This is a genomic window from Dyadobacter beijingensis DSM 21582, assembly GCF_000382205.1.
Lineage (GTDB): Bacteria > Bacteroidota > Bacteroidia > Cytophagales > Spirosomataceae > Dyadobacter > Dyadobacter beijingensis.
On record NZ_KB907789.1, the window covers coordinates 922,744 to 980,414 of the forward strand.

The 57,671-nt window shown below is 53.6% G+C and carries 49 protein-coding genes and 1 pseudogene (2 of these 50 only partly in view); 29 read left to right on the top strand and 21 right to left on the bottom strand.

The window, feature by feature from the left end; translation table 11 throughout:
- Window positions 1-49 carry the final stretch of a response regulator transcription factor gene (locus tag H144_RS0122500; protein ID WP_019944372.1) on the top strand. It extends 590 nt beyond the left edge of the window, so only the last 49 of its 639 coding nucleotides appear in the window; its start codon lies beyond the left edge, outside the window; its stop codon occupies window positions 47-49.
- Between the two features lie 27 nt (window positions 50-76).
- Here H144_RS0122500 and H144_RS0122505 read toward each other — a convergent pair whose 3' ends face one another.
- Window positions 77-1,129 (bottom strand): aldo/keto reductase, encoded by a 1,053-nt coding sequence (locus H144_RS0122505; protein ID WP_019944373.1) that lies wholly within the window; start codon window positions 1,127-1,129, stop codon window positions 77-79.
- Between the two features lie 571 nt (window positions 1,130-1,700).
- On the opposite strand from H144_RS0122505, the gene H144_RS0122515 reads away from it, so the two are divergent.
- From H144_RS0122515 to H144_RS0122525, 3 genes are all read left to right on the top strand, one after another.
- A complete protein-coding gene (locus H144_RS0122515) occupies window positions 1,701-2,231 on the top strand; it encodes a gluconate 2-dehydrogenase subunit 3 family protein (protein ID WP_019944375.1) in 531 nt (176 codons plus the stop codon).
- A 77-nt stretch (window positions 2,232-2,308) separates the two neighbouring features.
- A complete protein-coding gene (locus tag H144_RS0122520; RefSeq protein ID WP_019944376.1) occupies window positions 2,309-4,030 on the top strand; it encodes a GMC oxidoreductase in 1,722 nt (573 codons plus the stop codon).
- 150 nt (window positions 4,031-4,180) lie between these two features.
- Window positions 4,181-5,317 (top strand): MFS transporter, encoded by a 1,137-nt coding sequence (locus H144_RS0122525; RefSeq protein WP_033403188.1) that lies wholly within the window; start codon window positions 4,181-4,183, stop codon window positions 5,315-5,317.
- Here the strand turns inward: H144_RS0122525 and H144_RS0122530 are convergent.
- On the bottom strand, window positions 5,314-6,444 hold the full coding sequence (locus tag H144_RS0122530) for a BamA/TamA family outer membrane protein (protein ID WP_019944378.1): 1,131 nt from the start codon (window positions 6,442-6,444) through the stop codon (window positions 5,314-5,316). The two genes, H144_RS0122525 and H144_RS0122530, sit on opposite strands and share 4 nt — an antisense overlap.
- 116 nt (window positions 6,445-6,560) lie before the next feature.
- Between H144_RS0122530 and H144_RS0122535 the strand changes: the two genes are divergently transcribed.
- Together H144_RS0122535 and H144_RS0122540 are read left to right on the top strand one after the other, a co-directional pair.
- Complete coding sequence (locus tag H144_RS0122535; protein WP_019944379.1) at window positions 6,561-8,666, top strand: alpha-amylase family protein; 2,106 nt, start codon at window positions 6,561-6,563, stop codon at window positions 8,664-8,666.
- Between the two features lie 22 nt (window positions 8,667-8,688).
- Window positions 8,689-9,105: an LIC_13387 family protein gene (locus H144_RS0122540; protein ID WP_019944380.1), complete on the top strand. Its 417-nt coding sequence runs from the start codon at window positions 8,689-8,691 to the stop codon at window positions 9,103-9,105.
- Window position 9,106: 1 nt separating this feature from the next.
- Here H144_RS0122540 and H144_RS0122545 read toward each other — a convergent pair whose 3' ends face one another.
- The 6 genes from H144_RS0122545 to H144_RS0122570 form a co-directional block, all read right to left on the bottom strand.
- Window positions 9,107-10,537, bottom strand: a complete 1,431-nt coding sequence (locus H144_RS0122545) for an alpha/beta hydrolase-fold protein (RefSeq protein WP_019944381.1) — start codon at window positions 10,535-10,537, stop codon at window positions 9,107-9,109.
- A 27-nt stretch (window positions 10,538-10,564) separates the two neighbouring features.
- Window positions 10,565-11,761, bottom strand: a complete 1,197-nt coding sequence (locus tag H144_RS0122550) for an acetyltransferase domain-containing protein (RefSeq protein WP_019944382.1) — start codon at window positions 11,759-11,761, stop codon at window positions 10,565-10,567.
- A 148-nt stretch (window positions 11,762-11,909) separates the two neighbouring features.
- A complete protein-coding gene (locus H144_RS0122555) occupies window positions 11,910-12,809 on the bottom strand; it encodes an ROK family protein (protein ID WP_026350916.1) in 900 nt (299 codons plus the stop codon).
- 234 nt (window positions 12,810-13,043) lie between these two features.
- A complete protein-coding gene (gene fucP / locus H144_RS0122560; protein ID WP_019944384.1) occupies window positions 13,044-14,297 on the bottom strand; it encodes an L-fucose:H+ symporter permease in 1,254 nt (417 codons plus the stop codon).
- A 35-nt stretch (window positions 14,298-14,332) separates the two neighbouring features.
- Window positions 14,333-15,580, bottom strand: coding sequence for a glucuronyl esterase domain-containing protein (locus H144_RS0122565; RefSeq protein ID WP_019944385.1), 1,248 nt, complete (start codon window positions 15,578-15,580; stop codon window positions 14,333-14,335).
- Window positions 15,581-15,608: 28 nt separating this feature from the next.
- Window positions 15,609-16,427, bottom strand: coding sequence for an alpha/beta hydrolase (locus H144_RS0122570; RefSeq protein ID WP_019944386.1), 819 nt, complete (start codon window positions 16,425-16,427; stop codon window positions 15,609-15,611).
- A 191-nt stretch (window positions 16,428-16,618) separates the two neighbouring features.
- Between H144_RS0122570 and H144_RS33995 the strand changes: the two genes are divergently transcribed.
- The 3 genes from H144_RS33995 (at window position 16,619) to H144_RS0122585 (ending at window position 18,661) form a co-directional block, all read left to right on the top strand.
- Complete coding sequence (locus H144_RS33995) at window positions 16,619-16,783, top strand: lmo0937 family membrane protein (protein ID WP_019944387.1); 165 nt, start codon at window positions 16,619-16,621, stop codon at window positions 16,781-16,783.
- Window positions 16,784-16,908: 125 nt separating this feature from the next.
- Window positions 16,909-18,045, top strand: a complete 1,137-nt coding sequence (locus H144_RS0122580; protein ID WP_084600000.1) for a T9SS type A sorting domain-containing protein — start codon at window positions 16,909-16,911, stop codon at window positions 18,043-18,045.
- A gap of 64 nt (window positions 18,046-18,109) precedes the next feature.
- Entirely contained in the window at window positions 18,110-18,661 is a 552-nt protein-coding gene (locus H144_RS0122585) for a hypothetical protein (RefSeq protein ID WP_019944389.1), read from the top strand.
- A gap of 52 nt (window positions 18,662-18,713) precedes the next feature.
- On the opposite strand, the gene H144_RS0122590 is transcribed toward H144_RS0122585, so the two are convergent.
- The gene (locus H144_RS0122590; protein ID WP_019944390.1) at window positions 18,714-19,412 is read right to left on the bottom strand and encodes an arylesterase; all 699 of its coding nucleotides are present in this window, start codon (window positions 19,410-19,412) and stop codon (window positions 18,714-18,716) included.
- Window positions 19,413-19,584: 172 nt separating this feature from the next.
- Between H144_RS0122590 and H144_RS0122595 the strand changes: the two genes are divergently transcribed.
- The 4 genes from H144_RS0122595 to H144_RS0122610 all read left to right on the top strand — a co-directional run bounded on the left by H144_RS0122595 (window position 19,585) and on the right by H144_RS0122610 (window position 28,158).
- Complete coding sequence (locus H144_RS0122595) at window positions 19,585-20,259, top strand: ABC transporter ATP-binding protein (RefSeq protein WP_019944391.1); 675 nt, start codon at window positions 19,585-19,587, stop codon at window positions 20,257-20,259.
- 14 nt (window positions 20,260-20,273) lie between these two features.
- Window positions 20,274-22,817 (top strand): ABC transporter permease, encoded by a 2,544-nt coding sequence (locus tag H144_RS0122600; RefSeq protein WP_019944392.1) that lies wholly within the window; start codon window positions 20,274-20,276, stop codon window positions 22,815-22,817.
- A gap of 600 nt (window positions 22,818-23,417) precedes the next feature.
- Window positions 23,418-26,453 (top strand): SusC/RagA family TonB-linked outer membrane protein, encoded by a 3,036-nt coding sequence (locus H144_RS0122605; protein ID WP_019944393.1) that lies wholly within the window; start codon window positions 23,418-23,420, stop codon window positions 26,451-26,453.
- Window positions 26,454-26,463: 10 nt separating this feature from the next.
- Window positions 26,464-28,158 carry a RagB/SusD family nutrient uptake outer membrane protein gene (locus H144_RS0122610; RefSeq protein WP_019944394.1) on the top strand — a complete coding sequence of 565 codons (1,695 nt, stop codon included), beginning with the start codon at window positions 26,464-26,466 and terminating at the stop codon, window positions 28,156-28,158.
- 80 nt (window positions 28,159-28,238) lie between these two features.
- Here the strand turns inward: H144_RS0122610 and H144_RS0122615 are convergent, their stop codons facing one another.
- A complete protein-coding gene (locus H144_RS0122615; protein ID WP_019944395.1) occupies window positions 28,239-29,270 on the bottom strand; it encodes a LacI family DNA-binding transcriptional regulator in 1,032 nt (343 codons plus the stop codon).
- Window positions 29,271-29,396: 126 nt separating this feature from the next.
- Between H144_RS0122615 and iolB the strand changes: the two genes are divergently transcribed.
- From iolB to H144_RS0122665, 10 genes are all read left to right on the top strand, one after another.
- Window positions 29,397-30,260 (top strand): 5-deoxy-glucuronate isomerase, encoded by an 864-nt coding sequence (gene iolB, locus H144_RS0122620; RefSeq protein WP_019944396.1) that lies wholly within the window; start codon window positions 29,397-29,399, stop codon window positions 30,258-30,260.
- Between the two features lie 21 nt (window positions 30,261-30,281).
- A complete protein-coding gene (gene iolC, locus H144_RS0122625; protein ID WP_019944397.1) occupies window positions 30,282-31,289 on the top strand; it encodes a 5-dehydro-2-deoxygluconokinase in 1,008 nt (335 codons plus the stop codon).
- A gap of 13 nt (window positions 31,290-31,302) precedes the next feature.
- Window positions 31,303-32,769, top strand: coding sequence for a CoA-acylating methylmalonate-semialdehyde dehydrogenase (locus tag H144_RS0122630; RefSeq protein ID WP_019944398.1), 1,467 nt, complete (start codon window positions 31,303-31,305; stop codon window positions 32,767-32,769).
- 169 nt (window positions 32,770-32,938) lie between these two features.
- Window positions 32,939-33,976, top strand: coding sequence for an inositol 2-dehydrogenase (iolG, locus tag H144_RS0122635; RefSeq protein ID WP_019944399.1), 1,038 nt, complete (start codon window positions 32,939-32,941; stop codon window positions 33,974-33,976).
- 144 nt (window positions 33,977-34,120) lie between these two features.
- The gene (locus H144_RS0122640) at window positions 34,121-35,731 is read left to right on the top strand and encodes a sodium:solute symporter family transporter (protein WP_019944400.1); all 1,611 of its coding nucleotides are present in this window, start codon (window positions 34,121-34,123) and stop codon (window positions 35,729-35,731) included.
- Between the two features lie 5 nt (window positions 35,732-35,736).
- Window positions 35,737-36,678, top strand: coding sequence for a class II fructose-bisphosphate aldolase (locus H144_RS0122645; protein WP_019944401.1), 942 nt, complete (start codon window positions 35,737-35,739; stop codon window positions 36,676-36,678).
- A gap of 38 nt (window positions 36,679-36,716) precedes the next feature.
- A complete protein-coding gene (gene iolD, locus H144_RS0122650; RefSeq protein ID WP_026350917.1) occupies window positions 36,717-38,582 on the top strand; it encodes a 3D-(3,5/4)-trihydroxycyclohexane-1,2-dione acylhydrolase (decyclizing) in 1,866 nt (621 codons plus the stop codon).
- Window positions 38,582-39,484: a myo-inosose-2 dehydratase gene (iolE, locus tag H144_RS0122655; protein WP_019944403.1), complete on the top strand. Its 903-nt coding sequence runs from the start codon at window positions 38,582-38,584 to the stop codon at window positions 39,482-39,484. Before iolD ends, iolE begins: the two co-directional genes overlap by 1 nt.
- A 342-nt stretch (window positions 39,485-39,826) precedes the next feature.
- A complete protein-coding gene (locus tag H144_RS32355) occupies window positions 39,827-41,275 on the top strand; it encodes a S41 family peptidase (RefSeq protein ID WP_157505030.1) in 1,449 nt (482 codons plus the stop codon).
- A 167-nt stretch (window positions 41,276-41,442) separates the two neighbouring features.
- Window positions 41,443-43,434, top strand: a complete 1,992-nt coding sequence (locus H144_RS0122665; RefSeq protein WP_157505032.1) for a T9SS type B sorting domain-containing protein — start codon at window positions 41,443-41,445, stop codon at window positions 43,432-43,434.
- A 175-nt stretch (window positions 43,435-43,609) separates the two neighbouring features.
- On the opposite strand, the gene H144_RS0122670 is transcribed toward H144_RS0122665, so the two are convergent.
- On the bottom strand, window positions 43,610-44,599 hold the full coding sequence (locus H144_RS0122670) for an acyl-ACP desaturase (RefSeq protein WP_019944406.1): 990 nt from the start codon (window positions 44,597-44,599) through the stop codon (window positions 43,610-43,612).
- Window positions 44,600-44,740: 141 nt separating this feature from the next.
- Between H144_RS0122670 and H144_RS0122675 the strand changes: the two genes are divergently transcribed.
- Both H144_RS0122675 and H144_RS0122680 read left to right on the top strand, forming a co-directional pair.
- Window positions 44,741-45,475, top strand: coding sequence for a lysophospholipid acyltransferase family protein (locus tag H144_RS0122675; RefSeq protein ID WP_019944407.1), 735 nt, complete (start codon window positions 44,741-44,743; stop codon window positions 45,473-45,475).
- 111 nt (window positions 45,476-45,586) lie between these two features.
- Entirely contained in the window at window positions 45,587-45,979 is a 393-nt protein-coding gene (locus H144_RS0122680) for a hypothetical protein (protein WP_019944408.1), read from the top strand.
- A 69-nt stretch (window positions 45,980-46,048) separates the two neighbouring features.
- On the opposite strand, the gene H144_RS0122685 is transcribed toward H144_RS0122680, so the two are convergent.
- Window positions 46,049-46,495: a GNAT family N-acetyltransferase gene (locus tag H144_RS0122685; RefSeq protein ID WP_019944409.1), complete on the bottom strand. Its 447-nt coding sequence runs from the start codon at window positions 46,493-46,495 to the stop codon at window positions 46,049-46,051.
- Window positions 46,496-46,648: 153 nt separating this feature from the next.
- On the opposite strand from H144_RS0122685, the gene H144_RS0122690 reads away from it, so the two are divergent.
- Window positions 46,649-48,022 carry a hypothetical protein gene (locus H144_RS0122690; RefSeq protein WP_026350919.1) on the top strand — a complete coding sequence of 458 codons (1,374 nt, stop codon included), beginning with the start codon at window positions 46,649-46,651 and terminating at the stop codon, window positions 48,020-48,022.
- A 40-nt stretch (window positions 48,023-48,062) separates the two neighbouring features.
- On the top strand, window positions 48,063-49,457 hold the full coding sequence (locus H144_RS0122695; RefSeq protein WP_019944411.1) for a thioredoxin family protein: 1,395 nt from the start codon (window positions 48,063-48,065) through the stop codon (window positions 49,455-49,457).
- 17 nt (window positions 49,458-49,474) lie between these two features.
- Here the strand turns inward: H144_RS0122695 and H144_RS0122700 are convergent, their stop codons facing one another.
- Window positions 49,475-50,833: an acyl-CoA dehydrogenase family protein gene (locus H144_RS0122700; RefSeq protein WP_019944412.1), complete on the bottom strand. Its 1,359-nt coding sequence runs from the start codon at window positions 50,831-50,833 to the stop codon at window positions 49,475-49,477.
- A gap of 127 nt (window positions 50,834-50,960) precedes the next feature.
- On the opposite strand from H144_RS0122700, the gene H144_RS0122705 reads away from it, so the two are divergent.
- Entirely contained in the window at window positions 50,961-51,173 is a 213-nt protein-coding gene (locus H144_RS0122705) for a hypothetical protein (RefSeq protein WP_019944413.1), read from the top strand.
- A 7-nt stretch (window positions 51,174-51,180) separates the two neighbouring features.
- Here the strand turns inward: H144_RS0122705 and H144_RS0122710 are convergent, their stop codons facing one another.
- From H144_RS0122710 to H144_RS0122720, 3 genes are read right to left on the bottom strand one after another with little or no spacing between them, the layout of a single operon-like run.
- Window positions 51,181-52,929 carry a glycoside hydrolase family 9 protein gene (locus H144_RS0122710; protein WP_033403190.1) on the bottom strand — a complete coding sequence of 583 codons (1,749 nt, stop codon included), beginning with the start codon at window positions 52,927-52,929 and terminating at the stop codon, window positions 51,181-51,183.
- 59 nt (window positions 52,930-52,988) lie between these two features.
- Window positions 52,989-53,375, bottom strand: a complete 387-nt coding sequence (locus H144_RS0122715) for a winged helix-turn-helix transcriptional regulator (RefSeq protein ID WP_019944415.1) — start codon at window positions 53,373-53,375, stop codon at window positions 52,989-52,991.
- Between the two features lie 38 nt (window positions 53,376-53,413).
- The gene (locus H144_RS0122720; RefSeq protein ID WP_019944416.1) at window positions 53,414-53,827 is read right to left on the bottom strand and encodes a Dabb family protein; all 414 of its coding nucleotides are present in this window, start codon (window positions 53,825-53,827) and stop codon (window positions 53,414-53,416) included.
- Between the two features lie 208 nt (window positions 53,828-54,035).
- On the opposite strand from H144_RS0122720, the gene H144_RS0122725 reads away from it, so the two are divergent.
- Entirely contained in the window at window positions 54,036-54,479 is a 444-nt protein-coding gene (locus H144_RS0122725; RefSeq protein WP_019944417.1) for a cupin domain-containing protein, read from the top strand.
- On the opposite strand, the gene H144_RS35145 is transcribed toward H144_RS0122725, so the two are convergent.
- The 5 genes and pseudogenes from H144_RS35145 to H144_RS0122755 all read right to left on the bottom strand — a co-directional run.
- Window positions 54,437-54,841, bottom strand: a complete 405-nt coding sequence (locus H144_RS35145; protein WP_374754597.1) for a DUF6934 family protein — start codon at window positions 54,839-54,841, stop codon at window positions 54,437-54,439. The genes H144_RS0122725 and H144_RS35145 overlap by 43 nt on opposite strands.
- Window positions 54,842-54,856: 15 nt before the next feature.
- Window positions 54,857-55,000, bottom strand: coding sequence for a hypothetical protein (locus tag H144_RS34410; RefSeq protein WP_157505034.1), 144 nt, complete (start codon window positions 54,998-55,000; stop codon window positions 54,857-54,859).
- A gap of 36 nt (window positions 55,001-55,036) precedes the next feature.
- A pseudogene (locus H144_RS35150) lies at window positions 55,037-55,525 on the bottom strand (DUF6934 family protein).
- Window positions 55,526-55,692: 167 nt separating this feature from the next.
- Window positions 55,693-56,712 carry a DUF6807 domain-containing protein gene (locus H144_RS0122750; protein ID WP_019944422.1) on the bottom strand — a complete coding sequence of 340 codons (1,020 nt, stop codon included), beginning with the start codon at window positions 56,710-56,712 and terminating at the stop codon, window positions 55,693-55,695.
- A 41-nt stretch (window positions 56,713-56,753) separates the two neighbouring features.
- Window positions 56,754-57,671: the 3' portion of a Gfo/Idh/MocA family protein gene (locus H144_RS0122755; RefSeq protein ID WP_019944423.1), read on the bottom strand. The gene runs 423 nt beyond the window's last position; 918 of the gene's 1,341 nt are visible here — the last part of the coding sequence; its start codon lies beyond the right edge, outside the window; the stop codon is at window positions 56,754-56,756.

Consider the following 57,671-nt stretch of genomic DNA (forward strand, 5'->3'; position numbering starts at 1 on the left):
CATTGTGTACGCCATGCAGCACGGCCTTTACATTCCGGAGGCCAGGTGACGATCTACCCGGCCTCCGGTTTGCATATTATGATTTTTTTGAAAGCGGCCCGTAAAAGTCGGGAAGAGGATTCAGCGCCGTGTTTTTGCGCTGATGCCAGTAAGGGTAAACCGGCGATTTCTCGCTCGCTTCGTCGAGGCGTTTTACCTGCTCTAGCGTAAGGTTCCAGCCTACGGCGCCCAGGTTTTGCTTCAATTGCTCTTCGTTCCGCGCACCTATTACGATATTGCTTACTGTGGGCCGCTGCAGAAGCCAGTTCAGCGCCACTTGTGCCACGGTCTTGCCCGTTTCGGCCGCTACCTGGTCGAGCACGTCGATCAGGTTGAAGAAAAACTCTTCCGGGATCGCGGGCCCTTCACCGCCTCCCTGCGCAATGCGGCTATCCGGCGGAAGCGGCTGGTTGCGTCGGTACTTACCACCGAGGCGACCGGCAGAAAGCGGGCTCCACACGATCGTCCCCACCTTCTGGTCCAGCCCGAGCGGCATCAGTTCCCATTCCAGCTCGCGGCTAAGCAGCGAGTAATGCGCCTGATGCGCAATGTATCTGGCCCATCCGTACCGCTCCGACACCGAGAGCGATTTCATCAGATGCCAGCCCGAAAAGTTGGAGCAGGCGATGTAACGCACTTTTCCGTCGCGGATCAGGTCGTTCAATGCACTGAGCGTTTCCTCTACCGGCGTGGTCCCGTCGAAGCCGTGCATATGGTAAATGTCGATGTAGTCGGTTTGCAGGCGACGCAGACTGTCCTCACAAGCTTTGATCAGGTGAAAACGGCCCGAACCCGATTGGTTGGGCTTATCGCCCATTCTGAACGTAGCTTTGGTGGAAAGAATGATCCTGTCGCGCAGCCCGATCACCGCTTTGCCGAGAATTTCCTCGGACAAGCCCTGCGAATATACATTGGCGGTATCGAAGAAATTGAGTCCCGCATCCATGCACAGCCCGACAAGCGTTTTGGCCTCGTCGACCTGGGTGTTGCCCCACGCTTTGAAGAAATCGCCCGTACCGCCGAAGGTGCCGGTACCGAAGCTAAGCACAGGGACTTTCAGGCCCGATCCCCCGAGTTGTCTGTATTCCATTTGAACAGCCTGTTTAAAATGAGTAAAAAAAGACGCGCCCGCCGAAAGCGACCGTCCGAACAAGCCGAATTAAGGATAAAATTCACAAACATCAAACCTGGAAATGCGCCCCGTTTCGTGGAGGTAAACAAAAAAAGGCCGGATAGCTCCGGCCTCCTGCCCCGATCACCTGGCCGGGAATCCGCCAGTTATCCGCTGGCCGGCTTTCAGGGACATTCGTTTAGTCAGGTTAATTATGCATTGGAAAAAAAGTCAGCGGCAATTTGTGTTCCTCTCTAAAAAAATATCTTCCCTGAAATTCAGGGAAGATATCTGTATTATTTACTCAACGTTCCTCTATTATTTCCCCCTGGCCTTCCAACATCGAGCGATGACTGGCAATCGGCCTCAGATCCACAATCATGAACAAATATCATTGACGAGGCTGTATCAAAGGAAATCCGTTGAACTAATGGTGAATGTGGCTGAACCTTCGGGAAAAATGGGGCCTAATGATGCCGGAATTAGCAATCTTATTATCTTTAAAAGATATTTTATAGCTATTTGAATTTCCTGACTTAATAACCTAACCATGAACCGTAGAGAAGCTGTTCAAAGAATAACCTTCCTGCTCGGCGGCGCCATTTCGGCCCCGCTCATGGCCGGCATTAATGGCGAACGCCTGAATTTCGGCCCTTCCCTCGACGTCTCCGACCAGCAGGAGGCACTGCTCGCGGAAGTTGCGGATGTGATCATCCCGACCACCGGCACACCGGGCGCGAAAGCCGCCGGTGCCGAGAAATTTATCGTACGCGTGATGCGCGACTGCTACCCGGCCGAAGAGCAGAAAAAGTTTTATGACGGGCTGGCCAAAGTGGATGCATTGGCCAAGGAAACGTACTCCAAGGACTTCACCGCCCTGGACGCCTCCCAGAAAAACGATATTATCAAAAAGACCACCGTTTCCGACAAACCTTTCTTTCTTCAAATGAAAGGACTGACCGTTACCGGCTACTTCACCTCCGAGATCGGCGCCACGCAGGCACTTGATTACCTCCCGATCCCAGGCCGGTTCGAAGGAAGCTGGCCGATGCCCAAAGGACAAAAAAGCTGGGCACTTTAATCCGGAAACATTTAACAGGAAGCAGGCAATGCATGGCATCCTGACTACCTCCTGACCATTCTAAACTCTAACAGAAAATGGCGAATCTGAATATTGACGCAAAAAAAGACATCACGTACGATGCCATCATCATTGGCTCCGGCGTTTCCGGCGGCTGGGCGGCGAAAGAACTAACCGAAAAAGGCCTGAAAGTGCTCATGCTCGAAAAGGGCAAGAACCTGGAACACGTCACAGGCTATGAAAATGCATTGAAAGCTCCCTGGGAGACACAATACAATGGCCGTCTGACGGTCAAACAAAAGGAAACACACCCATTCCTATCGCGCGACTATCCGTACAACGAAATGACGGAGAAGTACTGGATGAACGACATGGACCAGCCCTACGAAGAAAAGAAACGCTTCGACTGGTTCCGCCCAAATATCGTGGGGGGGAAATCCATCATGTGGGGACGGCAGTCGTACCGGTGGAGCGACCTCGATTTTGAGGCTAACCTGAAAGACGGCATTGCGGTGGACTGGCCGATCCGCTATAAGGATGTGGCACCCTGGTATTCCTATGTGGAAAAACACGTGGGCATTTCCGGCGAGAAACTCGGCCTGCCGCAGTTGCCGGACAGCGACTTCATCGCGCCGATGGATATGTACCACGTCGAAAAAGAAGTGCGTAAACGTCTTGAAAAAGAATTTCCCGGCCGTGTCATGACGATCGGGCGGGTAGCTAACCTTTCGCAGCCGACCAAAATCCAGCTCGACGGAGGCCGCGGACCTTGCCAATACCGCAACCGCTGCTCTTATGGCTGTCCATACGGTGCGTATTTCAGCACCCAGTCGTCCACATTGCCGCCGGCGATGAAGACCGGCCGCCTCACGCTCCGCCCCGACTCGGTGGTGCGCGAAATCATTTATGACGGCAAAAAAGCAGGCGGCCGCGCTACGGGCGTGCGCGTGGTGGACACCGTTACCTTGCAGGAACGCGAGTTCTTTGCCAACATCATCTTCGTGTGCGCGAGCGCATTGGCTACCACCGCCTTGCTCCTTAATTCCACCTCCGACCGCTTCCCGAACGGGCTCGGCAACGACTCCGGCGAACTCGGCCATAACCTCATGGACCACCACTTCCGCACGGGCGCAAGCGGTACCTGGGAGGGCGACCTCGATAAATACTACTTCGGCCGTCGCGCCAATGGTATATATGTACCCCGTTACCGCAACGTAGGCAACGACAAGCGCGATTACCTGCGCGGATTCGGCTACCAGGGCGGCGGCGGTCGCCAGGGATGGCAGCGCAACGTGGCCGAACTCGCATTCGGTGCCGATTTCAAAGACGAACTTACCACGCCGGGCAACTGGACGATGGGTTTCGGCGGCTTCGGCGAGACATTGCCGTACCACGAAAACCGGATGTACCTCAACAAGGACAAAAAGGACAAATTTGGTATCCCGGCCGTCGTGTTCGATGCGGACCTTCGCGAAAACGAGAAGAAAATGCGCAAGGACATGATGAACGACGCCGCCGAAATGCTCGAACGATCGGGTGTGAAAAACGTCCGTACGTACGACAACGGCTCCTACCTGGGTATGGCGATCCACGAAATGGGTACCGCACGCATGGGCCGCGATCCGAAAACGTCGGTGGTGAACGGCAACAACCAGCTCCACGCGGTGAAAAACGTATTCGTGACCGATGGTGCTTGTATGACCTCGGCGTCGTGCGTAAACCCGTCGCTCACCTACATGGCGCTCACGGCACGAGCAGTGGACTTCGCGGTGAAAGAATCGAAAAAGAAAAATATCTGATGGATCTTTGAAGGGGCCAGGTCGAAAAACCTGGCCTTCTTTTTGGTATAATGCAAAAAGCAAGCTGCAAGATCATGCAGCAACAATTTGCAATATTTTGCAGTTTTTATAAAAATATTGCATTACTTTGCACGCAATCTAATGGGAATCATGGAAGAAAAAGTGAGAATCAGTGCCGCGAGAAGGGCCACGCTGTTGATATTTCTGGTCTGCGGAATCGGGCTGTCGAGCTGGGCGCCGATGGTGCCATTTGCCAAAATCAAACTCGGACTCAACGAAGCCGATCTCGGCGTGGTACTGCTCGCATTGGGCGCCGGCGCGATTCTGACCATGCCCCTTACCGGCCTGCTGATCAACAAATACGGCAGCCGCACCGTCGCCATTGTTTCGGCGCTTGTGATTGCTTCATTACTTCCATTGCTATTACTGGCGGGCACTGCCTATGAGCTGGCGGCCGCGCTTTTCGTTTTCGGCGCGGGTATCGGGTCCATTGACGTGTCCATGAATGCCCAGGCCGTGGTCGTGCAGGAGCGTTACGGCAGCCACATTATGTCGTCGTTTCACGGCATGTTCAGCGTCGGCGGGCTCATTGGCTCCATCGGGCTGGGGTTCCTGATCAAAGCGGGGCTGTCGCCGACATACGCCGCGATCGCCATTTCCGCATTGCTCGTTTTCATCACGGTAACGCAGTCGCGGTACCTGCTCCCGCATTCCGAAGAGGCCAAAATGGACAGTACCAGCTTTGTACTGCCCAAGGGACCGGTGATATTGCTCGGTATCATGTGCTTCATCCTCTTCCTGGCAGAAGGCTCATTGCTGGATTGGAGCGCTGTTTTCCTGCAATTTTCGCGCGGGTTCGATCCTTCGTTTTCGGGGCTGGGCTATGCCGCATTCTCCGTGGCGATGGCCATCATGCGCCTCACGGGCGACGGGCTTATTCACCGCCTGGGTCCCGCCAAAGTGGTGCTTTACGGCACATTGCTGGCAGGTACCGGCTTCCTCGTCGCGGTACTCATCCCATCGTCCATTGCCGCATTGGCCGGTTTCATCATGGTAGGACTTGGTGCGGCGAACGTCGTGCCGATCTTCTTTACCGCCGCCGGGCGCATTCCCAACGTCCCGCCGTCCATCGCATTGTCGGCCGTAACTATTCTCGGTTATTCGGGACAGCTGGCAGGGCCTGCATTGATCGGCGTGATCGCTGAAATGACGTCGCTATCCTGGGCGCTCGGACTGGTAGGGCTGCTGCTCTTCTTCGTCGCATTCGGCTACAAGCACCGCGATTAGAATGCCTCGCCGGTAAAAAGGTAGAATCCCGGCCCTTCTTTGGTAAAACCGACGTCCAGCCGCAGAAAAATATCTTTTTTGGGAAATAACAAGTACCGCAGCCCCACGCCGCCCGACAGCCTCGCGCGTGCCGGCGTCAGCGAGCCTATCGTTCGGCCGACCACCGCCGCACCCGCGAAAACCGCCCCGCCGAACCGCTTGCTGAATGAGAACGGCAGCCAGCGGTGCTCTACTTGCGTCGCGAGCATGTTCTTGTCGCGGTAACGGCCGTAGTAGTAGCCGCGCATGATCATTTCTCCGCCCATCAGCGCCATTTGATTGAATGGAACATCGCCGGTAAAAAAATTGCCGTACACCTGCCAGGCGAGCACGTTTCGTTTCGTCAGCGGGTGCGAACTGCGGATGTCGAGATTAAACCCCTGGAAATTGTGGTGACTGCCGACCGACTGGTTGTATTTCAGAAATGCCAGTTCGCCGAAAAATCCTTTCCGGACATTGAGTACGTTATGCCTGTTATCATACACTAATGCAGCCCCGAGGCCGATATTGCGGGTGCCATCGCTGCCTAGCGGCTCGTCGTACCGGTGGCCCTCGGGTTGTTTGAAATCCGCATTGTACAACTGCTGGTAATCGATTTCCGGGCCGAAGAAGAAATTGGGTCTGATCCTCCGCAGGACCCTTTGTTTAAAAAGCAGGTAATTCGCGTCGACGAGTGCAGGCTCCTTGTCGGGGGTGCTGTGGCCGATGCCGTAATACAATAGCGGAAAACGCTGAAAGCGCGTCCTGCCGAGGAAAAACCACTTATCCTTATCACCGTAAATGGCATTGTCGAGCCAGATGCCGTACTGGCCTTCGAGGGTCACGAAGGTGAATGCGGCCACCTCGCTGAGGCGGTTGAGCGTGTCACCTTTGGCCTGGAACAACAGCAGCGACGAAAGTCCGAACTCGACGCTCGTTTCGGGCGCGTAGCCCAGCGTGGGGTACACGCGGAAGCTGGATTTTCCTTCGCCCGTCGTATCGGAAATTGTTTTTTGTACAAATCGTTTGAACCAGCCGTTCTGCGCACGCACACCCGTGGCACAGGCGGCGATCAGCAGAATGAGTATGTAAATTTTTCCCTTATGCAATGCACTTCCCGTTAAATGATCCTTTTTACTGATAGATACGCATAAAAAAATCAATCCGTGCACGTCAAGTAGATGCACAATGCTATTTCTCTTTTGCACCAAACATCATTCCCGGCATGAGAAACGGCATTTTACTCCTTTACCTGTTCCTGCAAACAACTTACCTGTCCGCGCAAAACCATACCAACCTGTGGTGGAAAAGAAATAACCTCAGGGTAATCCAGATGAACCTCCCGGCCTACGAAGCGGCCACCATTAATGCCGATTCCATCGTGACCGACCTCGTGGCCTGCTCGGCAAATACGTTGCTGATCAATGCGGGCGGGATCATGGCATTTTACCCTACCAAACTGGATTCCCATTACCGTAACCCCTACCTCAAAGACAACCAGGTACTGGCCGACGTCGTCCGGAAATGCCACGAAAAGGGCATCAAGGTAATCGTCCGCTTCGATTTCAGCCGGGTCCACGAAAGCATTTTCAAAGCCCACCCCGACTGGTGCTACATTTCGCCAAAAGGGGAACGCATTATCAATACCGACATGTACGTGGTGTCCATTAATGCACCCTACGTGCAGGAAAAGGCATTCAGCATTATCGAAGAGGTGATCAGCACCTTCCCCATCGACGGCATTTTCCTCAATATGCCCGGCTACCAGGTCAACAACCCTTATGAAGGCAAATACCACGGCATTGATCAGAACATTTATGACAAAAAGCGCTTCGCCGAATTCAGCGGCGGCAAGGCGCTGCCCGTCGAGGAAAACAAAGCCGACCCACTTTTTCAGCAATATCTGGAATTCAAAAAAGCGACCGTGGAAGAATGGTCGGAAAAGCTGCATAAGCTCGTCAAATCCAAGAATGAACAGATCGCCATCTGCACCTATTCAGACAAGTTTGTAGACATTATCCGCCACGAATCGCAGAGCATGACTACCCTGCCCTACTGGCCCTACACAGCCTCGGACAACGTCGGCAATGCCGTCAATTCCTTTCCGGAGCACATTATCAGCAATGCGAGCATTCAGCAGATTTCATTTCAGTCGCGCTACAATGCCGTGGAGCCGGAGGAGACGCGGATCAGGCTGTATGAAAACATCGCGAACGGCTCGGGACTGGATATGAGCATGATGGGCGACATGCGCGGCTACGAGGACGAGCGCAGCTTTCCGGTTTTTCAGAAGGTATATGGTTTTCACAAAAAAAACGAGTCCTATTTCGGCAAGTACCGGTCGGTGGCGAAAATCGCCGTTGTGGCGCCGGGCGCGTGGCCTAATGGCGAGCCGATGCAGGAGTATCGCGGCATTCAGCTGATGCTTCGCGAGGCACATATCCCATTCGATATCGTGGAAGATGGCCAGATTGCCCATCTTGCCGGGAAGGTAAAAGGTTACAAGCTCATTATCCTGCCCGAAATCACCTACCTGAAACCGGAAGCCGTGCGCGTGCTGCAAGAGGCCAGCGCGCAGGGCACGCACCTGATCGCAACCAACCGGACGCTATTCGACAATCCCGATGCATTAAACCAGCTTTTCGGCGCGAAAATCGAGAAGAAAGACAACGACGGGACCGGCAACTACCTCGTACCGGACGACCGAAGCGTTTTTAAGCGTTTCAAAGGACAAAATATGCTGTTCTGGAAGTTCAATCTCGGGCTTTACGACCTCTCCGGTGCCGACCGGAAGCTCCTGCCCGTGCTGGCGAAAGGCCGTCCCGGCCCGCCGGAGATCATCGGCGGCCACGATCGCACGGGGTATTATGCATTGGGTATCAAAAATCATCCGAAGAGTAAAGCGGCATTGTTCCCCGTCAACCTCGGCAGGATTTACTACATGCACGGTTACCAGGAGCACAAGAACCTTTTGCTGGATGTGATCGGCCATTTGCTACCCGAGGCGGCACAAACCGTGCAGACAAATGCCCCCGCCCGCGTCGAAACGGTATTGAAGGAGTTTACCAAAAACACACCCGAAAATGCGGGCAAAACAGCATCCGACGGCCAGATTCTGCATCTGATCAACCTGACCGGTTTCAGCGGGAATACCTATTTCGAACCACTGCCCGTACACGATTTGCAATTCAGGATCACGCTGGCGAAAAAACCGCGAAAAGTATTTACATTGACGGATCACAAGCCTTTGCACTTCACCTGGAAAGACGGCGCGATCAACGTATCGCTCGCCCGCCTCGCGGAATTTGAAAGCATTGTGATGGAATGGTAAACTAAATCAAACGCTACCCCTTATGAAACCCAGACTCCTGCTGCGCATTTCCGCGCTGTGTATCCTTATTCACTTAATCGGCCATTTTTTCGGCCATTTCTCGTGGAAAGAAACCCCCGATCCCGTCAAACAGGAGGTGATCCGGCAGATGACCGGCCCGAAATTCGAGTTTATGGGCGTCATGCGGACGATGGGCGATTATTTCGAAGGTTATGGCCTCATCCTGTTCGTCGTATATGGTATGTCGATAGCGCTGATCCTTTCCGCTGCGCGGTACTCGGACAGCAACCACGACATTGCCCGCAACGTGCTCACGCCGATCGGCATCGGCTACGTCGCCATGGGCGCGATCGAGTTTATCTATTTTTTCCCGTTTGCCGGCTCGATCAGCCTCGTAGCTGGTTTATTGATCATCATCGCCATTTTCCTGAACGGATAAGTTATAGTTTGGGCGGTGCCGGCTTGATGGGGGCGTCGTCCGGATTGGCACCACGGGTATTGAGTTTCCTGCCGTAAGTTTTGCCATTGGCCCTCACGTAAAGCATATCATACCCAGTCCCACCGAATGCTATATTCGAAATGCTCCCATTCGGTGAAGGGAGGATCGCATTCACGCGTCCCGTCTGATCAAGGATTTGCACGCCCATGTGTGTAGCCACGTAAATACGCCCCTCACGATCGCACACGATAGCCGATGCGCCGGCATTTTCTTCAGTATCGGGCACATGTAGCCAGCCCAAGCGTTGTTTATAGGCTAACTTTCCGTTTTGCTGTATTTGATATGAATAAAGCCAATGCGAAACGGGTTCCACGCTGTATGCCAACGTCTGGTCCGGCGTGATGGCTATCGCGGCGGCACCCACAGTTTTGGCAATGGTGGCCAATATCCCAGCTGGTTTTTTATCAAATTGAAACGTCCCCGCGGCGGCTCTCCATTCTTCACCGGCAATGAGCAGCGCCGCCAGGAATGCATTCTGCGACTGGCCGGTTTTCACTTTTTCGGGCCATCCCTTCCACAGGTAGCGCATGGCCTCGGGAAATAGCGCCGTGCCTTGTTTGCCATTGTGCCCGCCTTCGCCCCATTGGTGGGTTACCTCGTACCCGGCGAATGTCAATGCCCGCAGCATCGTCTGATTGGCCATCCACCAGTCGCCGGCGTAGATGTTTAGGTCGTTGGCGCCGTCCTGCATGTAAATGCGGACCGGTTTCGGCTCGGTCTTTCTTACCAATGTATGATACCGGTCGGCGCCGCGCAGGCCTACATAAGTGCCTATCGCGCTGAATACGCGGGTAAATGCATCGGGACGTTCCCAGGCGGCCGTGAATGCGCATACTGCCCCGCTGCTCGAACCGCCTATCGCGCGGTCGTTACCGTTTTTCGAAAGGCGGATCGGGCGGCCGTCGCTTGTTTTTTGCTTTTCTACTTCTGGTAAAATCTCTTCGAGGATAAAACGTGCATAGGCGTCGCCGAGGCCGTCGTATTCGAAACTGCGGTTGAAACGGTCGTTGGCAGCCGCAGGATCGGCCGCCTTTACGCGCCCATGCATTACGAACACGCCTATCGTAACGGGCATTTCCTTCTGGTGAATGAGATTATCGAAAACGGTCGGCGCTTTCCACTGAATGCCGTCCTGGTTCACATACACACATGCAGGCACGTCGGGCCTGTATTGCGCGGGCACATACACCCAGTACTCGCGCCACGTGCCGGGGAATATTTTGGATTGGTCAAAGGCAAATTTAAGCACCTCGCCCTTCGGAACGCCCGGGTGTTCCTCCGAAGCCGGATCGACGGGATAGGTTTCCTCCGGCGCCTGTCCGAATGTGATCAGGGGGCTTAAAACGCATAGCAGCACCAGCAATCGCTTCATAAGTGTGTATTTAAATTTTGAAAAACATTACAAATAACTCAGCCACCACGTCCGCTTGCGGGCCCGGTACGCTCCGTACCATTTGCACGGCCAGTAAAGGGCCACGACGATCAGTATCCAGATCAGGTAAGTTTGCCCGAGCGGATACCCGAACTCGTTGGGCCGGAATTTAAAGAAAAGATCGTCGGCCGTCGCCTGCGCCCACGTGTAGCCCGAAAGGAACACGATCACCATGGTCATGATGTGGATCACGTAGAAATGGACGAGGAAGAAAAAGAACGGCACGCGGCCATAGACGGTACAAATGCGGCTGAATGCATTATCCGTTTGTTCGGTGAGCGCGAGCAGGATCAGCACCGGGCCCTGCGTCATGAGCGTGAAGAGCAGCGACGGGGGGTATTTGGTTACGTTCAGGAAGGACATGAAGGTTTTAATGCTGGTATCCTGCGTCGACCAGGGCGCAGGGTCGCCGTAGCCATTCACGAACCTTAAAACGACAAAAAGCACCGTCAGTAGCGCTCCGGTTTGCAGAAGCAGCCGTTTTCGCCGCACAGGATCTGCATTCCGGTTGTACAGCATACCCAGCCCGTAGCCTGCCATCATAATGCCTGCCCAAGGGAAAATCACGTACAGGAACACCATCGCGCCGCCATCCGGCCGCGGCACGAAGGTGCCCCTACCGGTAAAGAATATGCGCAGGAGAATGTCGGCAACGGAATTTTCCTGCAACTGCACATCATCCAGCAGGTTATGCCCGAGTACCAGCGCCAGTCCGAGGATCAGGATTGTCTTTGGCGAGGCAAACCGCACGGCAATGCCCAGCACGATCATCGCGCCGCCCAATGCCCAGAATACGGCAAAAAATAGCGTCCTGTAATAAATGTCGAAGGTGAATGCGAAGGTCATAAATACCATTTCCACCAAAATCAGCCAGAAACCGCGTTTGATCAGGAAAGACGATTTCTCCGCCGCCGTCTTGTTCAGTCCCGACAAATAGGCCGACAAACCCGACAGCATCATGAATGAAGGCGCACAATAATGCGTGATCCAGCGCGTGAGGAACAATGCGGGCGTGGTGGTAGCGAGGTCGGTGGGATCGCCGGTGGCGCCCGCGATATGGAAAAAGTCACGCACATGGTCGAGGGCCATGATGATGATGATCAGGCCTCGAACGGTGTCGATCGACCGGATACGGTTCGTGAGGCTGCTGGTAGTGGTATACATGACTAATGCGAGTTGAAAAACAACTGATTAAGAAGCCACATAAATTACTGATTTACTGCCTATAATTCTCAACAAAACCCAACAAAAAGCCCAACATCCCGCCTACCTGCCGGTGGGAGAATGTCGGGACTTTGAAAGGCGGATGCGGTTACAGCAACGCCGCTCCGAAAACGCCCGCGCTGTCGCCCAGCCTGGGTTTTACGATCGGTGTCGTGACGACGCCTTTGTTGAAAATGTATTTGCGGATGCGCTCGAAACCGGCCGTGTAAAGCAGGTCGATGTTGCCTACCCCACCGCCGATCACGATCAGGTTCGGGTCGATGACATTGATCAGCGTCGAAATGGCGCGGCCGTAATATTCGAGCAACCGCTCGATCGTCGCCTTCGCGTGCGGATCGTTACCTGCGTGGTAGCGTTCGAGGACGGTTTTCATCGATACTTTCTCGCCGCTCAGTTTCGTATAATGCCGCTCCAGCGCCGGGCCGGCGATGACCTGCTCCACGCAGCCGGCTTTGCCACAATAGCACGGATCGCCGCCTTCTTCGAGGATGTTATGGCCCCATTCGCCGCCGATACCGTGGTGACCGCCGATGATCTTGTTGTTCACCACGAGCCCGCCGCCTACGCCTGTACCCATAATCACCCCGAAAACAACTTCCGCGCCGTGGTAATCCTTGCCTGCGCCCATGAGTGCCTCGGCCAGCGCGAAACAGTTGGCGTCGTTAGCCAGCTGGCAGGGAACGCCCAGTATTTTTTCCAGATCGGCCTTCAATGGCATGCCGTTGAGGCAGGTCGTGTTGGAGTTTTTCATTAACTGCGAATCCGGTTCAAGCACGCCCGGCGTCGCGAAACCGATCTTGCGCGGCCGCTCACCCACCTGCTCCGCCACCATGTCGATCAGTTTTTTGATCTGCGACAAAATGTGGTCATAGCCGTTCACGGATTCCGTCGGCACACGCATACGGACCACTACTTCCAGATTCCTTTCGGGATCCAGTACTGCGCATTCTATTTTGGTACCTCCTAAGTCGATTCCCCAGAGTTTCATTGTTACTGTTTTTTTTTGACCGCCGACCGCTGACGGCCGACCGCCGACTATATGTTAGTGATTGTTTTCTTGTTTGACCGCTGACGGCTGACGGCCGACCGCTGACGGCTGACGGTTGACGGCCGACTTATGCTAATGATTGTTTTCTTGTTTGACCGCTGACGGCTGACGGCCGACCGCCGATTTTGATACCGACATGCCGGGCCCCGCAATCCGCGGTCAGCGGTCAGTGCATTAATGCACTTTGTAAAACTTATATCCGAACAGGAAGATCACCGTGTAGCAGATAATCGGCAGGTAGTAAGCGTGCGCCACGTTGGTTTCTGCTACGGCGCCCATCAGGAACGGGAAGAATGCACCACCGGCCACGCCCATCGCGATGAACGAAGAGCCTTGCTGCGTGTGCACGCCCAGGTTTTTAAGACCCAAACTGAAAATGGTCGGGAACATAATGCTGAAAAAGAAGTTGAGCATCATCAATGCGATGAACGATGGCCAGCCCCACGCCTGCGCCACGATAAGGCACATTATGATGTTGCCGAATGCGAAAATAGCCAGCAATGAATGCGGCGCGATAAAGCGCATCAGGAACGTTCCTACAAAGCGGCCTACGAGCATCAACGACATGAAAGCGATCATATAATTACCTGCCACCGCATCGGGGAAGCCCATTTTTTCGTGACCGTAATTGATAAAGAATGCCCAGGTACCACCTTGCGCTGCCACATTGAAAGTCTGCGCGATCACCGCCCACACGAAGTGACGGTGCTGGAAAAGGGTTTTGCCCGGTTCCGGGTCCACGTTCACAGCGTCCGGATCAGTTACCGGTGCGTGCGGATCGATCAGTGCAGGCACTTTCACGAACGAGAACAAAATAGCGATCAGCGCGATAACCGAGCCGATGGCGATATAGAGCATTTTCACCGAAGTAAGGTCAGTGCTGCCTTCCGTGTTGTTCCGTAGCAGGAAGTATGAACCGATGGCAGGTCCGAGAATAGCACCCAGTGCATTGAATGCCTGCGCAAAGTTAATGCGCTGATCGCTCGTACGCTGGTCGCCCAGGGACGCTACAAACGGGTGCGCTACGGTTTCGAGCGTGGCCAGTCCGCAGCCCAGGATAAAAAGCGCGATCCCGAAAAAGGGAAATGATGCCGTGCTGGCCGCCGGGACGAAAAGAAATGACCCCAGCGCGAAGAGCGACAATCCGAACAGTACGCCGTTTTTATAGCCGAACCGCTTCATGAAAAGACCTGCCGGGATACCCATCACGAAATACGCGCCGAAGATCGCGAACTGTACAAATGCCGACTGTGTCTTACTGAGGCTCAGCACATGCTGGAAGTGTTTGTTGAGCACGTCGCCCATCGTAATGGCAATCCCCCAGAACATGAAAAGGGACGTAACGAAGACCAGGGTGACAAGGTATTTTTTATCAGTAAACTTGGGCGGGGAGGTGTGGACTGTGCCGGCAGACGTTTGGTTGCTCATTTAGCTGAATAGTAAAATTAAATATTAGGTTCGGTCTATTTTTGCAAATGTAAATCAGAGAAATTTAAAAACTGTATCCAGTCGAACATTTTAACGTCGTGCCCGCCCGGCCGTATGTGAAAGCCGATTTGGCCCGATAACGGCTGGTTCAGGGCCGGAAACGGGCTGTCGGGCAGACCGTTCGTCCCTAAAAAACGGTACACGGCATCGGCAGCCCGCGCGGTGGAAAACTCGCCCTGCGGATCGGAATTCTTGTCGTCCTCCGCCGTGGCCAGGTACACAGGTCGCGGCGCAATGAGTGAAAGGACGAAATGCTGATCGAACGGCAGTTCGGTATCTTTGTTTTTGTACTTCGCAAAACTCCGGGCAAACCAATGCGGAAACACGGTGACGAGCCGGTTGATGTCCTCGCCCACGCCGCGCCGGAACTGCTTCCCGCCGCCCGCACCCGATTCATTGCTCAGTACGGCAGCAAACCGCTTGTCTGTTGCACCGGCCCACAGCGCCGCTTTCCCCAGCCTCGAAAAACCGAAAACAGCCACCCGTTTCACATCGATGTCTTTGTCCATTTCCAGGTAATCCATTCCCCGGCTCAATGCCCAGGCCCAGGCCGCCACCGTTCCGAAATTATCGTCCCGCTGCTGCAATTCCGGGTAAAGCGTATGTACACCCGTCTGGAATGCCTGGGCCTTGCGGTCTGCGGCCACTTCCTCGCGGTAGAGCGTCACGAGCGCATACCCGCGTGCGAGAATGCTGTCCACAGCCCATTGCGACGCATTCACGCCCCGGCAGGCTTCCGTAGCCTTGCCATCGGCGACGCACGGAAACATGCGGCTGTTTTCGACCCATGCCGTTGTGAGCTTGATGCCCGGGTCTGCATGAATGGCCTGGTTACCGATAAAATTCAGCCCGATAATGGCCGCTACGGGATGCTTCGCCCGGTTCGGGATGTACAGCAGCAGATCGAACCGTGCTTCCCGGCCCTTTTCGGTAATGCGCACAGTCACCTGCCGGCGCGTGGCTTTGCCGCCCAATGCCTGCTTGTCCTCGTCGAATACCTCGAAGCGCATATTTTTCGGGCGTGGGGGCGCGGTACCGTACATTTCACGCGTCAGAGTTTCCAGTATTTCCTTTCGCCTGCGTTCCCAGTCCTGCGCCGAGCGCACCTTTTTTCCATTATTGAAAGTAAATGGGTCGGGCAATGCCTGATTACCCTCCTGGGCCCGTGTTATTTTTGGATAAACAACCAAAAACAGCGTCAGTAACAGCAAAAAACACCTCATAGCGAATGGGATACGGGAGAGCCCCGACTTATTTTTTATTGAAATAATTATTCATGAACAGCAACTGGTACTGCACCGCATTGTCCCAGTACGGCCAATTGTGGGCGCCGGGGCGGGAAATGTAATCGTGGGGGATCTTGCGGTATTCGAGTTGCTTGTGCAGGTTTTCGTTCACATCGTAAAAGAAGTCTTCCGTACCGCAGTCGATGATGAGCGAAAGGCTGTTCGGAGTGAGTAAATGGAGCATGTTTATGACCGTATTTTTCTCCCAGCGCTCCGGCTGCTCGGCGTAGGTGCCCAGGCGCTTGGCCATATCCCAGTTGTTCGGGAAAGGGCGGATATCCACCCCGCCGCTCATGCTGCCGGCCGCACCGTACACGTCCTGGTGCTTCAATGCCAGGTATAACGCGCCGTGGCCGCCCATGCTCAGCCCGGTAATCGCACGTCCTTTGCGGTCCTTGATCGTTTTGTAATTCTTATCGACGTAAGCGACGAGCTCTTTGGAAATGTAGGTTTCGAACTGCGATTGCGGGTCCACGGGGCTGTCCCAGTACCAGCTGCTAAAACCGCCGTCGGGGCAAACGATGATCATATTCAGGTTATCGGCGGCTTTCTGGATACCGGGCACACGACTCACCCAGTTGGAATGGTTGCCGCTGTATCCGTGCAGCAGGTACACTACGGGGTACTCCTTGCCCGATGCGTAGCCGGCCGGCCGCACGACCACCACTTTGAGATTTTTCTTCATCACCGCGCTGTTCACCTCCACCGAATCCACCTGTGCCGCCTGGGCTTGCAAAAGCGCTAAAAAACTGAAAACAAATAGCGATAAGAATGCTTTTTTCATTTTAAAAAGTTAAAGGGAATTGAAATGATTTGAGAAAATTTTCTACAACTAAACGGCTTGCAAACCCGTAACCCCGCAAATATTGTAGAAACCGTGGAAATATCCCGGTTTGCGACGCGGGAATCTGTCTGGCATTAAATTGATATAATCTTCACATATCTAAAAAAACACTAACTCAAAATTTTACAACGATGGGAAATCTCCTTTATACGATAGCGGTCATCCTGGTGATCCTCTGGCTGATCGGCTACTTCGGCTTTGCAAGTTTTGGCTTAGGAAACATCATTCACATCCTGCTGGTGATCGCCGTCGTCGCGATCATCCTCCGTGTGATCCGCGGCGACAGGGTGGTGTAGCTTACCTTCCATCAGGCATTCGGGCCCGGAACGTTAGTTTTCTAACATTCCGGGCTTTTCTTTGGATTAATATGCGTACAAAAGCACCGCGAAACGGTGTGTAACACACGATAAACCTCGAATCTATGATGCAGATTTTACTCAAACGCAGGCCGTTATGGCTACTTTTCCTCGTATTTTCCTGCTCCAATGCATTCGCCCAAACCTACGTGGGCAGCGTGGAATTCACCAATCAGAATGCATTGAACACCTGGGACCCGGCGATCAAAAACGTGACCGGCAATGTGTACATTACCAGCCTCGCCAGCGACGTCATCAGCAGCCTGGCCCCCTTACGGAACCTGAAAGCCATCGGCGGGGCGCTCATTATCAGTGAAAACCATTCACTCACCTCCCTGAACGGACTCGGATCGCTGGAAACGGCGGCGGCAGTGGAAATATCGTTTAACGGCTCGCTCAACGACATTTCCTCATTGGGAACGCTGAGCAGCATTGCCGGGCCAATGAATATCGTCGGCAACGAATCGCTTACCAACCTGAATGGCCTGTCGGCCACGCTCACGATCGCCGGCGACCTCACGATCCGCAACAACCCCGCGCTCTCACTCTGCAATGTATGGGCGATCTGCAACTATCAGCGGACGCATTCGGAATTTACATACCTGATCGTGTCGGGCAATGCCGGTTCCTGCACTACCGAAACGACGCTCTACCGCGCCTGTAACGGCCCCCTGCCCGTGGTATTGACCGAGTTCGACGCCCTCGGCGAAGGGCGGGCGGTAACGCTGCGCTGGGCGACCTCTGCGGAAACCAATGCCTCGCATTTCGACATCGAACGCAGCCGCGACGGCCGTGCCTGGTCCGTAACCGGCGCCGTGCAGGCCAAAGGCGAAAGCACTCAACTTGCGCAATACACATTCCGCGACGATTACCCGATGGCCGGCGAAAACCTCTACCGCCTCCGCATGACCGACCAGGACGAAACTTTTGCGTATAGCCGCGTACGTAGCGTGCACATCCTAGAGGCCCACGCGCCAGCTTACCCGAACCCTTTCTCGGCGTCGCTGGCACTTTCCCCCGCCTATTCCGGGGCAAGCGGCACGGTAGAACTGAGCGATACGCGCGGAAACGTTATCTACACGAGCCGGGGCCTGCTTCCGGAAAGCATTGCAACGCAACATTGGAAACCAGGCATTTATGTATTAAGACTAACCAAACCCGACGGCGTTTCCGAACAGGTCAGGCTCGTGAAGGCCGACTAGACGTACCGCCGGGCTGGCATAGTTGTTGTTAACATCGGGAAGATTTTTAACCAAAAACGATGTCATGGAAACGACCATTGAATATAACTATCCGAATCTGGTGAATGCAGCATTCACCAACCGCGACAACGCGCAGAAGGCTTACGACGAACTGATGTACCGGGGCTATAAGCCGGACGAAATCAACGTGATCGTCTCGGACGAAACGCACCGCATCCACCACGAAGAGATCCGTGGGGAAAAACCGGAGCACACCACGTTGGAAAGTGCAGGCATCGGCTCGGCGATCGGCGGTACGGCCGGGGCCATTGCCGGCGCACTGATCGCCATCGGTACCACCGTGGTAATCCCCGGACTGGGCATTGCCGTGGCGGGGCCGTTGCTCGCAGCACTCACGGGTGCAGGCGCGGGCGGGCTTACGGGCGGCATTGTGGGCGCATTGCACCACCGGGGCGTGCCTAAGGAGCATGCCGAAGCATTCGAATCGAGCATTCGCGATGGCGGCGTCGTGATTTCATTTACCCCGAAGACGGTAGAAGACCGGATGGAGATCATCGAAGCCTGGAACCGCTACGGCGGCCGGCAGCTTCACGGTAATGAAACTTACACTTCCTGAAATGCAAAAGAACCCGCTCAATAGCGGGTTCTTTCGTTAACGGGCAATCGATTTACAGCAAATCTTTGATCCTGATCCACACGTTTTCGGCCAGTATCTTGTGCCCTTCGGCCGTCGGGTGAATGCCGTCGGACTGGTTGAGCTTCGATTCGCCTCCTACACCTTCCAGCAGGAACGGAATGAGTGTGACATCGTTCGTTTTGGCAAGCTCGCCGTATACCGCTTTAAATTCCGTCGCATACTGCTGGCCCATGTTAGGCGGGATCTGCATGCCGGCCAGCACGCGTTTGGCGTCCGGGTATTTGGCTTTCACCTTGTCGAGAATGGCTTGCAGGTTCTTTTTCGTTTCCGAAACCGGGATACCACGAAGGCCGTCGTTACCGCCGAGTTCGAGAACGAACACGTCGAGCGGTTGTTTGAGCAGCCAGTCGATGCGGCTGTTACCACCAGATGTAGTTTCGCCGCTCACGCCGGCATTGATGACCTTGTAATTCAGTCCCAGCGAGTCGATACGCTTCTGGATCAGCCCCGCGAATGCCTGCGAGGGATCGTCGAGGCCGTAACCTGCCGTGAGGCTGTTGCCGAAGAATACGATGACCTTCTTTTTGGCAGCCGGGGCTTTCGAAGCCGTTTCGGTCGAACCGGCTTTTGTTTCCGACTTTTCTTTTGGCTCCCCACCGCAGGAGAACAGCGTGGCGGCGAGCGCGCATAATAATGCTAAAAATGATTTAAAATGACGCACAGCAATCATAATGGTATCAAAAGGAATGGATTTTATAGTTAAAAAAGGCATACCGGGCCATTCATTCTCATTTAAAAACCGTTTAAACTATATTTATGAGAAACAATAACCGAAAAGCACCAAATTAGGCTTTCGCGGTAGCCGGACCGGGCACCACGCAAACATAAAAGAAAAACGATTGATGAATACCATACTCGATCTGCACGACGTCAGTAAAATATACAAAAGCGGCGACCGCACCCTCAAAGTCCTCGACAATATCAGTTTTTCCATTGAAACCGGGTCCACCGTCTCGATCGTCGGGCCGTCGGGAAGCGGCAAAACGACGCTCCTCGGCCTCTGCGCCGGGCTCGATCGCTCCACTTCCGGCAATGTGGAACTTCACGGCACGCGCCTCAACGGCATGAATGAAGACCAGCTTGCTGCCGTACGGAACCAGTATGTGGGGTTTATTTTCCAAAATTTCCAGCTCCTGCCGACGCTCACCGCATTGGAAAACGTGATGGTACCGATGGAGCTCCGCGGTGAAAGGAATGTGAAGCCCCGCGCCCTCGACCTGCTTGATAAAGTAGGCCTCGCCGAGCGCAGCCACCACTACCCTACCCAGCTCAGCGGCGGCGAGCAGCAGCGCGTATCGCTCGCCAGGGCATTTTCCAACCAGCCCCAGATCCTTTTCGCCGATGAACCAACGGGCAACCTCGACGCCGAAACGAGCGAAAAAGTAGTCAAACTGCTCTTCGACCTCAACCGTGAGGCCGGTACCACGCTGGTGGTCGTTACCCACGACCTCGACCTCGCCGCCAAAACGCAGCGCATTATCCGCATCAAAGGCGGCAAAATTGTGGAGGCAAGCTAACCCCGACATTCCCGATGAACCCCGATAAACTGAATTTACCCTGGTTACTGCAAATGGCCTGGCGCGACAGCCGTAAAAACCGCGCGCGGCTGGCACTTTTCATTTCCTCCATCATTCTCGGCATCGCCGCGCTCGTGGCGATCTACTCGCTCGGCGATAATCTCCGCGACAATATTGACAACCAGGCCGCAACGCTCATCGGCGCGGATCTGTCGGTTTACAGCGGCAAAAAAATAGAGGGCAAAGCGATGGCATTCGTGGATTCGCTGGGCAAGGTGCGCTCCGAGGAACGTGCATTCGCGTCGATGGTTTATTTCAATAAAAGCGGCGGAAGCCGGCTGGCGCAGGTAAAGGCATTGACCGGCGATTTCCCCTATTACGGTAAGCTGGAAACAATTCCCGTGTCGGCGGAAAAGACATTCCGCGGCCGCCAGGAAGCCTTGGTAGACCAGACTTTAATGCTGCAATACCGTGCCCAGGTAGGCGATTCGATCCGGATCGGCGAGGTGACTTTTGCCATTGCGGGCGTGCTGGAAAAAGCGCCGGGCTCAACCGGCATTACCGCCTCTGTGGCACCGGTGGTGTACATTCCCATGCGTTTTCTGGACCAGACAGGCCTGATGCAGAAAGGCAGCCGGGTCGGTTACCGGTATTATTTCAAATATCCTGTTAAAACGGATGTCGAGAAAATGGTGAAGACGCTGCAACCGAAATTCGAACGTTTCGACCTCGACTACAATACGGTGCAAAGCCAGAAGGAGGACACCGGCCGCTCTTTCCGTGACCTCACGCGGTTCCTGTCGCTCGTCGGGTTTGTCGCGCTCCTGCTCGGGTGCATAGGCGTGGCGAGCGCCATACATATATATGTGCGCGAGAAGCTCAACTCCATCGCCATCCTCCGTTGCCTGGGCGTGAAAGCGACGCAGGCATTCCTCATTTACCTGATCCAAATCGCAGGCATCGGACTGATCGGCACCGTGCTGGGGACGATCCTGGGAGCGATTATCCAGCAATTTCTGCCGGTGGTACTGAAAGACCTCCTGCCGTTCGAACTCAGTACGGACATTTCCTGGCCCGCTATCGCGCAGGGGCTGGTGATCGGCGTACTCATTTCCATTCTTTTTGCATTGCCGCCGCTGGTTTCCATCCGAAAAGTATCGCCGTTAAATGTGCTCCGTTCCGCTTCCGACGCCTCTCACCCCGAGCGCGACGCCGTGAGCTGGGCATTGTACGGGCTCATTGTGCTGTTCATTTTCGGGTTTTCGTTCCTGCAAATGCAAACCTGGGTCCAGGCGCTCATTTTTACAGGAAGCATTTTGGCGTCGTTCCTCATCCTGTTCGGCATTGCCAGCCTCCTGATGTGGCTCGTACGCAGGTTTTTCCCCAATTCATGGAGTTACCTCTGGCGGCAGGGACTGGCCAACCTGTACCGGCCCAACAACCAGACGACCATTCTGATCGTATCGGTAGGCCTCGGCACATCGCTGATATGCACGCTCTTTTTTATACAAACCATCCTGCTCACGCGTGTGAAGCTGTCGAGCAGCGGCAACCAGCCGAATATGGTGCTTTTCGATATCCAAAGCCACCAGAAAGATGGCGTGCTGGCCATTGCCAAAGCGCAGCATGTGCCCATTAACCAGAGCGTGCCCATTGTGAATATGCGCCTCGAAGAAGTGAACGGCAAAACCGCCGCCGACTTCGAGGGCGACTCGACCGCAGAGCAGTCCCGTCGCATTTTCGGCCGCGAGTACCGCGTCACCTTCCGCGACTCGACAACTTCTTCCGAAAAGATCACAAAGGGAAAATGGCAGGGCAAATACGACAAATCCGCGGCCCTGATCCCCATTTCCATCGAACAAGGTTATGCCGAAAGAAGCCGTCTGGAGCTCGGCGACACCCTCGTCTTCAATGTGCAGGGCACCATCATGCCCACGACCATCGCAAGTTTCCGCGAAGTGAACTGGAGCGAGGTGCGCACCAACTTCCTCGTCGTATTCCCGACGGGCGTGCTCGAAGAAGCGCCGCAATTCCACGCGATGCTCACGCACGTGCCCAGCCCGGCCGTGTCGGCCAGTTTCCAGCAGGCGCTGGTACGGCAATACCCCAACATTTCCATCATCGACCTGGCCCTGGTATTGCGCGTGCTGGACGACATTTTCAACAAAATCGGCTTCGTCATCCGCTTTATGGCCGGGTTCAGCATTCTAACGGGGCTGATCGTTCTCATTGCCTCGGTGATGATCAGCAAATACCAGCGTATCCAGGAAAGCATCCTGCTGCGAACGCTGGGCGCCAGCCGAAAACAGATATTCGTCATCACCTCCCTCGAATACTTCTTCCTGGGCTCGCTGGCGGCGTTCACCGGCATCCTCATCGCCGTGATCGGCAGCTTCTCGCTCGCCCGGTTCAGCTTCGAATCCGAGTTCCACCCCGAGCTGGGTCCGGTGGTACTGATATTCCTTTTCGTCACGCTGCTCACCGTCGTCATCGGCCTGCTCAACAGCCGCGGCATCCTCTCCCGCCCGCCGCTGGAGGTTTTGCGGCAGGATGTTTAAAGCTTTATTTTTGGTTATATTTAACTAAAAATAAACACACACCTGGAATTTGATATCAAGGGCAATTTGAAGCCCTATGATGTGATTCATACGGATTGGTCGACTTTCACGACTGAGTTTGCCGATGCGTTCCCACGGTCGGAGACTAGAAGGGGAATATTCTATTGCATACTACCTCTGCACGCCGATTTAACAATTCCTTAAAACACATTCCTTCATTTTTTCTTCCCGCTGATGCCAATTTTGGCTTGGAAATGCTGCTTTAATGCAACTTTTCCGGCCATTGTTAGACTTTTGGATGATTTACAATCACTATTCCTACACCACGCCAAGCCATATAAATTTCATCCAATTTAATCTTCATATTTTTTCAAACGTTTGCACAAAATTTCAAACGTTTGCATAGCCTATCAAATCAATTCTATTAAATATTTTAAAAATACAATTTGTAATCTTGTAACCCAGGACCCTAAATTTCCCTCATATGACTAAAAATCCATACACGTTCCCGTTTCTATTCACTGTAAAATCCAATAATCCACGACTATGAGAAAAACTTCGACTCTATCAGTCAGGACCGGAATAATCCGAAACTGCCTCATGCAGGTGACGGCCGTCTGCGGCCTCCACGCGGTAGCGGCGGCTGAAATACCGGTTCCCGAAGGCCAGCCCAAAAAGCATGTTGAAGCCAACATGTATATCATGCAGGAAATTACGCTCACCGGTAAAGTAACTGCCGACGGTTCTTCCGAAGGCCTTCCCGGCGTCACCGTCGTGATTTCCGATGCGAACGGAAACAACAAACAAGGCGCGACCACCAACGAATCGGGCGCTTTCACCTTTGCCAACCTGCAAACCGGCACCCGTTATAACCTCGAATTCAGCTACATAGGCTTTGAAAAGCAATCGTTGAAAGACTTTTTACTGACCGAATCCAATGCCAATTCCATTGAAATCAAACTGAAAGAATCTGCCTCCAATCTGAGCGAGGTGGTGGTGGTCGGTTACGGCAGCGCAACGAAAAAAGACATTACCGGCTCCATGAAGTCCCTGAAAAGCGCCGAGTTCAACCAGGGGATCATCAACTCGCCCGAACAGTTGCTGCAAGGCAAGGTGTCGGGTGTGAACATTACCTCGGCAACCGGCGAGCCGGGCGGCAAAACCAACATTACCGTGCGCGGTCCGGGCGGTGTGCGTACGGGCAGTACCCCATTGTTTGTCGTGGACGGTATGGCGCTCGACAACAGCGGCACAGGCGGCGACGCAAACCCGCTCAACTTCCTGAACCCACAGGATATCGAGTCGATCGACGTACTGAAAGATGCCTCCGCCACAGCCATTTACGGTGCCCGCGGCGCGAATGGTGTAATTCTCATCACGACGAAGAAAGGTAAATCGGGTGCAGCCACGGTAATCTATTCGGGAAGTCTGGGTATTTCCAATGTGGCCCGCCCGCTCGATGTACTTTCCGGTCCCGAGTTCCTTGCGGAAGCCTCGAAACTGGGTGCTACCGTCGTGGACGGCAAAGCAAACACCGACTGGCAGAAGGAGATCTTCCGCACCGCCACGACCCATAACCACAACATTTCGGTAGGCGGCGGAAGCGAAAAAATGACTTACTACGCGTCATTCGGAGCGCAGAAGCAGCAGGGTATCCTGAAAAACAGTCAGCAAAACCGCTACACGGGCCGCGTGAACCTGTCTCAAAAGCTGTTCGAGGACCGCGTGACGCTGGATATGAACCTGAATGCGACCAATGCCAAAAATCAACGTCCGAACATTCCGGGGGTGATCGGCAGCGCCATCACCATTAACCCTACTTACGCACCTTATGGCGCCGATGGACAACTGGTTCGTTACGAGGAATTTACCAACCCATTGTTCGCACTGCAGCAATACAAGGAGCTCCTGACGACCAACCGCGTACTGGCCAGCATTTCGCCTTCGGTAAAAATCATCGACGGCCTGGTGTACAAGCTGAACTTCGGCATCGATAACTCGACTGCCACGCAGGATAAACAAACCCTGCCGAGTACGATCCCGGCCGAACCGGGAAGACTGGAAAACTACGGTTTGCGCAACACGAACAAGCTGATCGAAAACTACCTGACCTACACGATGAATACCAAAATGCACAGCCTGACGGCATTGCTCGGTCATTCATATCAGCACATTTTCATTCAGAGCAGGAATTTCAGCATTAATAAATTCCCGATCTCGGACATCGAGCCGATCTATAACCCCGGTCTCGGCCAGGACCTCTCGCTGGTACTGAACCAGCCGGGCGGCTTTGCGACCGTGAACGAGCTGCAATCCTTCTTCGGCCGTGCGAGCTATGGCTTCAAAGACAGGTATCTGGTGACCGCCACCTTGCGTGTGGACGGTTCTTCCAAATTCGGTTCGAACAACAAGTATGGTTCGTTCCCTTCATTCTCATTGGGATGGCGCATTTCGGAAGAGCCGTTCATGAAATCGTTGCCCTTCTCCGAGCTGAAACTTCGCGCGGGCTGGGGATCGACGGGTAACCAGGAAATTCCATCGAAAATTACCCAGGCACGTTTTACATCGGTCGTTTCGGGAACGGCGAGCTATCCGCTTGACGGCGGCACGACGTATCCGGGCGGTACCACCTACACGCGTCTGGCGAACCCCGACATTCAGTGGGAGGTTTCCAAGCAGACCGACGTCGGTTTAGATTTCGGGTTGTTTAAAGGCGCATTGAGCGGTGAGATCGACTATTTCAGAAAAACTTCCGAAAAGATCCTGCTTGAAGTGATCCCTGCCGATCCTGTTCAGCCGGCCGGGACTTTCTGGACCAACGTACCGAATATGCAGATCATCAACCAGGGCCTCGAATTGGACCTGAACTACCGCAAGACCCTTGAAAACGGGCTGAGATATGGCTTGGGCGGTAATATCACCTTTATCAGCAACAAGGTGGAGAATTCGCCTTACACGGTGATCCCTTCGGGTTCGGCACAGGGCTCCGGCCTTACTTCGGCGACCATCAATGGCTACATCAACGGCGAAGCGATCGGTACATTCTATCTGAAAGAATTCATCGGATTTGACGAAAAAGGCCTCAGCAAATTCCGCGATGTGGACGGCAACGGCATTGTCAACGACGCCGACCGTATCGTAGCCGGTACCGCATTGCCTTCGCGTATGTACAATTTCAATGGTAATGTCAGCTTCAAAGGCTTCGACCTGACCGCCAACTTCAACGGCGTGGCCGGAAACAAGGTGTATGACAACACGGCGAACTCCAATTTTTACAAACTGAAATTATCGAAAGGTGTGAACGTAACCCGCGAAGCGCTCGCATCGCCGGAAGAATCGGTGAACAACTCGGCGGGTGTTTCGACGAGGTACCTCAAAAACGGCGCTTACCTGCGTCTGAACAACCTTGTGCTGGGCTATAACCTCAATACCGCGAAGCTCGGTATCAACAAATGGGTACAGACTGCCCGCATTTCGGTGACCGGCCAGAACCTCGCCTTGTGGACCAAATACAAGGGCTACGATCCGGAGGTGAACAACGACCGTTCGATTGCCGGTATCACTTCGTATGGTATCGACTACCTGAGCTATCCGAAAGCGAAAACCGTCATTTTCTCGATCAATCTTGGTTTTTAACTATTGACCCATGAAGAAGAAACTATCATCCATATTCGCGGTAGCCGGCCTGCTGATGCTCAGCAATGCCTGTACCGACCTGAAAGAACAAGTACTGGACGAAACGCTGACCACGAAGCTGTCCGACGAAGAAACCGTGAACGGCCTGCTTGCGCCTACCTACGCGCTGCTGCCTAACCTTTTCCAGCATACGACCTATTTTGCATTGCAGGAAATCTCCACCGACGAAGCGATCCTTCCCTACCGCGGTGGTACCGACTGGGGCGACAATGGTATTTACCTTGCCTTGCACGGGCATAATACTACCGCCACCGACCCGAACGTGAATAACACGTGGAACCAGCTGGTACAATCCATTTCGCGGTGCATCACGGCCATCGAAGGCTTAAAAACGGCGAAATCACCCAATGCGGCACTATTTACGGCCGAAGCACGCGGGATGCGCGCCTACTATAATATGGTGATGCTGGATTTGTTCGGTATTGTGTTCGTAAAAGAGGATGCGGGCACTACTTCCAAAATTATCCGCGGCGACGAGGCGGTGAAATACATCGAAAGCGAATTCCTCGCTGTGGAACCGGCATTGCAACCCAAATCGGTGGTAGGCCCCGGCCGCCTGAACCAGGCAGCCGTGTGGAGCCTGCTGTCACGCCTGTACCTGAATGCGGCAGTGTATCGCAACATCTACGGCACGACCTTCGATTTCAAAGCCGACGAAATGGACAAAGTGATCCAGTACGCCGACAAAGTGATCAACTCAGGCCAGGCGAAACTGTCCGCCGATTACTTTGCGATTTTTGGAAACAACAACCATACGAACGAAGAGATCATCTTCGCCGTAGACCAGCGCGCTGAACTGAACGGACACAACCGGATGGCTTACTTCTCGATCTCGGGCGACCAGTTCCCATTGGCGGAGTTCCCCGCGGCGAATGGTACCGACGGTCCGGGTATTACTTCGGACTTCTACCAGTCATGGGTGCAGGCTTACGGCGCGGTGGATCCGTCGCGTGACCCTCGTTTTTACCAGCAGAACCTTTCGATCTATACCAATGCGAAAGACACCTGCGTAGCAGACGCCGACTATAAGATCAACCGTGGTATCCTGAGAGGCCAGCAATACGGTGCATTGCGCGTGAATGGCGCATTCGTACGCTGCCCGGACGGTAAGCTGAAAGTGGGTAAACTGACCTACGTGACCCGTAACCGCTCCGACCTGGCCGTAAACTTCACCGAGCTGATCGACTTCACCACCGCCGGAAGCAACTACAACACCGGCTACCGCGTGGAAAAATACGAATTCAGCAGCAAATCGAATACGGGCCGTAACCGAGGCGAAGCGGACATTATCATCACCCGCCTGGCGGACGTATACCTGATGCGTGCAGAAGCGAAACTCCGTAAAAGCAACGATGCCGCGGGCGCTCTCGCCGACGTGAACCTCGTGCGTGCGTCCCGTACGAAAACATTGGCCCCGCCAGCACTGACCAGCATGAGCCTCGACCTGCTCTTCCGCGAGCGTGGTTTTGAATTCTACTGGGAAATGCTCCGCCGCCCGGACATGATCCGTTTCGGTAAATACGAAGGCAAATGGACAGAAAAAACCAACGCCGACGTAAAAAAACGCATCTTCCCGATCCCGCAGACCGCCATAGACGGCGCGTCGAACCTGCCTGGATATTTGAAGCAGAATGATGGCTATTGATAGCTGAGTAAATACAAAAACGCCGGTAGGGATGAGTTCCTGCCGGCGTTTTTGTATTTAAATGTCCTGATACACTGATATTAAATCCGAAGCGACGACTCCCTGATCACCAGTTCGGAAGGCAGTACGATGCTTTCCGGAGAAAAGTCGCCCGAGCCGTTCAACTGGTTGAGAAACAACCGCGAGGCTTCCATTCCGATCTTCCGGCCCGGCCGGTGAACGGTAGTGAGCGACGGGAAGGTGTAGGCGGAAATGGGCGAGTTGTCGAACCCGACCAGCCCGATGTCCTGCGGAATGCGGAGGCCCCGGTCCTTGGCGACGCGCATCGCGCCGATCGCTACCTGGTCGTTTACGCCGAAGATCGCGTCGGGTGGCGAGGCGAGTTCGAGCAGGCGCTTGGTAGGCAGGATGGCGCTTTCGACATTGAAGTTCGTATTGAGAATAAGCTCTTCCCGGATGGGCATGTTGTATTTTTTCAAACAATTGATATACCCCTTGAAACGCTGCTCGGACACCGTGAGCCCGTTAGGACCCTTCAAATGGGCAATTTGCTTGTAGCCGATCGATACCAGGTGTTCCACCGCCGCAAATGCGCCGTGGTAGTCGTCCACGGTGGCACGGCTCGTCTCGAAATCCTCATATTCCCGGTCGATGAAGATCAGCGGTGTCTTCCGCTGGATCACGTTTTCAAGGTGCTCGTAATAGCCCGCGTCGTAAGTCTCCTGCGAAACCGACAGGAAAATGCCTTCCGTACGGTTGGAAAGCAGTTTTGAGAGCGATTCCTTTTCGAGCAGGTAGCTTTCATTGGTCACGCAGATATTGAGCGTGTAACCCATCGGCTGCAACACCGTGTGCAGGCCTTCAATCACAGCCGTTTCATAATAATTACTGATCGTAGGCACGACCACACCCAGGGAAGCGGTCTTTTTATTAAGCAGGCTCAGCGACACTTCATTGCGCTGGTAGCCGACTTCCCGGGCATATTCCTGGATGTTTTTGCGGGTATCTTCATTAATGGCCGGGTGGTCATTCAGCGCGCGCGAAACCGTGGAAGGAGAGCACCGGAAACGGCGTGCAATATCTTTAATCGTAACAGGACGTGAGGAATTCATGGGTTGGATTATAGCAATTAAATCTTTGAAATTTTTTCAAACGTTTGCATTCAATATTAACATATTTACATTTTGTGTTTAATTTATACAACACTATCATTGTGCAAATGTAATGGAATTACCACAATGAGTAACCTACTGATCAAGCCCCGGACACACGACAAGACTTACCATTCCCTCACCGCCGAACAGGCTGGCTGGACTTACCTGAACTTTGAAGCTAAAATACTGGAACCCGGTGAACAAATCACGGGCGACACGGGCGAATATGAATATTGCTTCGCTTTGCTGGGCGGTAATTTCAAAATGGAAGCCGCCGGACAGGTCTGGGAAACGGGCAATGGCCGCAAGGATGTTTTCAGCGGCATCGGTCACGCAATGTACCTCTCCCGCCGCACACCCTTTGTGCTGACCGCGCAATCGCCGGGTACCGACATCGCCATATGCAAAGTCCTTTCCGACGAAGACCATCCGCCGCGCATGAAGCGCCCCGAGGAAGCGGCGATCGAATACCGCGGGGGCGATAATGCCAACCGCCAGATCAACAGCCTGCTCGAACCGGGCTTCGGGTGCCACAAGATCGTATGCGTGGAAGTGTACACGCCCTCGGGCAATTGGAGCTCTTTTCCCGCACACAAGCACGACGAGCGGAAGGTAGCGGAGGACGGTACTTTACTAGAAGCGAACCTGGAAGAAATCTATTTCTACAAAATCGACAAGCCGCAGGGTTACGCCATTCAGCAGGTCTATACCGACGACCGTTCACTGGATGAAATTGTGCGCGTGAAAAATAATGAGGCTGTACTCGTGCCCAAAGGCTACCACCCCGTGGTGGCAGGCCACGGCTACAATGTGTACTATCTCAATTTCCTCGCCGGCAGCGACCAGTCGCTCGCCAATACATCCGACCCCGACCACGACTGGATCTACGGCAGCTGGAAAGGCTCCGACCCGAGACTACCGATCGTCACCGCCGAAATGAACGGATAGACGTTTCAAATAACCATTAACATGCGCAAATACGATCTTCTTACCCTTGGCCGCTCGTCCATTGACCTCTACTCGGCCAACGTGGGCAGCCCTTTTGAAAAAATCGAGGCATTCAATGCTTTTGTGGGCGGTTGTCCGCTCAATATCGCTACCGGAAGCCGTCGCCTCGGCCTGGAAACGGCTATCCTGACCGGCATCGGCATCGATCAGGTCGGGAATTTCATCAAGCATTTTCTTGACCATGAAGGCATTGTTACCGAATGGGTCCCCACAATAGAAGGCACCCGCAGCTCGGCCGTAGTGCTGGGCATCGAGCCGCCCGACCGCTTCCCGCTCGTGTACTACCGCGAAAACTGCGCCGACATCAACCTGAACATCGACCACGTATCGGCCATTCCGTTCGGGGAGTTCAAAGCGGCGGCGTTTTCCGGCACGGCATTCAGCAAGGACCCCAGCCGGACGGCTATGTTCTACGCCCTCGAACTGGCGAAAAAAAATGGCGTAACCCGTCTGCTGGACATCGATTTCCGCGCCGACCAGTGGTTCGACCCGCGCGCATTCGGCGTAACGATCCGTGCGGCATTGGGCAGTTTCAATATTGTGGTAGGCACGGAGGAAGAGATTCTGGCCACGTTTTTGACGGACAAAGAGCAGCTTTTGATCAAACACCAGCAAATATCGGCACCCGAAATCCGGGGGAACATTGAAAACGCTATTCAGGAAATCCTCGCTTCGGGTGTGGAAACGCTCGTGGTGAAACGCGGGAAAGACGGTGCTTCCATATTTCAGCCGGGTAAGGAAGAGGTGAAAGTCCCTGGTTTTCCAGTGGAAGTTTTGAATGTGCTGGGCGCGGGAGACGCTTTTTGTGCGGGCTTCTCGTTCGGGCTGCTGCGCGGGTGGGATTTGTATCAAAGTGTAAGAATGGGCAATGCCTGCGGGGCGATCATCGTCACCCGCGAAGGCTGCGCGAATTTCATGCCTTCCTACGACGAGGTGCAGGAGTTCGTAAAAGGATACGGAGGATTATAAGTTTAACTACCAAATGGAAAAATTACAGAATTACATCAACGGCCGGTGGGTCGACAGTCATTCCAGCCATTATGTGGATGTGCTGAACCCCGCTAGCCAGGAAGTGCTGGCTCAGGTACCTTACGGCACGGCGCAGGACGTAGCTGATGCCGCTGCGGCCGCTCACGAAGGTTTTCAGGAATGGAGAAATACGCCCGTTTCCAAGCGCGTGCAATATTTGTTTAAACTCAAAACATTGCTCGAAGACAACGCCGACGACATAGCACGGACGATCGTCCTTGAATCCGGTAAGACATTCATCGAAGCCAAAGCCGAAATGGTGCGCGCCATCGAGAACGTGGAAAATGCCTGCGGTATGCCGACATTGATCCAGGGCGAATTTTCCGAGGACATCGCAAAAGGCATCGACGAATACATGATCCGCCAGCCCCTGGGCCCGTGCGCGTGCATTGCGCCGTTCAACTTCCCGGGCATGATCACGTTCTGGTTCCTCCCCTACGCCCTCGCCTGCGGGAACAGCTACATTATCAAACCATCGGAAAAAGTGCCGCTGACGATGACAAAGATTGTGGCATTGATGGAAAAGCTCGACCTCCCGAAAGGCGTGCTGAACCTCGTGCAGGGCGCCCGCGAGACGGTGGATGCCATTCTGGAACACCCGGTCATCAAAGGCATCAGCTTTGTGGGCTCTTCCAATGTGGCTCGTTATGTGTATGCCAAAGGTTCGGCCAACGGCAAGCGCGTGCAGGCACAGGGGGGCGCCAAAAACCCGGTCATCGTGCTGCCTGACGCGGATATCGAAATGACTTCCCAGATCGTGATCGACAGCGTGTACGGCTGCGCCGGCCAGCGTTGCCTCGCCGCCTCGACGATCATCACCGTAGGCGAGCACAAAGACATTACCGAAAGCCTCGTGGAATCGGCGCGGAACCGCAAGACCGGATTCGGCCTGGATGCGGACGTGCTGATGGGGCCTGTTATCACACAGGAAAGCAAAACCCGCGTTAACACTTTGATTGACAAAGGCTTGAATGAAGGAGGCAGACTACTCGTAGACGGGCGGAATGCCAGGGTGAGCGGCTATGAAAACGGGAACTTCATTGCCCCTACCATCATCGAAGACATTCCGCTGGATGGCGAACTGGCTTCGACGGAGATTTTCGGTCCGGTACTAAGCCTGGTGCACATCAATACCATCGACGAGGCTATCCGCTTTATTAATTCAGGCAAATACGGCAACATGGCCTGCATTTTCACAAGCAGCGGCCTGAATGCGCGTCGTTTCCGTCACGAAGCGGAGGCCGGGAATATCGGTATCAATATCGGCGTAGCGGCTCCGGTGGCGCAATTTCCGTTCTCCGGCTGGAAGGACAGCTTCTACGGCGACCTTCACGGCCAGGGCAAGCATGCGGTTGAGTTCTTTACTCAAACCAAAGTTGTCATCGAACGCTGGCTGAAAGAATGGAACAGGAAATTTTAGGGCCCGCGGCCCTGACCGCCGACTATGGATCGTCGATTAAGAAAATTTCAAAACAATTCGCATAACAATCTTTCCCGTCGATTGAAGTCGACGGCTAGAAACAAATCACTCTAATCTCTTGACCGCCGACTTCGGTCGACGGGTCCAACTCGCTCGCAAGACAAGAAAGATGACTAAAAAACTTAAAACCGGTGTGATCGGACTGGGCCGGATTGGCCAGATCCACCTTAGCAATCTGGTGCACCACATGCCCGACGCGGAAGTGATCATTGCTTCCGACCTGTCGCCTGCGGCCCATGAATTCGCGCGTAACCTGGGCGTTCCCGAAGTGGTTACCGACGCCTACGACGTGATCAACCACCCTGATGTAGAAGCGGTGATCATTTGCTCGCCTACCCCATTCCACGTGCCGTACACCGTAGCTGCGGCCGAGAAGGGGAAACATGTTTTTTGCGAAAAACCCCTCGATGTTACGCTGGAAGCGATCCAGGCAGCGGAAAAGGCGGTTTCGGACAACAATGTGAAGCTTATGCTCGGCTTTAACCGCCGATTCGATGCGAACTTCAGCAATGTGCGCCATCTCGTGGCAGACAACAAGATCGGCGAGCCGCACATTCTCCGCATTACCAGCCGCGACCCGGCACCGCCGCCCGTGGAATATCTCAAAGTATCGGGCGGTATTTTCCTCGATATGTCGATCCACGACTTTGATATGGCGCGCTACATTGTCGGAAGCGAGGTGAAAGAGGTATTTGTGAAAGGCGATGCGCTCATTCACCCGGAGATCAGGGAATTCGGCGATATCGATACGGCTGTGATCGTTTTGACTTTCGAAAATGGCGCGATCGGTGTGATCGACAATAGCCGCAAGGCCGTATACGGTTACGACCAGCGACTGGAAATTTTCGGGTCGAAAGGCATGGCGAAGGCCGAAAACAATACGACCGATACGCTCATCCATTTCGACAGCAACGGCGGCCACAGCTCGCTCCCGCTGCATTTCTTCCTCGAACGGTACGAGACGGCCTACCGCGTTTGCCTTAAAACGTTTATCGACTGCGTGCTGAAAGACACCCCTTCCCCGGTAGACGCGCACGACGGGCTGATGGCGACGGCGATCGGTATTGCAGCGATGAAATCGCTCACGGAAGGCCGCAGCGTTAAACTCGACGAGGTGCTGCAAGAAGCAACAGCGATCCAGGAATAGTCAGGAATGGTTAGATATTGTCATTTGTAGTCAGGAATGGTCAGGTGTAGTGGAAAATGAATAAGTTTGGATTTGCAACACCTGGCCACCTGTAACCATTACCACCGCCACCATACCTTTTAATCAACTAACCCTTTCATAAGAATGTCCGCAACCGGTCTGCAATCGCTGGATTATGTAGTATTTTTCATCTATCTGATAGGCGTTTCCGCTTACGGTTATTGGATTTACAAAAAGAAGAGTTCGAAAGAGGTTAGTTCCACCGACTACTTCCTCGCGGAAGGTTCGCTGACATTCTGGGCGATCGGTGCTTCGATCATCGCCTCGAACATTTCGGCCGAGCACTTCATCGGGATGTCGGGGTCGGGGTTTGCCATCGGGTTGGCCATTTCTTCCTACGAATGGATGGCCGCAGCTTCGCTGATCGTCGTGGCGTTGTTTATCCTGCCGGTGTATCTCAAAAACAAGATTTACACTATGCCGCAGTTCTTGCGGGAAAGGTATAATCCTACCGTTGCGACGATTATGGCTGTTTTCTGGCTGCTATTATATGTATTTGTCAACCTTACGTCCATCCTGTACCTCGGCGCGCTTGCGCTCGAAGTAACAGCTGGACTGGACTTCAATTACGGCATTATCGGTTTGGGGCTTTTCGCGGTCGTCATTACGATCGGCGGCATGAAAGTGATCGGGTACACGGACGTGGTGCAGGTTATCGTGCTCGTTCTGGGTGGTTTGGCCACTACTTATCTTGCATTGGACCTCGTATCGCAACATTTCAACAGGCCCGGCATTTTCAATGCACTCGGATTGCTTAAGGAACAGGCCGATTCCCATTTCCATATGATCCTTCCAAAAGATAATCCTTTCTATAAGGACCTTCCGGGCTTATCGGTGATCATCGGTGCGATGTGGATCAATAACCTCGCCTATTTCGGCTGTAACCAGTACATCATCCAGCGCAGCCTTGGGGCCAGCCTGCCAACGGCGCGTAAAGGCATTCTGTTCGCTGCATTGCTCAAACTGCTCATCCCGATCATCGTGGTAATTCCCGGCATTGCGGCATTTGTGTTATACCAAAACGGCATGTTCCAGCAGGAAATGCTCGACGGCTCAGTCGTAAAACCCGACCACGCCTACCCGGTCCTTCTGAACCTGCTCCCGGCGGGCCTCAAAGGAATGGCATTCGCCGCGCTGACCGCCGCCATAGTAGCGTCGCTGGCCGGTAAAGCCAACAGTATTTCGACGATTTTTACACTCGATATTTACAAACAATACATTGCCCCGCACGCCTCCGAACGCCAGCTCGTGCGCGTGGGCCGCTACACGATCTACGTCGCGATGGGCATTGGTATCCTCATCGCGCCGCAGCTTCGCGTGCTCGATCAGGCTTACCAGTTCATCCAGGAGTACAGCAGCTTCATCACACCGGGCGTATTCGCCATTTTTATTCTCGGTATGTTCTGGAGACGGACTACTTCGGCCGCCGCATTGACCGCCGCGTTGCTGACGATCCCTTTGTCGACAGCGGGCAAGTTTATGTACCCCGAAATCCCGTTCCTCGACCGCATGGGCTACATCTTCGTGATCCTCTGCGTGGTGATCGCGGCCATTTCCCTCGCTGATCCCAAGAGCAGGAACAACCCGAAGGCGCTCGACATCGAAGCTTCGATGTTCCAGCCCGGTAAGAGCTTTGCGATCGGCTCGGTACTGATTTGCGGCGTACTGGCGGCATTGTATACGATTTTCTGGTAAAACCTATGTTACTGACAACGCGTCAACTCTTTGAAAAATGCTACGGCCGGTATGCGATCCCGGCGGTGAATGTGTTCTTCATGGAAGAAATCCACGGCCTTTTCGCGGCGGCACAGGAAGCAAATGCACCCTTTATCGTGCAGACGACGCCCTTCGCCCGCGATTATGCGCATGCGGACATGCTCCTGTCCATGATCGCCGCAGCCGCACGCATTTACCCGCAAGTGACGTACGCGATCCACATGGACCACGGTTACGAAGCGCATATTTTCGACGCCATTGAAAAAGGCGGCTACACGTCGGTGATGATCGACGCTTCGCACGATGATTTTGACAAAAACGTGGCCCGCACCAAAGCCGTCGTAGCCGCTGCCCATGCGAAAGGCATCAGCGTGGAAGCGGAGCTTGGCGTACTTGCCGGCGTGGAAGACGACCTCACGGTGGATGCCGAGCATTCATTTTATACCAATCCCCAGCAGGTAGTCGATTTTGTACATGCGACGGACTGCGACAGCCTGGCCATCGCGGTGGGTACGAGCCACGGTGCTTACAAGTTTTCGGGCGGTCAGGGGTTGCAATTCCATATCCTGGAAGAAATCCAGCGACGGCTGCCCGGCTTTCCGCTGGTACTGCACGGCGGCTCCAATGTCGTTCCCGAAGTGATCGAACGCATCAACGCAGCAGGCGGGCAACTGAAAACCGATGCCAAAGGTGTGCAGGAAGAAGAAGTGCGCAAGGCTATTCCGCTGGGAATCTGCAAGATCAACATCGCGACCGATACCCGATTGCTTTGGACAATGGTGAACCGCGAGTTTTTCCGCGACCGTCCCGAGGAATTTGCCCCTACCACGCCCGGGAAGATTTTCATGGAGGAATACAAACAATTTATGCTGAAAAAATTCGACCTGTTCGGTTGTACCGGCAAGGCGGGCGATTTCAGCGCATGAAGGAACTGGTTCTGTTCGAACGGTAAACAATCCAAGACATGACAAGACGACTCACGGTGGCGCAGGCTACCATTATGTTTCTAAAAAATCAATACATCGAGCGCGACGGCGTGGAAAAACCGTATTTCGGCGGCTGCTTCGGCATTTTCGGGCACGGTAATGTGGCCGGGCTCGGTCAGGCGTTGCAGGAAAATCCCGACTTCCGCTACTACCAATGCCGCAACGAGCAGTCGATGGTGCATACGGCGGTGGCTTACGCGAAGGTTAAAAACCGGCTGGGTGCATTCGTCTGCACGACTTCCATCGGTCCGGGCGCCACGAATATGATCACCGGCGCCGCATTGGCGACGATCAACCGGCTGCCCGTGCTTCTGCTCCCCGGCGACATTTTCGCTACCCGTGAACCGAACCCCGTATTGCAGCAGCTGGAAAGCGCCGGAACGCAGGATATTTCGGTCAATGACTGTTTCAAACCGGTTTCCAAATACTGGGACCGCATTAACCGGCCTGAGCAACTCATTTACTCCCTGCCGGAAGTGATGCGCGTGCTTACTTCCCAGGCCGAAATGGGCGCCGTGACCTTATCGATGCCCCAGGATGTGCAGACGCACGCCTACGATTTTCCGGAATCACTGTTCCAAAAACGCGTGTGGCACGTCGGTCGACCGCGCCCCGACCTGGTGACGCTCCAACAAGCAGCGGAATGGATCAGATCCGCCAAAAAGCCGGTAATCGTAGCCGGCGGCGGAGCCATTTACAGTGGTGCCACGGAGGTTTTGCATGATTTTGCTTCCAAAACGGGCATACCCGTCGGCGAAACATTCGCCGGAAAAGGGGCTGTACGTTACGACGCGCCGTATTGCGTCGGCGGGCTGGGCGCTACCGGTACCAAATACGCCATCGACGTAGCCAACCAGGCCGACCTCGTGATCGGTATCGGCACGCGTTACAGCGATTTTACGACGGCTTCCAAATCGATCTTCAAAAATCCGGATGTCCGTTTCATCAATATCAACATCAGCGAGTTCGACGCATTCAAACACGCCGCATTGCCGGTGATCGGCGACGCGAAGGCCGTACTGGAAGAGCTGGGCACCTTGCTGGGCAGCCACGAAGTAGCCGCAGATTACCGGCAGCACATTGCGCAGATCAACAAAGCGTGGGACGACGAGGTGACGCAGATCTATGCCGAAGGCAATGGTACCGTTCCGCCTATCGACCAGGCTGTCGTGATCGGTACGTTGAACAGCTTCATGGACGACCGCGATGTGATGATCAACGCATCCGGCAGTGCGCCGGGCGACCTGCACAAGCTCTGGCGCGCCACCGACCCGAAGAACTTTCACCTCGAATACGGCTTTTCCTGCATGGGCTACGAAATCGCGGCCGGCCTGGGCGCGAAAATGGCCGATCCAACCCGCGAAGTGTACGTAATCTGCGGCGATGGCGGCTATTTGATGAACAACCACGAGATCGTTACGGCCATTCAGGAGGGCGTTCGTTTCACGATCCTGCTTTTGAACAACAACGGCTACGCGAGCATCGGCGGACTTTCGGAAAGCATTGGCAGCGAGCGCTTTGGTACGATGTACAAATATCGGGAGGATAATACGGGCCAGCTGTCGGGGAGTTTTCTGCCGGTAGATTTGGCTAAAAACGCGGAGAGCCTTGGCGCCAACGTCATCCGCGCAACCGACCGGCAATCATTGGAAGATGCATTGGCACAATCCAAAACCGCCGACCGCACGACCGTCATCTACATCGAAACCAGCCTTTACCGCACCGTGAAGGGCTACCACGCCTGGTGGGAAGTGCCGGTAGCCGAGGTATCCACCTCCGCGACCGTGCAAAAGGCATTTGAGACTTACAAAGAAAACAAGAAAACACAACGGATATTCCTGTAATGAATTTCGACAACATCAAACTCGGCGTAGCGCCCATTAACTGGACCAACGACGATATGCCGGAGCTCGGCGGCGAAAATACTTTCGAGCAATGCGTGAGTGAAATGGCGCTGGCCGGATTTACCGGCTGCGAGGTCGGCAACAAATTTCCGCGCGATACCAACGTGCTGAAAAAGGCGCTGGAATTGCGCGGCTTGCAGATTTGCAACCAGTGGAACAGCTACGAACTCACGACCAAATCTTTCGCCGAAAACCGCGAAAATTTCACCAAACTGCTCGATTTCCTGGAAACAATGGGCGCGAAGGTGATCGGTGGGGGTGAAACCGGTAATAGCTGCCAGGGGCAAATGAATGTTCCCGTCTTCGAAGGCAAAGGAATGCTGAACACCCGTGAAGAATGGGACAGCTTCACATACGGCCTCGACGAGCTGGGAAAGATTGCCCGCGACCGGGGGATGAAACTGGCATTCCATCATCATATGGGCACCTGCATTCAGTCGATAGCGGAAACGGACCGTCTCCTGAACGAAACCAACCCCGACTACGTGTTCCTCAACTACGATTGCGGCCATTTCCATTTCGCAGGCGAAGATCCGGTAGCGGCGTTGCAGAAATACATCGGCCGCACAGCGCATATCCATTTAAAGGACGTTCGCCCGAATGTGCTCCAACGCGTACACGACGAACGCCTGAGCTTCCTAACCGCCGTCAAAAACGGCGTTTTCACCGTCCCCGGCGACCCGGAAGGCTGCATCGACTTCCCGTCCCTTTTCTCGATCATCAAGGAAAGCGACTACGCCGGCTGGATCGTCCTCGAAGCCGAACAAGACCCGGCAAAGGCCAACCCACTGGAATACGCCATCATCGCCAGGAATTTTTTCCGGGGGTTGACAGGCATTTAATCCATTCGCATCACCGGCAACCGCGTGAGGATAGCATCAACGGGGCCCAGCGGACCCACCTGTTTCTAACATCATAACAAGCACCCATCGTAATGGCTCCGGCGGAGCTTCCTGAACAGACCAGTCAGGAGGCTCCGCCGGAGCCGTTTTATATGCTTATGATCGGTTTCTACAAACAGGATGCCCCTGCCGGGGCGCCCCGAAATCCACGCATCAAAATTTCACTTCCAAACCGCCACATTTCTCCTTCCCCCTACGTAACAGGAGTATAACACTGATCAACTCCTATTGCAATACGGCCTATGTCAAATCAGTTTACTTCTTTACTTTAAACTGAACACTATGTTGAATTTTAGAAAACTACATCTTCTTTATGTCCTGACTTTTGCGTTGACGATCGTGGGTTGCAAGGACAAGGATGTCGACCCGGCCGTCGAGACGAAGGATTCTACCACAGCTGCCGATTACCCCGAAATCAATAGCTGGCTATATGATGTGATGAACGACGCGTATTTCTGGTACAAAAACCTTCCCGCCGAAAGCAGCCTCGATACCAGCATCGACCCGAATGATTTCTTTGAAAAGCTCGTTTACCAGCGCTCCACCGTCGACCGGTTCTCGATGGTGACCGACGATATCGATGCATTGCAAAACGAGTTTAACGGCATCAGCAAGATCTTCGGGATCAGTTACTCGTTGTCTTACATTGATAATGGCAAATCCAATATCGCGGCATTTCTGAACTATGTCGTAAAAGGTAGCCCGGCGGAGACGGCCGGGCTCAAAAGGGGCGACATCCTCCTGAAAGTGAATGGTACGCAGCTCACTTCCTCCAATTACACGACCCTGCTTAGCAGCAACGAAACGGCCACATTCACGCTCGGGGAAGTGTCGGGGTCGGGCATCGTGGCCAGCAGCCAGACGGTGACCATGACCAAGGCACAAGTGAGCGAAGATCCCGTTCTTTTCTCGACGGTGATTTCCAAACCGGCATACGGGAAAAATATCGGTTACCTCGTTTACACCCAGTTCGTGCCCGGCACCGACGCCGACGAATCGAAATATGATAATGAACTGCGCCAGGTATTTGCCGATTTCAAAAGCAAGGGTGTGAATGAGCTGGTGCTCGACCTGCGGTTCAATCCGGGTGGCTATATCAGTTCCGCTGAAACGCTCGCTTCACTGATCGGCAACGGTATTTCGAGTTCCAAAATCTTCTATACGGAACAATGGAACGACAAATACACGGCCTATTGGCAAAAAACACAGGGTGCCAATGCATTGAACTACAACTTCCTGAACGAAGCGAACAATATCGGGAGCAGCCTGAGCCGCGTGTTCGTACTTACATCCAACGGTACAGCATCGGCTTCCGAGCTCGTGATCAACGGGTTGAAGCCTTATATGAGCGTAATCAAAATCGGGGAGCACACCGCAGGTAAAAACCTCTTCGGTTCGCTGATCAGCGACGATCAGGAGCGCTGGAAATGGGGTGCCTACATCATGCTCGGCCAAACCGCGAACGCGAACGGCGAGTCGGACTACGGGACTGTGAACGGTATGACGCCCGATTACGTCGTGGAAGATGCCACCGTGCCTTACCTGCCTTTCGGTGACGAGAACGAAACGTTGCTCCGGAAAGCATTGGATGTAATGGGCATCCCGGCACCGGAAGGCCAGCGACTGGCCGCGACGAAGACCGTGGACACATTCCGCCAAATGCTGCATGACGACCTCAAAACGAAGGATAATCTCATGATCCGCCGGGGTAACGTCAGGGCCATTCCTTAGTAAACTCTCACATATATATGGTTGTCGGACCAGGCCTGCACTTGCGGGCCTCGTCCGTTTTTAGCCCGTTCCATCAAAAAAGAGGTAACCCGGCATCTATTTATGTGTAATTCACGTAATTTTGGATCCCGATTTTTACACTCACGTTCGACATGCAGGGCAATGATATGAAGTGGAATGCTTTACATATTCTTCTTTTTCTTCTTTTTTACGTGCCATTTGCCCGGGCACAAACCAAGCATACCTACCGTTTCAATAACAATCTCGAAGTAGCGAAGCCCGAATGCGGCCCCGATTTGCAGCTGGCTGCGGCGCTGGGTTCGTGTGCGGCCGGTACTTTGCCGGGGATATTCTCCCGTGACGTGCTTCCCTGCGGTGTGCAAAGGGCAGTTTACCACAATAATCTGAACTGGGGTTTCATGTATCCCAATACGAACGGCCTCGTCACCGAAACATATACCATCCAGCTTTACCTGAAAGTGACCGCCTGGGGACCTGACTGGACACGTATCATCGACTTTTCCAACGGCGCATCGGATAATGGTATTTATTTCAAAAAACCGCCCGGTTCCAACGAGCGTTGCCTTGATTTTTATCCCAACGGCATCCAGGGAAACTGCCCGTATTTCGACAATTCTACCTATTACCTGCTCACATTCACGCGTGACGGCGCGACAGGCACCGTGAGCGTGTATGTTGACAATCAGCTTTTTACTTCATATAAAGATTTACAAAAGAACTACGTAGGAAAAGCGGGCACGCCAATTTACATCTTCCGCGACGACCAGATCAAATCCTGCGAATCGGGTGAGGCAAATTTTGCGTATCTCGCATTCCATAACCGGTATTTTTCCAAAACGGATGTCGATAAATCGTTCTCAGAGATCTGCTACGAGGCCAATATCAACTCCTACGCCGACTTTTCGATCTCGCCTAATCCTACCTGCGAGTTTCCCAAAAACATCGAAATCAAATACACGGGCTCCATTCCGGCGCCGGGAACGGGGTATGATATCAAGTGGGACTGGGACGGCGGTACCGTGGTATCCGGGTCGGGAATGGGGCCTTATGTACTGAACTGGAATTCGCCCGGCAAAAAGAACATCACGCTCACGGTGGCCAACCCCGGATGTCCGAACAAGCCACTCGAAAACAGCAAGCAAGCGATTATCAGCAACCTCGACCTTACGACCAGTGTGACAGCCGGCAACTGCGACACCGGTACCGAGGGCTCCATCGCGCTTACGCCCAAGGACGGCGCCGCGCCCTACCAGTATTCCATGGATTCGGTGAACTACCAGGCTTCAAACATCTTCAAAAAGCCGGCGGGTAATTACCGGGTGTTCGTCAAAGACGGCAACGACTGCGTGGTAGGTAAAAATGTGGCCCTGCAATTCACAAGCGATATCAACGTCCGCATCATGCCCGATACGACCGTGTGCGAAGGACAATCGGTGCAGCTGGTGACGGAAAGTAACGGCGAGTCCTTCGCATGGTCGCCACTGGCCGGGCTGGACAATGCCACGGCACGCGAGCCCATTGCTGCACCGCCTGCTACGACGTCCTACATTGTGACGGCAACCAAGGGCTTCTGTACGCAAACCGACACCATTCGCGTGGGTATAGCACCGAAAATCGAGGTGAATGTGACGCCTGATGCCGTCGTGGAATACAATGTGCCTTTCCAGCTGAATGCTACTTCACCGCAGGTACAAAATTACGCGCAGGCAAGATTCCTGTGGTCTCCGGCCGATGGCCTCAACGACCCGAACATCCAGAGCCCGATTGCCTTGTTGCTGGAAGACCGGTCCTACACCGTCGATGTGACTTCCGAGCTGGGCTGTACGGGCCAGGGGCAGGTGAATTTGTCGATCAAACGACAGGAAAGCATTAATATCCCCACAGCATTCACGCCGAACGGCGACGGCAGGAACGAGTTGCTGCTCCCGGTCGTCAACGGCATCGAAACGATCCGTTACTTTCGTATTTACAACCGCTGGGGGCAGGTGGTATTCTCTACCAATCAGTTGAATGCAGGCTGGGACGGCACTTTCAAGGGCAGCGCCGCTGCTTCGGGCACTTACGTGTGGGAAATCGAAGGAGTTTCGACGAAAGGAAAGGTAATCAGCAAGAAGGGGGCGGTGATGTTGTTGGAGTAATCTGACGACTGACGGCCGACGACTGACAGCTGATGACCGACGGCCGACGGCCGACAGCCGATTCTTTCAGTATTCCCAAAAAAACGGCGGTCAGCGGTCGGCGGTCAGATTTTTCAGTATTCCCAAAAAAACGGCGGTCAGCGGTCGGCGGTCAGTCGTCAGCGGTCGGCGGTCATTACCGGCTAATCCAGCTAAACTCGTAAGCCAGCTCGGGAACGCGGGTGCGGTCGGCGACCCTTCTCAAACGGGCCGGCAAAGCCATCAGGTAATCTCTTGCTTTTTCCGCTTTTTCATTGATATCACGCACGGCGCCGATATTCCATTCAACGAGCAGATCGTCGAGGATATCGATGTAATCGATGGTCGTGTATACGCCCAGGCGCTGCGCGGCGTCGGAAAAGTGGGAGAACGTCTCGCCCATTTTCACGCCGGTTTCACGCATAAAATGCGCAGGCATAACAATCTTTTTCTTCATCATATCTTCCAGCGCGAGCACGAGCTCCGAAGGGTCCACTTCCAGGATGCGTGTCACGAAAGCCTTGTAAGCCTTCGCGTGGCGCATCTCGTCGGACGCGATCACACCGCAGATTTTGGACAAATGCGGGTTACCGAACTTCTTCGCGAGCGTGGCCGTGCGGCGGTGCGAGAGGTTGGTAGCAAGCTCCTGGAAAGAGGTATAAATAAAGTTGCGGTAAGGATCACGGTCGGTGCCGATGTCGAAACCGTCGGCGATGAGGTATTGCGTGGAAACCTCCATGGCGCGCATGTTCACACGGCCCGAGAGGTAGAGGTACTTGTTCAGCAGGTCGCCGTGGCGGTTTTCCTCCGCCGTCCAGGCACGCACCCATCTCACCCAGCCCGATTCCGGCTCGTCCACCTGGTTCACGCCGATCACGTCCACGAGCCAAGATTCGTACGTCGGCAGCGCTTCTTCCGTAATCGTATCCCCGATCAGCACAGCAATGTAATCGTACGGCAAATCCCGGCAACTTTCCTGCAACAGTTTCACTTCGTGCAAAAAGCCCTCTCTCGTAGCATCGGGCAGAAAGTCAGATGGTTGCCAGTTTTCATCGATCGGTTTCAGGTATTCTGCAATGAGCCCGTCGAGGTCTTTGCCTATATGTTTCATTACTTCAAGCCTTTCGGCTGAAAGTGTAATATCCATTGGAATTTCGATTTAAACACTAAATACTATTTTACAAATAACGTGAATTATACGTAAGATTTGAATGACAATTATCATTTCAGGTTTTAGAATTTGGCATAACCAAAACAGTTTTCGACTATTTTTGCAGAAAAAATAAGAATGAGAAAAATCCTCGATTACGTTCTAAGTACCCTCTACCTGATCCATTTCGGCCTGACCCTATTAGTTTTCCATGTTATCCAGGTCATCGCATTCCATATATTCGGTAAAAAGGCACACAAAGTATCGGTCGACTGGCTCAATTTCTCCCTCACCTTCGGCCTCTACCTCACCGGTGCGAGTATCCGGCTCAAAAACCTTGCCCAGCTGCCCGACAACCGGCCCATTGTGTTTGTTGCCAACCACCAGAGCAGCTATGACATCGCCCCTATTTACTGGTTTATGCGCCGGTACAATCCCCGGTTCGTTTCTAAAATAGAACTCGCAAAAGGCGTACCCAGCATTTCCTACAACCTCCGCAAAAGCGGCGCGGCGCTCATTAACCGCAAGGACGGCAAGCAGGCCATTACCGAGATCGCCCGCCTCGGCAAGCTGATACAGGACGAAAAGGCCTCCGCCATTATTTTCCCCGAAGGTACCCGCACCGCCAGCGGCGCCATGAAACCGTTCCAATCCGGCGGTGTGGCTACGCTGCTGAAACGTGCCCCGGATGCGCTCATCGTCCCCGTGGCGATCGACGGCACCGGCGCTATGAACCGCAAAGGAATTTTCCCCCTCAAATCTTTCTGCACCTTAAACTTCACCGTGCTGCCCGGCATTGAACCGGCCGGCAGAAAGGTCGAGGAAGTTTTGGCGGAAGCGCAGGAAGCCATTCGCACGGTTATCGGCGGCTGATTTTCAAACGGTTAAAAAAGTATCATTTTCGGTTAACAATCGTTAACAATCCCCATTTAAACCTCTGCCGCAGCTATCCCTCTAACCCACGAAACTTAAAACTTTTGGGTTATGAAAAAGATACTTTTTGCCGCAGTGGTTCTCGCATTAGGATTCACCAATGCTTCCGCCCAATATGGTCCGCGCTACGATCGCGGTGATTATCGCGACGGTTATAACCGTGAAGGGATGTCCGAGATTAACAGACTCCAGAGAGAAGCACGACAAAATATAGCCAATGGTGTGCAATGGGGCACGCTCACTTCCCGTGAAGCAAATATGCTCATGAACCGTTACGAGAACATCTCGGATAAGGAACGGCATTTCGCCCACCGCGGACGTCTGTCGAACCGCGAGGAACGCATTCTCCGCAACGACCTGCACGAGCTCATGTCGGATACCCGCCGGCTCAGCCGCGACCGCAACCGCTGGTCACGCGATGGCCGTCACAGAGGCAGATACTAAGATTTTAAAGGTTATAGTTGAAGGTTTAGGGTAATGCAAAAAGCACCGGGACGTTGGCCCGGTGCTTTTTTATGCTTCATTGAAATACCTGACCAGCTTCACATGCGACTTCGCAAAACCCTCCCGCTCGTAGAACCTGTGCGCCTGCTCACGGGTAGCGCGCGAGGTCACTTCCATTTGGATGGCCCCCTCGCCTTTCGCAAACGCCGTCACATGGCGCATCAATGCATTCCCCACCTTTTGCGAGCGATACTCCGGCTCGACGTACATTTCCTGTATCTCCGACACGAGCGCCGCATGGTGGAGCAGCGGCTGAATATGGCAGCTCACCATACCCACAGGCTTGCCGCCGTGCTCAGCAAGAAAATAGGTAATGTTCGGGCTGGCGATATTACGTTCGAATGCACGATCGAAACCTCCGCGGTCGAGGACCGTATTTTCCAATCCGCATATCATATGGTAAATGATTTCGCGGTCGGCGGCGGATGCGCGCCGGATGCTAACTGGTGTCTGCACGTGGATAGTAGTTGTTTTACGAGGTACAAATTAAACCAGGCCGGGCTGAATGGCAACGTTCGCTGACATTTGTCTTACCAATTATTCATTTTGCTTTAACAATCGGTTACAAAATTTAAATTACATTTGAATGTCCTCATCAACCTGACAAACATGAAACAAATTCTACTGGTAATTGCCTTAACCATTTCCTTTAAAAGCCTCGCACAAATTACTTTCGTCGACCCGAATACTTCGTGGGAAGAGCTTTCCAAAACGGCAAAAAAAGGGAAGAAACTGATTTTTATCCAGCTGGAAAGCAGCGAATGCGAACACTGTAACGAGGTTGCCTCGCAGGGTTTCAACGGCGCGGTATTGAAAGATGTATTTCAAAAGAATTTCGTCGCGATCCGCACCCGCGTGGAAACGGAAAACGGCAGGAAGCTGGCGGAGAAATTGCATATCAAGGGCGCATTGGTGGCTTTGTACACGGATCCCGATGGTAATGTCCTCACGCGGTACAATGGTTCGACCAGCCAGCCGGAAGCCTACCTGGAACAGGCACAGGTGGCGCTCAGCCGCAGGAACGGAAAGCAGTTAACCGATTTTGAAAAAGAATATCAAAACGGCGAAAAGTCGGCTGCATTCTTAAAGGCATTTATTCAAAAACGCCGGGAAATCAATATGCCGACCCACGATTTGCTGGATGAATATGTAGGTAAACTGCCGGTCGATTCAATCAGTAATTTTCACGTGATTAAATTCATTTACCAACAAGGCCCGACAATGGACAGCCGCGCCTATAAACTCGTGCAGGCACTCGCACCCCACGGAATGGTCGACAGCCTGTACAAATCCGTTTCGCCAGCCGAAAAGGTCGCATTCAATAATGGCATTATCGGAAATACTTTGCGAAAAGCGGTCGAAACCAAAAATTCGCAGCTGGCACACCAGGCCGGATATTACACGCAGCAAACCTATCACGAAAATTACCAGCTCGGCATGCTGCAATACCGCCGGAATGTTCTCTGGTATTATCAGCAGGTAAAAGATACAGCCAGCTATTTCGGCGAGTGCCGCCAGTTCATCGAACAAAACTACATGCTGATGACCGTCGATTCGCTCAAAAGAATGGACGAGGCCGCACTGCAAAAGAGCCTCGCCGCCCAGACGCCGTTCGGCCCGGCCGGCGAAAAGCAGGCCGTCCGCTTTGCGCCGCCTTCGCAGCAGTTTCACCATGAACTGAACGATCACGCGTGGCGCTACTACCTTTGGAACAACCAGCCGCGAGATCTCGAACGGGCATTAATGTGGTCGAAGCGGTCGATGGAATGGCATGAGGAACTGAGGAAAGACAAGAACCATTTGCCGCTCGGCAACCCGGCCTACATGGATACCTATGCGCATTTACTTTATAAACTCGGCCGGAAAAATGAGGCGATCGAATGGCAGACGAAAGCTGTGGAAGCCCAGAAGGTAAGCGGCATGTCGTGGGTGTCGATGGAAAAAGACCTGAACGAAATGAAATCAGGTACACTGAAACGATAGGCAGAGGATCCCCTGCATTTGCAAAACGCATTGATACAACATGAAACAGCTGCTACTCGCCATTACCGTACTCTTGTGCCTCCAAAGCCGGGCGCAGATCACATTCGTCGACGCGAATACCTCCTGGAAAGAGCTTTCCAAAGAAGCGAAAGCGCAGGACAAACTGATATTTATCCATTTTGAAAACAGCGACTGCGTGCAATGCAACGAGGTAGCTACGATGGGTTTCAGCAAGCCGGAGCTGAAAGATATGTTTGACGATAATTTTATCTGCATCCGGTGCAATGTGGCCACGCCGAACGGCCGGAGCCTGGCGCAGCAATTCGGCATTATGAGCTCGCTGCTGTCGCTTTACGTGGACCCGAACGGCAATATCCTGCATGTCAACAACGGTTCGACGAGCGATTGGGAAACCTACGAGCAGGGCGCAAAGGTGGCATGGAGCCGCAAAGGCAAAAAGCAGCTTGCGGATTATGACAAAGAATACAAATCGGGCAAGCGCGATGCCGTTTTTTTGAAAGAGTATATGGCTAAAAAGCGGGAAGCCTCGATGGCGATCGACGGCCTGCTCGACGAATATGTTACCGGATTACCCGAGGATTCGCTGCGCCGCTTTCAGACCGTGAAGGAAATCTACGAATTCGCGCCGGCGCTGAACAGCCAGGCTTATCAGCGGATTAAAAGCCAGGCGCCACAGGCATTGACCGACAGTATTTTTAAATCATCCACCCCTGAAAACCGAAAGCTGGTGAACGAGGGCATCATGGAAAACTCTTTCGTGCAGGCAATCCGGAAAAGGGACGAAGACTACGCCGTCAAAATTGCCGAATTTGCAAGGGATAGTGACCTTTCCGACCGCCGACAGAGCGAAATGGCGTACGATAAGGCATTGATCCGCTACTATTACGGCATCCGCGACACCCGGAAATACATTGCGCAGGTGTCCAAACTCGTTGAAACCCACTATATGCCCCTCACTGTCGACTCGCTGAATGCCATCGACGACGCTGCCTTCGACGTACAGCGCCGCGCCTTAATGAACAGGAAGAAGCAGCCGAAGCGGGACGAAACAGGCGTTACGGCCATGTCGATTGCATTCATGCCGCCCTCGCAGTTTATCCACAAAGAGCTGAATGAGCATGCATACCACATCTTTGAGCTCACGCGCGACAAGGAAGCGCTGGCAAAAGCATTGACCTGGTCCCAGAAAGCGATGGAATTAGCGGAGCGCAAAGGCACCCGCGCCGTGCAGACGCCCTACCAGCTCGGCGATCCGAATTACCTGGACACTTACGCCCATATTTTATACAAGTTAGGCCGCAAAGACGAGGCTATCGAATGGCAAACCAAAGCCGTCGAGGCGCAAAAAATCACCGGCCAGGCTTACCAGGCTTTTGAAATCCCCCTGATCAAAATGAAGGCGGGCACATTGTAATGCGCCCTGTTTTCACACTACACAAACGCACTTTCACCTGTAATGGCCCTTCCGACAATGAGCGAATTGATTTCCTTCGTGCCTTCGTAGGAGTAAATGGCTTCGGCATCAGCCACAAAACGGGCGATGTCGTATTCGAGCAGGATGCCGTTGCCGCCGAAAAGCTCCCGCGCGTGGTCCACGATCGCGCGCATACGCAGCGTACAGAACACCTTCGCGAGCGACGCGTGCTCGTCGGCCAGGTCACCGGCATCCTGCAATTGCGATAGCCGGTAAACCATCGTTTGCATGGCCGTGAGATCGCCCAGCATCGTTACCAGCAGGTCCTGCACGAGCTGAAACCCGGCAATGGGTCGGCCGAATTGCTTTCTTTCCATCGTGTATTTCAATGCGAGCTCATACGCGCCGCGGCCGCATCCTACCGCCTGCCAGGCCACACCGGCGCGGGTCATGCGCAGCACATTGGCGGTGTCCTTGAAGGAATTGGCGTTTTGCAGCCGGTCGGCCTCTTGTACCCGGCAGTCGGTGAGGGTGATCAGGGCATTCTGCACCGTCCGCAGCGCCATTTTATCTTCCATTTTCTCCGCTTTGAAACCCGGATTTTCCTTCCGCACGATAAATCCTTTCACCTGGTTGTCATCCAGGTCACGCGCCCAGATAATGGTAATGTCCGAAAACGTGGCATTACCGATCCATTTCTTCTGTCCGTTGATCACCCACTCGTCCCCTTCCCTCTTGCAGGTGGTGGTGAGCCCGCCGGCCGCCCCCGATCCTACTTCCGGTTCCGTAAGCCCGAATGCACCGATCACCTCCATACGCTGCATGACCGGGAGCCATTGCTGCTTTTGCTCCTCCGAACCGCAGAGGTAAATCGAACCCATCGCCAGCCCGCTATGGACGCCGAAAAAGGTCGAGATGGACGAATCAACGCGTGCCATTTCCATCGCGATAAACCCTTCCAGCAAAGCCGAGCGGCCTGCGCAGCCATAGCCGTGGTACGTAAGTCCGCAGATATTCAGCTTCGCCATCAGCGGGATGATATGCATTGGAAACTGCGCATTATTCCAATAGTAGTTAGCAATCGGCTTGATTTCGTTTTCCATAAACTCCCTCACCTTTTGCTGAATGGCCCGTTCTTCGGGGTTAAGCGTCGAGGCGAGTTCATAGAAATCACCGTTCACGACGGGTGGCGCTTTCTTTTTACCCGAACCGGACTGCATGAATTTCAGCATTTTGCCCAGGTCTTCATCGCTCATTTTGGAGACGACTCCCATCAGCTGGTTCAGGTCTACTTTTTGCGACAGCTTGCCTATCGCTTCAATGTCTATGTTTTTAAGCAGCGTACGTAATTGAGAGATGGATTTGAAGAGGTTCATGCGGTTTGTCGGATTGTAGTTTGATAAAGAGTCGGCCGAAGAGGGCGTTCTACTGAAATTTGCTAAAAAAGTAAGGCCAATGCGGCAGGAACGGAAATTGTAATGCAAGCATCAAACCTCAGAAACCATGAAAACGGAAACCAAAAGCAAAGACGTAGAGGGCGGCTCACCCAGCCAGGGCGGCCTGAGAAGTAAGGCGAAACAAAAAGACGATAGCCTGCAACCTTCCGGAAAGATCAAAGAGGAAGCCATTCAGAAATCGGAAAAAGGCAATATGACGAAAAAGAAGGGCTATAACGAAACCCCCGAAACCGTACCGGTCAAGGGCAAAAAAGCCTGATAAGCCGCTATTGCATCGACGCTTCCAATGCAGCCGCCAGGTACACCAACGGTGCATTCCAGTTGATGGCGATCTCATTGGAAGCGTACGAGCAGTCGTGATCCACGAATGATTCATCGGCAAATTTGTTGGGATAACCGGCGCATTTGTCCTGCTGCCCCGGATTTGGCCCGCCGGATAGCAACCCCGGTACCGGATCTACGATACCGTCCGCAATGGAGGGACGGTGATGCGGGTGCATGACGCGTTTCGAACCGAAGCCCGTTAAAAAGCAATAGCCTGTCGCATTGCGGCCTAGCAGGTAATCCAGGTTGCCCAGCGCCGCGTGCAGGTATTTTTGATTTTTGGTCAAACGAAAAGCATTCAGCAAAGCGATGCCCTGATTTGCCGCCACCGAGCTGCTTCCCCAGGCGTAGTCCTGCGCTGCCTTGCCCATGACCGTGTGGTAAGGTTGTTTGTCCAAGTCTGCAAGCAGCCCGTCCGCATAGGTAATGAGCTGTTTTTGAATCGCCTTCGAAACCTCCGGCTTGATCGCCACATGTTGCTGTGGCCGCAAAAGGGTGTAATAGCCCAACGTTTTAACCTGGCTCCATGTGGGCAACGCAAATGCCTGCGAGAGTTCCAAATCCACCTTTTCGAGGTATTCGGCCTTGCCGGTAAGCGCGAACATTTCCGAAGCTGCCCATATCCATTCATCCTTCACCGACCGGTCCCCGTAAGCACCAGTCACCACGTCCGGATCGAACTGCTTGTTCATCTCGTCCTGGTTATACATCACGGCGGGGTGCTTTTCGGCCCATTGCCAGCCTTTCACGGCGGCAGTCGTGCAGGAGTCGGCCAGGCCGGGGAATTTATGGTCGAAATTCTTGAAAACGCGGGTGGCCTGCGCCATCACGGCGACAAAATCGAGCGTTGCTGCCGTGCCTTTTTGCACCACATAACGGGGATTTTTTGCGGCATCCGGCATTGCCATTCCGTCGAAACGCGGGTTGGTGAGTTTGTGATAAACACCGCCATCGGCAGGGTCCTGCATGGTGAGCATCCACCGGAGGTTCCAGGCCACTTCGTCCAGCAGGTCGGGGACGCCGTTGTTGCTTTCGGGAATATTGGTGTTAAAGTCTTCGAAATAAGCAGGATAGTCTTCGTACAGCGACAGCAATGTGCCCATCGTAATGCCCGAATTGACAATGTATTTGTTATAATCGCCGGCATCGTACCAGCCCCGCGTTGAAGAAATGACGGCATTCTCTACCCGCCCATCCGACACCGCGGAGGCGTGGATCAGGACTTTATCGTCGGGATGGCCGGCAGGGCGTGCCCATTTGCCCGCGTATTTTTCAGGGAGTTCGATGGACGCCCGCTGGTAGTAGAAGCCTTTTAATGAAGCCTCGGCGACCTCGCGGTGAATGCGGGCGTCGATTTTGAATGGCGCGGATTTGCCTACGCCGGGTATTTCAACGATATAAGAACCAGCCTTTTTCAATGCGGTAAAATCGGCCAGGCGGGTATGCTTGCCTGAATGCTGGCTCGTCCGCTCGACACCGAGATTGCCTTTCAGCACCGTTTTCCCCGATTTGGCATCTTTCACTTCGAACGTCCCGGCAGCATCCGACGCGACTACGGCCACTTTCGGGCCAGCCGGGTAGAAGCCGATCTGGTTCAAACGGATCGCGTCCGAACGCTGCTGTGCGTGCGATGGAGAGAGCGACAGGCCTAATGCGGCCAGCGAAATAGTCAAACGGGTAAAGAGGTTCATGATCCTGTCGATAGTTTTCACTTGCAAAATCACAAAGGCGGTCCGGCGCAAACTTTACCTCAATCCTGGAACTCTTTTACGGGGTGATGGATGTTCGTGCCCGTTACGACCAGCCGATGGTATTCCCCCCAGCGCCGCAGCTCCTCGATCAGCGGTTCGAGCGTTTGCGCATGTGCGGTACGCTCATATTCGATTACCGGGGGAAAACTATCGTAGACCTTTCGCTCAATAAGCAGGTTCATTTCGAGCTCTTTCAGCTCCTTCGACAACATGCGCGGCGTGATGTTCGGAATAGCATTCTGTAACTCCATAAAACGCTTGTTACCGAGGCTCATGGCGATCAGGATTGAAATTTTCCATTTGCCGCTGATGACATCGAGCGCGTCCCGCACGGGCAGGATCATTTCCCGGCATTCGGGGTGATTTTCCTTGAAATTTTCTTTCATCTTCTCATTCCGCTTTGTAGTAGTAACCTCAGCCATTGCTATCCGACATTTTTGGGGCCGATGGAATCGTACACCACCATTTTTTCCCACAAATGCGCATAATCCCTCATAAAATCGACGTGGATCGGGTGGGTCTGATAAATTTCCTCCTCGATGATATTCTTGAAAAAACACATCCACGAGACCGTGTAATCCTTCACGAGGTCAGGACGGTTGGTCACGGCCGGCTTGCCGATATGCACATACTGGATTTCGGGTATCTTCGCCAGCTTGTACAGGCCTTCGAGCAGCTGCGCCTCGTGCTGGGCGTTGTTGGGTTCTTTCAGATAGAAAAAAACGTGGTGTATAAAAAGTTCTTTCGTCCTTTCCGGCCCCGCAGCCGCGCCTGTCACCGAAGCGAGCGACGCCATGCCCGCGTTTTGCAGGAACTTCCTTCTTGATTGATCTTCCATGAATGACAGAGCGTAAAAAATGGCAACGGGTTTACGCGCCGTTTACCGCTTCAAGGATAGCGCATATTTGCAGATTATCAAAATCTTGTGCGAAGCGGGGAAATAGTTTTAAACTAATCACTTAAAAATTTTAACTATTTCGATAAAAATATCAAGGTAAACTGGTTACATAGAAGTCTTTCTATGGAAAACTACTCTCTATTCCTCTATGAAAATTACCAAACGCGACCTGGTCGTATCCTCTATCTCTGTCTGTCTCACATTGACCTGCTTCATCGCCCGTTCCAAAACCGCCGTCCTGGAATCATCCGCATTCGAATGGAATAACATTGCCGTCAAAAATACGACGATTGGATCCGTTCGCACATTTTTCAGGTCGTCAACGGCCACGCTCGACGAGCTGGAATGCCACGTCACCACGCTGAACCCAGGCGAAGCGGCCCATGCGCCGCACAAGCATCCGGAAGAAGAAGTACTGATTATCAAGGAAGGTACCGTTGAAGCGCTCGTCAACGGCGAGAAGAAGAAAATCGGCCCCGGCTCGGTCATTTTCCAGGCCTCCAACCAAACGCATACCATCCGCAACGTAGGCAAGACCCCAGCTACATATCACGTGTTCAGCTGGCATTCGCCGGGAACAATGGAGAAGTGATATTTCGTTTTCAAAAGGTGCTCGGGGACGGGATTCTTTTCGAGGAAAAAGGCTTCGTAGGTCGTTCCTGACTCAATGGAACACCATCGGCCGCCGCCTTGCGAATTTTCTCCCGATATGTTGTCCCTGGTTTGTTGAACTGCGTAGCCGACGATGACGTCGCCATTCAATGCCGGCAAAATTTTATTAATCCCCATTTGATACAAACGAGTCCTTGACTTTGTGCTTCCGGCAGCAAAAATCCGGGCCTCCGGGTGATCACCATCTCCGCCAGCCTGATGCAAAGTATTTCGCCGGTGGCGGGGCCGTTCAATCCACCACCTTTCAAATGCCCGGAAGCAATTATTACGCGGTAGCGGCACTCGGTTAAATTGCTTTTATTTCTTTTTAAAAAGATGCTCGGGAGGTGGGTTGAGTTCCAGAAAACGCCTCGCTTCCTCGGCTTTCTTTTCGAAGAATTCGTCCTCATTAACCGGACGCACGATCTGCCCGCTGGCTGGTTTCACCTTGATCTTTCTCATTTCAATTAGCGACATGGCATTCCGATTTAGTATATACTAATTTAAAATTGATTCTGTGTAAATCAAAAACGCCTCGTATTCAACTCCGAGTTGGATTTCACGCCATCCTCCTCTTCGGGCGGCGATTTTCACTCCCACGTCGTCATAGCGACTTTCCAGCTTGTAACCCTGGACAATGTAGTCGCTCAACAGCGGCAATGCCTTATTGATGCCCATTTGATACAGCCGCGTTCGCGCTTTGGTGCTTCCGGTGGCAAACACGCGTACCGACGGGCGCAATTCCAGAAACAAAAGAACAACATTGGCCACTGTGGCCAGTATCTTCTGGCTATCGCTATTTCTAAGCTACACCCGATCGTCTAATGCTTCGGATATGGGGTCCAGTAAGCCACAGCCGAGGTTGAATGTGTTTTGCCAGATATACGTAAACTTAACCCGCATTTCAAATTTGCCTTTCGGCCCGACGCTGTAAAACCGGTACCTTAGCTCATCCAGTTTCTCGATTTCGTAGTGTTCCAAATCCATACCGGCAGATTTCAGGGTCACAAAAAATAGCCAGCGAAAAGTCGCTGGCTACCCATTCTATCTGCTATTTACAAACTATTTCGCCGGGAGCGGGGCCGTTCAATGCACCACCTTTCAAATGCCCGGAAGCAATTATTAGGCGGTAGCGCACCGGTGCTGGTTACACACTATTCGGTCTTGGCATAAGCCGCGGCGAGGTCATTGAGGGTGGCATCTTTCAAATGCTCGGAGGCAATTACCAGACGGTAGCGGAACGTGGTCGATTCGCCTTTTTTCAGTTTGAAATTCAGCGTCTCCTTGCCGTCACTCAGCGCCTTCATACCCAGCGGGTTTACAGCGAAAAGGCCATACCCGCGGGCATGCCAGTAAGCCGGATAACCGACATTCTTAGGATGGTCGATCATCGCAATGCTGATATTCTCGTCATTGATCTTTCCCGTCAGGTTGCACCAGATTGCCCGTTTACCCCATACCGTCTCACCTTCGATGCCGTTGCTGTTGCGGTAATTGCCGGTTACTCCGTCATTGTTCAATGCGGGCACTTTGGTGGCAATGCCGCTCGCGTCGGTAAAAATCTCCGGCTTGGTCGATGGCAATTCCAGCTCACGCCCCACGCGGATCGCGTACATGCCGTCCTTCACGTCGGGCATATTCACTTCCGGCAGTACGGCCGTCAGCGTTGTCGAGCGGTCGATGATACGGGTGTCGCCTTTGCCGCTGAATGTATATTTGGTTACCTCTTTCAAGGTCAGCGTGCCGTCTTTATCCACCCAGTCGGCAGTTACCGTGAGCTCGCCTTTGTCCTTGCCGCTTTTCACCGAAGTGATTCCGGTGTGGATAATGGTGCCGTACGCGCGCCTTTCATGGTTGACCGCGTCGGAGTTGTTCCAGTAATCGTTACCGTTCACATCCTCGTAGTTGAGCCAGATTCCCACGTGGTGCGGGTGGTCCACACGCTCGCCGGCGCGGGGGTCGAGCGGCCAGCCGCGGGTGATCACTGTGCCTTTCGGCGTCATCACGGGATATAGCACGGCTTTTTTAAGCACTTTTTCCCCAGGATAGTAGTAGGCGGTGAATGGCTTCCCATCGACTTTAACTTCTACTTTTTTCTCGCTGTCCTTCCGGATAAGTTCCACCTTCTGGGCCAGCGCCGCGTTTCCGGCCAGGGCCAAAGCAGTCAGTGCCAAAGCAGTATGTTTCAAATTCACTGTCAGATCTTTTTGGTGGATTAGCTAAGCACGATTTCCTTTTTCTTCGGGTCCCAACTTACCCGCTTGCCGGTATGTAACGCCTTGGTAGCCATAATGTTCGCCACCGAATGGTTGAACCCTACACGGGCCGGCGCATTGGATTCCTTACGGCTGCGGATACATTCCATCCAGTTGCGCATGTGCAGGGATGTCATCGGATCGGCGCCGGTATTGGCGTCGGTAGCGATTTTCTCTCCTGTTTTCAGCGACATTTCAGGTAGCAAATTAGCCTGCAAGCCCATTCCCTTGGCATCTCTTTCTTTCAGACCGCCTTCGGATGTGATCTTGTTCGTATCGAGATTGATCATCCCGCCATTGGAATAATAATACTCCTTTACACCGCCCGCCTCGTTGTTGAAACGGGAAGAGTAAATCACCTGGAAGCCTTTGCTCTTATCATCGAAAGGACCGTATTCGAATGCCGCACTGAACGTGTCGACATTGGTACGGCCGTCTTTCCAGGTATAGATACCGCCGTTCGCTACCACGTTACGCGGCGCGTCGAGGCCCGAGAACCAGTGCACGGTATCGATCTGGTGCGCCATCCATTGTCCAGGAATACCCGACGAATAGGGATAAAACAAACGGAATTCGAGGTAGTAGCGCGGGTTCCATTCTACTTTCGGACGGTTCATCAGGAAGCGGTCCCAGTCGGTATCCTCTTTGCGGATCTGCGCGACGAGGTCCTTCCGGCGCCAGCGGCCGGGCTGGTTTACATTCCAGGTCATTTCAACCGTGGTGATATCCCCGAATTTGCCGGATTTGATATACTCATAGGCTGCCCAATAATTCGGCGCACTACGGCGCTGCGAGCCCACCTGTACGATCTGTTTCGACGCTTCTACGGCTTTCAGGGCCACTTTGGCATCTTCCAGGGTTTCGGCAAATGGCTTTTC

Bases quoted from the DNA above. Each gene is read 5' to 3' on its own strand.
- H144_RS32355 (WP_157505030.1), top strand. From the start codon at position 39,827: ATGTTGAATTTTAGAAAACTACATCTTCTTTATGTCCTGACTTTTGCG.
- H144_RS0122690 (WP_026350919.1), top strand. From the start codon at position 46,649: ATGAAACAAATTCTACTGGTAATTGCCTTAACCATTTCCTTTAAAAGC.
- H144_RS0122515 (WP_019944375.1), top strand. From the start codon at position 1,701: ATGAACCGTAGAGAAGCTGTTCAAAGAATAACCTTCCTGCTCGGCGGC.
- H144_RS0122615 (WP_019944395.1), bottom strand. From the start codon at position 29,270: ATGAATTCCTCACGTCCTGTTACGATTAAAGATATTGCACGCCGTTTC.
- iolB (WP_019944396.1), top strand. From the start codon at position 29,397: ATGAGTAACCTACTGATCAAGCCCCGGACACACGACAAGACTTACCAT.
- H144_RS0122595 (WP_019944391.1), top strand. From the start codon at position 19,585: ATGAATACCATACTCGATCTGCACGACGTCAGTAAAATATACAAAAGC.
- H144_RS0122540 (WP_019944380.1), top strand. From the start codon at position 8,689: ATGAAACCCAGACTCCTGCTGCGCATTTCCGCGCTGTGTATCCTTATT.
- H144_RS0122545 (WP_019944381.1), bottom strand. From the start codon at position 10,537: ATGAAGCGATTGCTGGTGCTGCTATGCGTTTTAAGCCCCCTGATCACA.
- H144_RS0122520 (WP_019944376.1), top strand. From the start codon at position 2,309: ATGGCGAATCTGAATATTGACGCAAAAAAAGACATCACGTACGATGCC.
- H144_RS0122640 (WP_019944400.1), top strand. From the start codon at position 34,121: ATGTCCGCAACCGGTCTGCAATCGCTGGATTATGTAGTATTTTTCATC.
- H144_RS0122565 (WP_019944385.1), bottom strand. From the start codon at position 15,580: ATGAGGTGTTTTTTGCTGTTACTGACGCTGTTTTTGGTTGTTTATCCA.
- H144_RS0122710 (WP_033403190.1), bottom strand. From the start codon at position 52,929: ATGAACCTCTTTACCCGTTTGACTATTTCGCTGGCCGCATTAGGCCTG.
- H144_RS0122555 (WP_026350916.1), bottom strand. From the start codon at position 12,809: ATGAAACTCTGGGGAATCGACTTAGGAGGTACCAAAATAGAATGCGCA.
- H144_RS0122580 (WP_084600000.1), top strand. From the start codon at position 16,909: ATGATGCAGATTTTACTCAAACGCAGGCCGTTATGGCTACTTTTCCTC.
- H144_RS0122695 (WP_019944411.1), top strand. From the start codon at position 48,063: ATGAAACAGCTGCTACTCGCCATTACCGTACTCTTGTGCCTCCAAAGC.
- H144_RS0122705 (WP_019944413.1), top strand. From the start codon at position 50,961: ATGAAAACGGAAACCAAAAGCAAAGACGTAGAGGGCGGCTCACCCAGC.
- iolG (WP_019944399.1), top strand. From the start codon at position 32,939: ATGACTAAAAAACTTAAAACCGGTGTGATCGGACTGGGCCGGATTGGC.
- H144_RS0122720 (WP_019944416.1), bottom strand. From the start codon at position 53,827: ATGGAAGATCAATCAAGAAGGAAGTTCCTGCAAAACGCGGGCATGGCG.
- H144_RS0122590 (WP_019944390.1), bottom strand. From the start codon at position 19,412: ATGATTGCTGTGCGTCATTTTAAATCATTTTTAGCATTATTATGCGCG.
- H144_RS0122715 (WP_019944415.1), bottom strand. From the start codon at position 53,375: ATGAAAGAAAATTTCAAGGAAAATCACCCCGAATGCCGGGAAATGATC.
- H144_RS0122700 (WP_019944412.1), bottom strand. From the start codon at position 50,833: ATGAACCTCTTCAAATCCATCTCTCAATTACGTACGCTGCTTAAAAAC.
- H144_RS0122570 (WP_019944386.1), bottom strand. From the start codon at position 16,427: ATGAAAAAAGCATTCTTATCGCTATTTGTTTTCAGTTTTTTAGCGCTT.
- H144_RS0122550 (WP_019944382.1), bottom strand. From the start codon at position 11,761: ATGTATACCACTACCAGCAGCCTCACGAACCGTATCCGGTCGATCGAC.
- fucP (WP_019944384.1), bottom strand. From the start codon at position 14,297: ATGAGCAACCAAACGTCTGCCGGCACAGTCCACACCTCCCCGCCCAAG.
- iolD (WP_026350917.1), top strand. From the start codon at position 36,717: ATGACAAGACGACTCACGGTGGCGCAGGCTACCATTATGTTTCTAAAA.
- H144_RS0122665 (WP_157505032.1), top strand. From the start codon at position 41,443: ATGAAGTGGAATGCTTTACATATTCTTCTTTTTCTTCTTTTTTACGTG.
- H144_RS0122525 (WP_033403188.1), top strand. From the start codon at position 4,181: ATGGAAGAAAAAGTGAGAATCAGTGCCGCGAGAAGGGCCACGCTGTTG.
- H144_RS0122605 (WP_019944393.1), top strand. From the start codon at position 23,418: ATGCAGGTGACGGCCGTCTGCGGCCTCCACGCGGTAGCGGCGGCTGAA.
- H144_RS0122680 (WP_019944408.1), top strand. From the start codon at position 45,587: ATGAAAAAGATACTTTTTGCCGCAGTGGTTCTCGCATTAGGATTCACC.
- H144_RS0122535 (WP_019944379.1), top strand. From the start codon at position 6,561: ATGAGAAACGGCATTTTACTCCTTTACCTGTTCCTGCAAACAACTTAC.
- H144_RS0122505 (WP_019944373.1), bottom strand. From the start codon at position 1,129: ATGGAATACAGACAACTCGGGGGATCGGGCCTGAAAGTCCCTGTGCTT.
- iolE (WP_019944403.1), top strand. From the start codon at position 38,582: ATGAATTTCGACAACATCAAACTCGGCGTAGCGCCCATTAACTGGACC.
- H144_RS0122585 (WP_019944389.1), top strand. From the start codon at position 18,110: ATGGAAACGACCATTGAATATAACTATCCGAATCTGGTGAATGCAGCA.
- H144_RS0122600 (WP_019944392.1), top strand. From the start codon at position 20,274: ATGAACCCCGATAAACTGAATTTACCCTGGTTACTGCAAATGGCCTGG.
- H144_RS34410 (WP_157505034.1), bottom strand. From the start codon at position 55,000: ATGAGAAAGATCAAGGTGAAACCAGCCAGCGGGCAGATCGTGCGTCCG.
- H144_RS0122610 (WP_019944394.1), top strand. From the start codon at position 26,464: ATGAAGAAGAAACTATCATCCATATTCGCGGTAGCCGGCCTGCTGATG.
- H144_RS0122725 (WP_019944417.1), top strand. From the start codon at position 54,036: ATGAAAATTACCAAACGCGACCTGGTCGTATCCTCTATCTCTGTCTGT.
- iolC (WP_019944397.1), top strand. From the start codon at position 30,282: ATGCGCAAATACGATCTTCTTACCCTTGGCCGCTCGTCCATTGACCTC.
- H144_RS0122670 (WP_019944406.1), bottom strand. From the start codon at position 44,599: ATGGATATTACACTTTCAGCCGAAAGGCTTGAAGTAATGAAACATATA.
- H144_RS33995 (WP_019944387.1), top strand. From the start codon at position 16,619: ATGGGAAATCTCCTTTATACGATAGCGGTCATCCTGGTGATCCTCTGG.
- H144_RS0122645 (WP_019944401.1), top strand. From the start codon at position 35,737: ATGTTACTGACAACGCGTCAACTCTTTGAAAAATGCTACGGCCGGTAT.
- H144_RS0122630 (WP_019944398.1), top strand. From the start codon at position 31,303: ATGGAAAAATTACAGAATTACATCAACGGCCGGTGGGTCGACAGTCAT.
- H144_RS0122675 (WP_019944407.1), top strand. From the start codon at position 44,741: ATGAGAAAAATCCTCGATTACGTTCTAAGTACCCTCTACCTGATCCAT.